Below are 55,899 nucleotides of genomic sequence, written 5' to 3' on the forward strand. Positions count from 1 at the left end.
AAACCCGTTCGCGCCGATGCCATCTGCGTCCACCGCCGCCCGGCCCGCGTTCGTGACGATCGCGATACGCCCCTCTTCCTTGGGCCGGAGTGCGCGCACTATCCGCCAATTCCGAATTTCGGTAAAGTGGAATATTTTTCTCGACGCGCGTTGACCGACGGCTTGGGTGTTTTGCCGACGGTTAGCGCAAGGCCTTGTAGGATGGGCAAAGCGAAGCGTGCCCACCATGCCAAATGTGATCGTCAGGAGATGGTGGGCACGGCGCGCAAAGCGCGCGCCTTTGCCCACCCTACGAAACCGTCATGCCAGCTTCTCAATCACGAGATCAAGCAACGCGCGCAGACGCGCCAGGCGCCTGAGGTCGCGGTGATAGCCGACATACGTGTCACGGCCGGGCGGCGCCGCGCCGATGTCGACTGCGACGAGGCGGCGATCGCGGTCACCGAGCGGGCGCGGCAGCACTGCGAATCCGCTACCGCCGGCACACAACTCAGCCTGCACCTGCCTGTTGTTGCTGCGCGCGGCGATAGCCGCGTTCGGCAGCGTACGCTTCAGCCAGACGGCGTCGGGCATGTCGGCGAATTCGGCATTCATGGTCACGACGCGGACGCCGCTGCCGTCGCCGGCACCTGGCAGCTTGCTGCCTTTCTTGCCGTAGAGCGCGTACGGAATGTGCAGCAGCTTTCGCGAGACCACCTCGGGCTCGCTGAACCGCTTGATGCGGAAGACGAGATCGGCCTCGCGGCGCGGCAGGCTGTAGAGACGCGCATCGGTCAGGAGCTCGACCGTCACCCCGGGATGGCGCTTGCCGAAGGAGGCGATGACCGGCGACAGCATCACCGTTCCGAACCAGTCCGATGACGACAGGCGCAGGTGGCCGTCGAGCTGTGTCTCCGCGCCGCTGACATGCCGTTCCAGCGCGAGCGTCTCTTCCTCGATCCGCTCAGCATGCCCAAGCACAGCAGTGCCCTCGTCAGTGAGCACAAAGCCGTCGGCGGTGCGCTGGAACAGCGTCTGTCCCAGCGCCATTTCGAGCGCGCGCAGCCGCCGTCCCATGGTCGGCTGGGTTTGGCCGATCTTACGCGCTGCAGCTCCGAGCGTGCCTTCGCGCGCGATCGCCAGGAAGATGCGCAGGTCGCTCCAGTCCATCGAGATCGCCCCATACAAAACTGCACGGCAGTCGTACATCGTTATTCCTTCTCATGCAAAAATTCATGTGCATATTGGAGGCCTGCAACGGAGCAAGACCATCATGGCGAGACAATCGACGATGCGGGCGGCCGTCCTTGAAACCCACAACGCTCCCTTACGCCTCTCGACCGTCTCCACACCCGAGATCGGGCCGCGCGAGGTGCTGGTGCGGGTGCGCGCGAGTGGGGTCAATCCGCTCGACACCAAGATCCATGCCGGCGCGGCGGCACATGCGCGCCATCCGCTGCCCGCAATTCTCGGACTCGATCTTGCCGGCGTGGTCGAGCAGACCGGACGCGACGTAACGCGGTTCAAGCCGGGCGACGACGTATTCGGCATGACGGGTGGCGTCGGCGGCGTGCAGGGATCGCTGGCCGAATTCGCGGCCGTCGATGCCGACCTGCTGGCGCTCAAGCCCGCCAATCTCAGCATGCGCGAGGCAGCCGCACTGCCTCTCATTTTCATCACGGCCTGGGAAGGCCTGGTCGACCGCGCGTCCGTGGCGGCCGGACACAAGGTGCTGATCCATGGCGGCGCGGGCGGCGTCGGTCATGTCGCGATCCAGATCGCGCGCGCCTCCGGAGCGGAGGTGTTCGCGACCGCCTCGTCATCGCAGCGCGCAACCATCGAAGGGTTTGGCGCGACCTTCATCGACCGGACCATCGCTGTCGAAACCTACGTCGCCGAGCACACCGGCGGTCGCGGCTTCGACATCGTCTACGATACCGTCGGCGGCAAGGTGCTGGACGCGTCCTTTGAAGCCGTACGCCGCTTCGGCCATGTGGTGAGCGCGCTCGGCTGGGGCACGCACGCGCTGGCGCCGCTGTCGTTCCGCGCCGCGACCTATTCCGGCGTGTTCACGCTGCTGCCGCTGCTGTCGGGCGAAGGCCGCGCGCATCATGGCGAGATCATGCGTGAAGCCACGCGCCTCGTTGAAGCCGGCAAGCTCGTGCCGCTCATCGATGCGAGGCGTTTCACACTTGAGAATGTTGGCGAGGCCTATGTGCAGATCAGGGATCACGCCGCCAAGGGCAAGCTGGTCGTCGATGTCTGAACTCGCAGCCCGGATGAGCGAAGCTCCGCCCGGGCTACGAAAAGCTGCGTGCAGCTAGTCCTCGCTGGACGCGGCCGAGCGATTGCGCAGGTGGTAGGTCTGCGACAGCAGGAAGAACAACGCGCGCTCGCCATGATATTTGGCGGACGGCCGGGTGCGCTCGAAGCCATCGGCAAATATCTTGCCGGACTGGTCGCAGACCTGCCACCGCCAGCCAAACCGCTTACGCCTGATGAGGATCACTTCGAACATGCCGACGAGCTTGGTCCCCTGCTCCCTGCCGGTCTCGCAGACGCACGAGCCTGCTCCGGCTTCCTCCGTTAGACGGATGCCCGACATATAACCCAGCAGGATGGAAAGAGAATAAGATTGATTATCGGAAATGAGTATCATGCACCGCTGTGGTGAACGCGCGACGCGTCCGGAATAAGCAGACGATGACGGTGTTTGTCGCTCTTCCGATGCAGCTTGGTAGCGCTGGCAGGGGTATTCAAATCAGTACACAGGCGCGAAAGTTCCGGTAAGCGAATGCTCACCGGACCTCGATGACAACGTTAGCGGTCGACCCGCGTTAGCAGATTCGCGGGATAGCGATCGCTTCGCACGGCTTCTGCGCGAGCAGCCAAGCCAGCGCGATCTGCGCCGGCGTCACTTTCTTCGGGGAGGCGATCTCACCGAGCAGACCGAGCGGCGTTTGATTGAATTCTCGTGCGCTGGATGAGAAGCGCGGTACGATGTTGCGGAAATCGCTCGCGTCGCCGGCAGCCGCCGCCGGCCTTCGCGGTGCAGGTGGAGGCGCTGCGGTATCGGAAATGAGAAGGTCTCGTGCCCCGGACGCAGCGCAGCGCCACTCCGGCGGTGCGCTGGGACAGCAAACTACCGCGCGACGACTTCGACTTCGCCGTCGACGCCGTTCACGACGTTGAAGCCGCGCTCGTAGACCTTGCCTTCGTTCTTGGCGATGGCGCGGTATTCGCCTTCGGACAGCACGACACGCGGGAAGGCGCCGATCGATTCCTTGATGACGTCGCCGCCCGGGGTCAGCACCGACCAGGCGGTATTGGCGAGCGCCTCGCCGCCCCTGTCGCTGACGAGCTTGAGGGTGATGACAGCGGCGCGGTGGGTGATGGTGACGTCGGTGAGCTTGCCGGCCTGGACGCGGATGTCCGAGCGCACCACCGAGTTGGCGTCGCCATAGTTGGAGATGATGTAGTAGGTGCCCTCCGGGATCAGCACGACGTCGCCGGCGGCGACGTTCGGCACCAGCGAGGCGCGCTCTCCGGACTCGAACTGGCTGCCCTTGTAGATCGCGAACGAGATCTGGTTCTGCGGAATGCGGCTGGTGCCGACCCGGCCCTCGATGCGCAGGCCGCCGGCCGGCAGCACGAAGGATTCGCGGTCGGTCTCGGCCTTCAGGCTGACGGTGCGCACCGCACTGACGAGGCCGAAGGCGACGTGCACGACGTAATTACCCGGCGGCAGCACGATGTTGGGCGTGGCGCTGCGATCCTCGCGGATCAGCTTGAAGGTGCCGTTCTCGTCGGGACGGTCGGCAAAGACGCGCCAGACCAGGCCGCTGTTGATCGCAGGGGAATCCTTGCCGTATTTCGCGGTCAGCGACAGCACGCCCTGACCGGGCACGGCCGCATTGAGCGGCGCGGCCGGCGGCACGGTCGTGACCGCGGGCGGCGGCATGCTGGGGGTTGTCGGCTGCGTCAGGGTCGGCGGCAGGCTGGGGGGGCCGGCGCCCGGGCCGGAGGGCGGCGCCAGGCTCACAGCCCCGCCGGGATCGGGGACCGAGGCGGGCGGCACCGGCGGCGGCCGATCGGAGAAAAGCTGCGCCCGAGCAGCACCTTGGCCAAAGGTAACCGGGCCCAAGGTGACGAGGCAGGCGGCAAGGGTCAGCGCCGGCAGCAACGATACGCTGCGCCGCCATCCGATGATGCCGTCACCCCCGAGAGTCATACCTCCTGCTTTTCACCGAAAACGCGGCAAATTCAAGCCTCTGAAACCCCAAGAAATACGGCCCGGTACGGTTCTGTGGAACCGGGCTGACGCCTGCGTGATTAGACTTAAGGCAACCGCCCCTCGCCATACTCCTGCCCAGCGCCCCTCCCAAAGCGGCATAAACCATGCTCCGCGCCTGAGATGGCGGAGCACAAGGGCGGTGCCTAATCTGACGGAGCGGGCTGGCCCCGGCGTAGGAGACTTTCGGTGCTGGACAGATTGAAGGGTCGGGGCGCGAACGGCTCGAACGGAGAGAAGATCGGTCTCGGGCCAACCCGCCGACCCGTCATTGGCCTTGCGCTGGGCGGCGGCGCCGCCCGCGGCTTTGCCCATATCGGCATCATCAGGACCCTGGTCGCCAACGGCATCGTGCCCGACGTCGTGGTCGGCACCTCGATCGGCGCCGTGGTCGGCGGCCTTTATGCGGCCGGCAAGATCGACACGCTGGAAGAATGGGGCCGCAGCCTGCAGGGCATGCGCACCATCCTCGGCTATCTCGATATCCGCCTCAATGGCTCCGGCCTGATCGGCGGCGAGAAGCTGGCGACCCGGCTCGAGGCAGCGTGCGGCCAGACCCTGATCGAGGACTTGCCCATCAAGTTCGCCGCCGTCGCGACCGAGGTCCGCACCGGCCACGAGATCTGGCTGACGCGCGGCCGCGTGGTCGATGCGATGCGCGCCTCCTATGCCCTGCCCGGCATCTTCGCGCCGGTGCTGATCGGCGACCGCTGGCTGGTCGACGGCGCGCTGGTCAATCCGGTCCCAGTCTCGGCCGCCCGCGCCCTCGGCGCTGAAATCGTCATCGCTGCAAATCTTTCCAGCGACATCTTCACCCATTCCACGACGATTTATTCGCACGGTGGCGCGATGCCGGGGGCGGCGGCGGCTGCGGTCGAAGAGACGACGACCAAGCGGCGCTTTCCGCGCTTGTTCTCGCCTGAGAAGACCGTGAAGCGCGAGTTCTTCGGCGGCGGCGGCCGGCCCGGCATCTCCTCGGTGATGGTCGATGCCTTCAACATCATGCAGGACCGCATCACCCGCGCCCGCCTCGCCGGCGATCCGCCGGACCTGCTGATCACACCGCGGATCGGCCAGATCGGCTGGTTCGACTTCCACCGCGCCGACGACCTCATCGCATTCGGCACCCGCGCCGCCGAGCGCGCGCTGGAGTCGATCCAGGAGGCGATCCATGTGCTGGCGCCGGCGCCCGAGGGCACCGCGCCGAAAGCGGGCGAGTAAGGCGCGATCAGGCCGTCTTGATGTAGTCGCGCAGGGCTTCCTGCTCGGTCTCGTATTCGCGGACACGCCATTTGACGATGTCGCCGATCGAGATCAGGCCGACCACCTTGCCGTTGTCGATCACGGGCAGATGGCGGAACTTGCCTGTCGTCATCATCTCCATGATCTCGGCAACCGTATCGGTCTCCTTGCAGCTCACGACCTTGCGGGTCATGACCTGGCTCACGGGTTCCTCCAGCACGGACGCGCCGCGCTCGCCGAGCACGCGGACGATGTCGCGCTCCGACAGGATACCTTCGAGCCGGCTCTGGTTCATCACCAGCACCGCGCCGATCTTCTTTTCACCGAGCAGCTTGATCGCGGCAGCCAGCTTGGCGTCGGGCTCGACGCTCATGATCTGGTGGCCCTTGGTGTTGAGAATGGAACGTACCGTCATTGTCGCCTCCCTGAAGCGGAGCCGTCCGCCTGTTGGCGGTCCGAACTTGTTCTTCGAGTCTTCAACTAACAGTTTTGGCGCGGGTTTCACCCTCGCGCGCTTTGCGAAGCGCCGCCTCTATCGGCTTGTCGCTTCGGAACATTCTTCACGCGAATGATGGATGAATTCGGGCCGCCTCGCAAGCGCCGCTTCAAATATGGTCTGAAACGTCCTGTGATGACGCATCCGCAGCATCGTTTCGCACCCGCGGCACGGGATCGAACAGCGCGAACAGCAACAGGCCGGCAAAGAAGCCGCCGATATGGGCCTGCCAGGCAACGCTCGTGGTCTCAGAATCGACCCCGATCGCACCGACGCCGAAGATGATGTTGACGCCGAACCACACTGCGAGGAATCCGACCACCCGCCCGTCGCGCAATGCGCGCGACAGCGGCAGCGCGGGAACCCTTGCGGCGGTATCGGCGTCCGAACGGCTGAACGACAGGAAGCTGCCGCGAACGAACGCGAAGCGGATCGCCGCCGCCATCGCACCCGACACCGAAGCCGAGGCGCCGATCATCGGCGCGACCGCATGCTCGTGGGTGACGAGATGGGCGAGCGCGCCGGCCGCCGCCGTCACCGCGAGAAACAGGAAGAACCTGACGGCGCCGAAGCGCCGCGCCAGCGCGCTGCCGAACGGCAGCAGCCACAGCACGTTGAAGCCGAGATGGGTCAGATTGGCGTGCAGCAGCGAATAGGTGACGAAGGTCCAGACCTTGGCGCCGGTGCCGCCGGGAATCTGCAGGTTGAGCAACGAGGAATCGTAGCGCTTCGGGATGAAGCCGAAGACGTCGATGGTCCAGTTCTCGATCTCCGGCGGCAGCAGCACCCGCAGATGGATCACCGCCAGCAGGACGATATAGGCCGTCAGCGCCGCGGGCAGCGTCAGGATCGGCTCGCGCGGAGCCTCCTCATGGCCGGCCGGCAGGTCCGGCTGAGAACCTTGCGGCGGAGAATCGTGCGGAGAATCCAAGGCAGCTTCGCTTTCAGCGCGATCGGAGCGGTCCACTTGGAGATAGTCGCCTTTGCCAGCCTTGCGCAAGTGCACAAAAGGAAAAGGCAGGGCCCTGGGAAAGCCCTGCCTGTCCGTGTCGGCCTTCCGTGCCAGAGGAATGAAGGTGTATCCCCACCCCTCCCCGGCCCGTGACCAAACTGTTTGACGCCTGTGTACAGACCTCGCCGAGAACCTGGAGAAAGCGGCGAGGCTTGCGACCGCGATCACCTTAGCAGGCGCGCTGCCGGGGCAAAGCGCATAGTTAATTTAACGTTAACGACGCAAAGACCGGCTTAACGGGCGCGAAAACGCCCCAGCGGCATGGACGCTGCAAATCCCCTCCTGCACAACAACAGAAGGGATCGCGGGTGCACTGAAGCGGGACAGGTTTGTCCCGCGAGGTAGCGCCCCGGGGCGAGCGTTCAGTCATGAAACATCCGTCGAGCCGCGCATTCTTCGCGTATTGGGACAAGAAGCGCGGCACTGCGCGGGCCCCTGACCGGGCCGACATCGACCCGGCCGCCGTCCGCGGCCTGCTCGGCGACATCTTCGTGCTGTCCTGCGAGCAAAACCTCGGCTTCCCGTTCCGCGTCGCCGGCACGCGCGTCTGCGCGCTCGCAGGGCTCGACCTCAAGGACCGGAGCTTCGGGGCGCTGTTTACCGAACCCGCCCGCGGCGAGATCGAGGAAATCACGACCATCGTCGCCGACGAGACGCTGGGTGCGATCGCCGGCCTCACCGCCGCGCGCGAGGATGGCAGCAAGGCGCATCTCGAGCTGCTGCTGCTGCCCTTCAACGCCCGCCCGCATACGCCGGTGAGCGTGACCGGCGTGCTGGCGCCGTTCGACGACGAATGCGGCGCGCTAGGCCCGTTCACCCTCACCTCCTGGCGCTACCTGCACCAGCCGGAGAAACTGCTGCCGCGCGCCATCCGCAAATTGCAGATCGCACGCGGCCTGATGGTGTATGAGGGGCTGCGCTAGGCGCGCACTTCGGCGTAAGCTCGAAACTGTCTCTCATTTGGAAGAACAGCCATATCTGGAAGAATAGTCATGCCCGACACGATCGATATCGGCTCGCTTCAGCTCCGCTTCCTGCACACCAAGGACGACACCGGCGGCAGCGTCGATGTGTTCGAAATGACGTTGCAGCCGAATGCGCGGATGCCCATTCCGCACTATCATGACCGCTGGGACGAGACGATCTACGGGCTCAACGGCGTCTCGACGTGGATGATCGACGGCGCGCAGACCGATCTTGGTCCGGGAGAATCCGTCTTCATCAAGCGCGGAATCGTGCACGGCTTCACCAATCGGTCGGGCAGTCCCGCGACATGTCTGTGCATCCTGAGCCCGGGCGTGCTTGGACCGCAATATTTCAGGGACATGGCAGCGCTCCTCTCGGCCGGCACACCCGATCCAGCCCAGATGAAAGCGACGATGCTGCGCTATGGCCTGATACCGGCCCCACCTGCATAAAGCACGCGCGATGCGAGCACTGGCTGATGGCACAGACCGTCCCGCGCATCTGCGATCATTGGAACCTTGGGCGTTGATGCGCGTTAGTCCGTTTGCCGTGACAGGTGTCAGTGCGGCAACGCGGCTCGGTCGGAGACGATGTCTTTGCTCGCCGCCGGGCCTCCGTCGAGGGAAGATTCCTGGATGGAGCACGCGACCAGAGTTGGTAATCGCTTGTTAGCTGCGTTGCCGCCGGCCGATTTCGCATTGCTTGCACCGCATTTGCGGAAGGTCCTGCTCCAGCACGATGCAGTCCTCGTGCGATCGGGCGACAAGATCGAGCATCTCTACTTTCCCTGCAGCGGCGCGATCGCCCTCATCATGGAATTGCCGAACGGACAGACGGCGGCAACTGCCGTGATCGGCAACGACGGTGCGGTCGGACTCATGACGGCGCTCGGCCCGACCCGATCACCGATGACCGCGGTCGTCCGGGTGGCCGGGGACGCGTGGCAGATCTCGCCCGCGCGGTTTCAGGCGGCGCTCGAACGCAGTCCCGCCGTCGCAAAGGTCGTTCAGATTCTCAGCAGGGCGATACTGACGCAAGTCCAGCACGTCGCGGCCTGCAACGCGCTGCATTCCGTCGAAGCGCGCCTCGCCCGCTGGCTGCTTCACATTCACGATCGGACGGATGGCGGCGACGTCCTGCCCTTGACGCAGGAGACGCTGTCGGAATTGCTCGGCGTCCGGCGCACCACGGTCACGCACGTGGTGAGCGCTCTTCGAACATCAAGGGCCATCAAATCCAGTCGGCGCGGCCACATCGAGATCGACCGGCATCGGCTCGAGGCCGCCGCATGCGAGTGCTACAAGGTGATGAGCCGCAGGATCGACCGGATCGTCACGCAGGATGCGTCAAGGCTGCTTCACGCCGCGCCGGCGCGTAACGGCTGTCCGCCTCCGGGCTTCCCGTTCGTCAGCACCGAATCGTAGACCCAGGCCTCCCTGGCGAACCATTCGTGCGTCGCCGCGCACACCCGGCAATAGGTGCGCGAAAAGAACACCGTGCTGCACCGAAACCTTTCGCGATCCATCTCGATGCCCGTCGGAATGGCATCTCCCGTTTCCGGGCACTTGATCATGACCATACCCATCCTGATGTCCTCCAGCTTGGCGTCACCTCGACAATGAGGGGCCGCAACCGGCCGGACGGCGCCTCTTCTTGCGAAGACGCTCGTCCAGCCGATCCGCGGCCAACCGCTTCGATTCAAGCAGCGCTACGCAAGACCCGGTTGAAGCTCTGCTTGATCGGCTCGGCCGTTTCGGTCGCGACCTTCTGGGCGAGATCCCAGAGCTCGCGGTTCTGGGCCGAAGTTTCTTCAAGGACCTTGCGGCTGTGGGAGGTGGAGAGGTTTACGAGATCGGCAAACGACCTCGCATCGGCAAGCTCGGAGAGGAATTCCAGTGTGGAGGTGGTATTGATGCGGGATATCTCGATGACCCTGGTGCCGTAGTCGGCGGTGCGCCTGGCATTGGTCGAACAGGCATCACAGAGAGCCTCGGACGTCGCCTTCATCTGCGCAAAATTTGCCTGGGCCCGTGTCGCCCCCTGTCCGGCGAGATCGCCGAAGATCGTCTGCATGTTGAAGAACGGTATGTCGAACTGGAGCTTTGCGCTTCCGTTGGCTCCTTTGTCCTGCGGAGCGGCATTCGTATCGGCTTTCACGTTGGCATCACTCACGGGCTTTCATCCTTTCAAGCGAAACTAGATAATGGATTGAAGACTCCCCGACGCGTCCAGGTGCGCGCAGCACCGGGACACCACTGCTTGCGCCGTCATTTTCAACGCGGTGGATTGTTGCTGCGGATAACCGCCCCCGCCCCCTTGCTGAGCCGACTATGGCCGACGAAAGTCACAGGTTCGGTTCGCTTTCGGACTCTCGGCCTAAATTAATTCAATCCATGCGGCGAAGCGGCGCACGCCGCATTTTACATCTTTGAAGTTGTCGCGATCGCACGCGCCAACTTGAGATCAGTGCAGGAATGCTGCTGCTGCGAAGCAAATGATCGCGCCTGCGGCATGACCTTTTTCGCTGGATTTGCGTCATTTCGCGAGCTGCTCCGAGCGGCTAGCTTCCGCGCCGCGTGAGACAACCACGATCGGATGACATCATCATGAGTTGGCGCATTCTGGCGTGGAGCGCTCTCGGCTGCGTGGCGCTGCTCGTGGCGGTCGGCGGAACCTGGCTATTGTTGCTGCCGGGCTCGCCGGCACGGGGAAGCGCGCCTGCAATATCACGCGACGAGGTGGAGGCGACGCTCACCGCGCTGAAGCCGCCAAAGCGAAAACGCCCGCTGATTGCCATCATCGGCATCAACGACAGAAGCGAGACCACGGACTATCTGATGCCCTACGGCATCCTCGCGCGCGCCGATGTCGCCGACGTCGTCACACTGGCGACACAGCCGGGGCCGGTCACACTCTATCCAGCACTGAAAGTGCAGCCGCACGCGACGATCGCTGCGTTCGACGCCGCGCATCCCGAGGGCGCCGATTTCGTCATCGTGCCCGCGATGACACCTGAAGATGACGCGATCGCCTTGCAGTGGATCAGAAGCCAGGCCGGCAAGGGTGCGATTGTCATCGGCGTCTGCGTCGGCGCCATGGTCCTCGCCAACACCGGGCTGCTCGATGGCAAGCGCTCCACGACGCACTGGTATTCCGTGCCCGATCTGAAGAAGCATGTCGCGATCCGCTATGCCGCGGACCGCCGGCTGGTCGTCGACCGCGGCGTCGCCACGACCACCGGCATCACCGCGTCGATGCCGATGGCCCTCACCCTGATCGAGGCGATCGCCGGCCGCGCCAGGGCCGAAACTGTCGCCCGCGACATCGGGCTTGCGGAATGGGATGCGCGCCATCGCAGCGACGCGTTCCGGTTCACGCGCCCGTTCGCCCTGACAGCGATCGCGAACACGCTGGCATTGTGGAATCGCGAGCAACTCGGGATTGCGCTGACACCGGGCATCGATGAGGTATCCCTCGCGCTGACCGCCGATGCATGGTCGCGGACCTATCGCTCCCGCGCGTTCACCTACGCTTCAACGGCGGATGCGCAGACGAGCCGCAGCGGCCTTCGCATCCTGCCGGACCGGATCGCGACCGACTGGCCGGCAACGCAGACGCCGCCGGCCACGGCCGTATTGCCGCCGGCGCAGGCGCTGGATGAGACACTGCGCGCCATCGACGCGCGCTACGGGCCGCACACGGGCGATTTCGTCGCGATGCAGCTCGAATACCCGAGATAGCCGACCCGCGTGCGGCCCGGTGCGCCTGCCCCTGCAGGACGACGCACCGGATCCGCGCGCGATCCGTCAGGGCATCGCCAGATGCCAGGCGCCGTTCAGAAAGCCGTCGCCGGTGATGTCGCCGGGCTTCTGGTCCTTGGCGAAGGTGTAGAGCGGCTTGCCCTTGTAGGCCCACTGCTTCGAGCCGTCGTCACGCGTGATGATGGTGTAGCCGTCGCCCGCGGCGTCGCTGGCCTCGGCCTTCAGCACCGGCCAATTCGTCGCACACGGACCGTTGCAGGCCGACTTGCCGTCCATATCCTTGTCGAACGTATAGAGTGTCATGCCCTTGGCGTCGGTGAGCACGTTGCCCTTGTCGGTCTTGCCGGTCTTGGTCGGCGGCGCGGCGAAGGCGGCGGGAACAATCGCGAGCGCGACGGCGAGCGTGAGCGCGAGGCGGATCGAGGACGTCATGGTGTCTCCTGTCATGCAATGGGCTTGCATGGATAGGACGCCGCACGCGCCTTCGTATTCCTGAGACGGCGACAAGGATATTTTTCGCTTTGCGCCGCATCGCGACGGAATAAACTGGACAGATGAGACCGACCGACGTGAGCAAGCCGCTTTGGCGTCCCGCGCGCGCATCCGACCTGCCCGCGATGAGCGCGATCGCAGCGCGGATCCATCCCGACCTGCCCGAGCGTCCCGACGTGTTCGCGGAGAAGATGCGGCTCTATCCTGACGGCTGCCGCGTGCTTGCCACGAACAATACGATCGTCGGCTACGGCCTCTCGCATCCCTGGACACAGCACCGGATTCCGCCACTCGACGGCTTCCTCCGACAACTGCCCGGCGATGCGGATTGCCTCTATGTGCACGATGTCGCGGTGCTGCCGGACTTTCGCGGCGGCGTCCTGCGCGCCTATGTCGCCGGCATTGAGGCGCTGGCGCGCACATCACACATCACGACTCTCGCGCTGGTGTCGGTCTACACCACGCGGCCGCTGTGGGAACGTTTCGGCTTTCGGCCCGTCGCGGCAAATGCGGAGCTGTGCAGGAAGCTCGCATCCTACGGCGAAGGCGCGACCTACATGCTGCGCGACCTCGCCGCGACGTAACGGCGGGGCGCGGCCGGAGTTCAGCCGCGGTGCTTTTTCTTCTTCGGCTTCTTTCCCGGCGCGCCCTTCACGGGCCACGGCGTGACCGAAGGCTCTGCGTGGCCCGGCTTGTTCTTGTGCTTCTTCTTTCCGAAAGACGGCGCATCGTCGAATTTCGGCTTGCGTTCGCCGTGCCCCTTGTCCCGCGGCTTGAATTCACGTGCCTCGCGCGGGCGATCGTCGCGACGTTCACGATGATCGCTGTCGTCCCTCTCGCGCCGCGGCGCATGTGACCGCTCTTCCGACGGCGCCTGCCGCTGCGGGGCGTCCGCCATCGCTTCGATGCGGATGCTGTCTTCCTTGTCCGGACGCTTGACCTTGACGGCGAAGGAGTCCGCGACCCGCTCGGAGATCTCGAACTCGGTGGTGGTGTCCATGATCTTGATGGCGCCGATGTCGCGCTTGTCGATGCCGCCGCGGCGGCAGATCATCGGCAGCAGCCAGCGCGCCTCCGCATTCTTCCGTCGTCCGATGGCGGCCCGGAACCATACGGTCGCCTCCGCCATGCCGTGACGCGACGACGATTTTTCGGATTTGGATCGAGGCCTGGCGGGACGATCGTCGCCGCCCGCGCCTCTATCCTGGAATTTATCGCGCCCCCGGTCGTCGCGCGGCCGGCCGGTTCGCTCGCCGGGATCGATGATGTCCTCGGGCGACGGCAGGCGCGCGCGATAGAGCCGCGCCAGCGCGGCGGCGATATCCTCGGCCGACCGTTCGGCCAATAGCGCCTGCGCCAGCACCAGATCGTCGGCGGTCGTCTCTTCCGTGAACAACACGTCCTTCATGCGCTCGTGATCGAGCTTGCGGATCTCTTCCGCCTGCGGTGCCGTTCCCCAGGCCGCGTCGACACCTGCGAGATTGAGCAGCAGCTCTGCGCGGCGCCGCCGCGCAGGCGGCACCAGCAGGACGCTCGTCCCCTTGCGGCCAGCGCGTCCCGTTCGGCCCGAGCGATGCTGCATGACCTCGGGGTCGTTGGGCAGATCGGCCTGGATGACGAGGTCGAGGCTCGGCAGGTCGATGCCGCGGGCGGCAACGTCGGTCGCCACGCAAACGCGGGCGCGCCCGTCGCGCAGCGACTGCAGCGCCATGGTTCGCTCGTTCTGCGTCAATTCGCCCGACAGAGCGACGACGGAAAAGCCGCGCTCCAGCAGCGCCGCCTGCAAATGCCTGACGTGATCGCGCGTGCTGCAGAACACCAGCGCGCTCGGCGCCTCGTAGAAGCGCAGCACGTTGACGACCGCATGCTCGCTATCGGCGGGTGCGATTCGGATCGCGCGATACTCGATATCGGCATGACCGCCCTCGTCGCCGGCGACCTCGATGCGGAAGGCGTCGCGCTGATACTGCCGGGCGAGCGCGACGATGCCGCGCGGGAACGTCGCCGAGAACAGCAAGGTGCGGCGCGCCTCCGGCGTGGTCTCGAGGATGAATTCCATGTCCTCGCGAAAGCCGAGATTGAGCATCTCGTCGGCCTCGTCGAGGACGACCGCTTTCAATTCCGAGATGTCGAGGCGATTGCGCCGCAGATGATCGCACAACCGGCCGGGCGTGCCGACGACGATGTGCGCGCCGGCGGCCAGCTCGCGCTGCTCGCGGCGCGGATCCATGCCGCCGACGCAGGAGACGACGCGCCCGCCCGCGTGCCCATACAGCCATGCCAGCTCGCGCTGGACCTGCAAGGCCAGCTCGCGGGTTGGCGCCACGATCAAGGCGAGCGGCGCACCGGCCTGCTCGAACTGCTCGGTGTCGCCGAGCAGATCCCTGGCCATGGCAAGGCCATAAGCGAGGGTCTTGCCGGAGCCGGTCTGGGCCGAAACCAGCAGGTCGCGGCCGGCCGCTTCGTGCGCGAGCACGGCCAGCTGGACGGGGGTCGGTGAATCATAGTTCCGCTCGGCCAAAGCTCGGGCGAGCGGCGGGGTCAGGGCCGGAAAAGACACGAGATGGAAAACCTTGGTTAATTCAGGCGCGCAAACGGTAGACCGGCGGACCTGAGCCGGCGTGCGGGGCAGAAGGCCAGCCGCACGGGGCGATTTGATTTGGATGCTCTTTACGCCAAGCGCTCGGAAAGCACCATGCCTGTGATGCATGGCTTGACGGAAAGAACCGCGCCTGAAGGTTGCAGCGGACTTTTGCGGCCACCTCGACAGGTTAACGGATACGACCTTGTTGCGCCGGCCATTCGCTCCCAAATCCAGCCTCACGACATGACAACGGGGGAAACCATGGCCGACAGCATTTCGCTTGCCGACAAACTCGCGACTTTTGGGGATTTCTGGTCACCGCGCACGGTCACGACCTTCAACGATTGCGACGTGATGGTGGTGAAGGTGAAGGGCGAGTTCACCTGGCACAAGCATGACGACACCGACGATTTCTTTCTCGTCCTGAAAGGCCATCTGGACATCGAATTGCGGGATCGCACCGTGACGCTCGGTCCGGGTGAGCTCTATGTCGTGCCCAGGGGTGTCGAGCATCGCCCGGTGGCGCGCGAGGAGGTTCACCTCATGCTGATCGAGCCGACCGGCACGCCGAACACCGGCGACAGGGCCACGGCCGCGGCGCGCAAGCTCGCTTAGGGAGAAATGCGCGCGGGCCCTAATCCCGCGAGGTCACCAGCTTGCTGACGCCGCCGACCAGCCAGGCTCTTGCCCGCGCCGCAGCGTCTCTCACTGCAAAGCTCAGGGCGCGAATGGCGCGCCAGGCTTCGGTTGCTTGTAGCCAGGCCCTCGCCTGGGCGAACTTCCCGTACACCCAGGCGAATGCCGGAATTTTCATCAGCTTGTCGCGCGTGAGATGAAACAGGCGCTCGACCAGCACGAGCTTGAGCAGTTCACCGATGATGAAGGTCACCGCCGCGCTCAGAACCTGCCCGGTCGCGGCAAGGTACGCCGCTACAGGCTTGATCGGCTCCAGAATGATCACTGGCACGGAAAACAAGGCGAGCGAGGGATAAGGCGGCAGCGATCTGATCCAGGCCCGCAATCGCCTGAATTCGAAATGGCGCGCAAGCCAGTTGGATATCGGCTTGGCCACAGCCATGAAGACTGCATCCACCACAAAGTAGATGGCGGCCAAGACGTAAGTGACGGGTCTCAGGATTCGCTTCACGGCACCTCTCCTGCGAGAGTGAAAGCCGGAACTTGGGCCTAAGTTTCACCTCAGCGTGAATAACTCGGGGATTCCTGATGGAACTTTATGGGCATCGCCTGTTCCGACTGCGCTCCATCCGAGGCCAAGCGTAGCCGCATGAGCGAAGGGATATGCGGGACAACTCCGTCCACAAGCACCCGGATGTCGCTGCGCTCATCCGGGCTACTCGCAAACTATCGCAACAAGCCACCACTGTAGTTCAGCTCATAGAGCGGTGCGCCATCATGCCGCGCAATCGTCTCGACACCATGAAACCGATCGAGCGCGCCCGAGACCCCGTTGCGATAGACCATGCCCGCCTGCTCGAACAGGCGCGGTCCCCGGTAGGGCTGCTCGACGCTCACGCCCAGCAGCGCCTGGCGCAGGAATTTGTAGATCGTCAGAAAGGTCTCCCGGTCCGTGATCTCCGCGCGGGCGCCGCCGCTGTAGCTCATCGACCAGACGACGCGCCCGTCGTGCGACACCGTCTCCTGCCCGACGAAAAATCCCATCCCGAAATAGATATCGCGATAGGCATAAGGCGGCGCGCGGTGCTCGAGCTGTTTTGAGCCGGCGAGAAGCGGTGTGGCGACAGTGGCATCGTCGTCGAGGCCTGCATAGGTGCGCCGCTTGGCTTCGACCAGGAACGGCGCAAGATCGTCGGGGATGGGCGGCATTGCCTATTCCACCAATTCCGGCCACGGCACGATCGTCGACTTCACTGTCTTCATCGCCATCGCATCCCTCACCGCCTGCGCGACGCCCGCTTCCGTGAACGGATAGATCGTCTGCATCTTCAGCCAGGGATATTTGTCGCGCGTGCGGTAGAGCATGTCGACGCCGAGCGGCAAATCGTTGCCGGTAAAGCCCCAGGAGCCCAGCACGTTGAGGTCCTTGGTGCAGATGCGGTGCCATGAGGTTTCGATCGAGCCGGCGTCGGTGAACTGGCCCATCTCGACATAGGTGCCGCCGTCGCGCAGCATCTCGATGCCTTCGGGGCCGGCTGTGGGATGTCCCGAGCAATCCATCACCAGATCGGCGCCGAAGCCGCCGACGATGTCGCGCACGCGCGCGATGCGCTCCTGCGGCGATCTCAGCTCCTCGATGTTCACCGTCGCCTCCGCGCCGAACTCGCGCGCGAGCTTCAGCCGCGGCTCCTCCGGCGCACCGACGCAGATCACGCGCCCTGCTCCCATCTCCTTTGCCGCCGCGACCGCGAGAATGCCGATCGGGCCCGAGCCCTGGATCACCACCGTATCGCCCCAGCTGAAACCGCCGGCGCGGGTGGCGCGGTTGAAGGCGCGGATGCAGGAGGTCAGCGGCTCCGACAGTGCACCGAGGCGCAGCGACATGTCGTCGGGCAGCTTGTAGATCTTGGTGCCCGGCAGCATCTCGAGATCGACATAGACATATTCGGCCCAGCCGCCCCACATGTGCGGCGCCTTGTCGAAGCCGAGATAGCGGCCGTAATAGACCGGCGTCAGGCATTTGTTCGCGGTCTGGGGATAGTGGATGCAGTAATAGCAGTGGCCGCACGGCATCAGTGGCGGGATCATCACTTTCGAGCCGACTTTCAGCGGCTTGCTCATGAAGTCCTCGGTGAACTCGTTGCCGCATTCGACGATGACACCGCCGAGCTCGTGGCCGAGCGTGAACGGCCAGGGCAGCGGCTTCGGCCAATGCCCCTTGAGAATGTGCAAATCGGTGCCGCAGACGCCGCAGGCGCCGACCTTGATCAGCGCGGCCTTCTTGCCGACCTTCGGCCACGGCACGGTGCGGATGACGGGCTCCGAGCCCGGCCCTGCGTGGGTGCAGACGCGAATCTGGTCCATGGCGGCTTCCTCGCTGCCCGTCTGTTATGATTGATTGGTGCGGGCTGATGGAAAGCGTATGTGAGATGTGCGCTCGTGCCAAGCGTGCAGTCTCGTAGCCCGCATGAGCGAAGCGACATGCGGGGAAATGCGGCCCCGGATATCGCTTCGCTCATCCGGGCTACGGGACACACCCAAGTGTCTTGAGCACGGGCCGGCTAACGTGTAAGGCCGCAAAAGTCCTTTCCTGGTGATCGCTTGAACCCCCTTCCCCAAAATCCCGTGGCCGCGTCCGGCTCGTTCGCGGCGATGAAATCCGTGCCCTACCGCCTCCAGTTCACGGCCTACGTGCTGGCGATGATGGCCGACAATATCGAGCATGTGATCAGCTACTGGGTGGTGTTCCAGAAATTCCATTCGCCGACGCTGGGAGGCTTTGCCGTGCTGTCGCACTGGCTGCCGTTCCTGCTGTTCTCGGTCGCGGTCGGCGGGCTCGCCGACCGGTTCGATCCGCGCCGCATCATCCAGTGCGGCATGCTGCTGTTCATCACGGCTTCGGCCGGATGGGGGTACTTCTTCGTCACCAACACGATCCAGATGTGGCACGCGATGCTGCTGCTGGTGATCCACGGCTGCGCGGGCGTGTTGTGGCAGACGCCGAACCAGCTGCTGCTCTACGACCTCGTCGGTCCCGCCGACCTTCCGAGCGCGGTGCGGCTGAACGCGATGGCGCGCTATCTCGGCATCCTGGTCGGGCCTGCGGTCGGCGGCGTGATCATGCTGACGCTCGGCACCTCGCACGGCATCATCTTCAACACGCTGTTCTATCTGCCGATGCTGCTCTGGCTGTTCTGGGCCCCGGTGCGGGACAAGAGCGTGGCGGTCCGGCGCTTCGCGGTGCGTGGCCTTGCCGACATCATGCTGACGATCCGCGCCATCGGCACGCAACCGGTGCTGACGGCGATGACATGGCTTGCCGGCCTCACCTCCTTCATGATCGGCAACGCCTATCACGCGCAGATGCCGGGCTTTGCCGGCGATCTCGGTCATGGCGATCCCGGGGTCTCCTACAGCGTGCTGCTCGCGGCCGACGCCGGCGGCGCGCTGCTCGCCGGCATCGCGCTGGAATCGTGGGGACGCCTCAAGGGCACGCCGCGCACCGCAATCATGCTCGCGATGCTGTGGGGCATGGCGCTGCTCGGCTTCGCTTTGGTGCGGATCTACCCGGTTGCGATTGTGCTGCTGTTCTTCGCGGGTTTCTTCGAGCTGTCGTTCAACACCATGGCGCAGGCGCTGGTCCAACTGAACGCGCCGCACGACATTCGCGGCCGCGTCGTCGGCCTCTACAACATGGCCGGGCTCGGCATGCGGGCGTTCAGCGGCATCACCGTCGGCCTGTTTGGCGCGGCGATCGGCATCCACTGGTCGCTCGGGCTGTCGGCCGCGGTGCTGCTGGCGCTGCTGGGCGTGCTCTATCAGCGCGCGACGAGGAAGGCGTGAGGGCGCAACGTTACGACGCGCCCGATTGACTCCGGCGTCTCTCCACCGCACGCTCAGGACTTTTGGGGGATGACGCATTGCGCAATCGCTGGGGCATTCTTGCGATCCTGTTCGTCGTGCGCCTCACCATCGCGTTCCAGTTCCAGAGTGTGGCGGCAGTCGCACCGCTGCTTCAACAGACCTTCAGCGTCGGCCTCGCCGATATCGGCATTCTGATCGGGCTCTATTTCACGCCAGGCGTCGTGCTGGCGCTGCCGGGCGGCGCGATCGGCCGAACGCTCGGCGACAAGCCGACGACCATCGCCGCGCTGCTGCTGATGACCGCCGGCAGCCTCGTCATGGCAGCAACCGACATCTGGGGTTGGCAGATGGCGGGCCGGCTCGTCTCCGGCGCCGGCGGCGTGCTCTTGACCGTGCAGCTCACCAAGATGGCCGCGGACTGGTTCGCCGGAAAGGAGATCGCAACCGCGATGGCGATCTTCGTCAACTCCTGGCCGGCGGGCGTTGCGATCTCGCTGCTGGTGCTGCCTGCGATCGGCACCGCCCATGGCGCGGGCACCGTGTTCCTGGCGGCCGGTGCGCTGACCGCAATCGGCGTCGTGCTGATCATGTTCTACCAGCCGCCGCCGGGAGCCTCGGTCGGCGCGGCCGGCTCGGGCCGCCTCGATCCCCTCGCGCTGCTGGCGGTGGTCGTCGCGGGCGCGATCTGGGGTCTCTATAATGTCGGCTTCGCCATGATCTTCTCGTTCGGGCCGTCGCTGCTGGTCGAGCACGGCTGGAGCATTGCGGCGGCGGGCTCGGCAATCAGCATCGTGATGTGGCTGTCGGTGATCTCGGTGCCGGCCGGCGGCTATCTCGCCGACCGCTTCAAGCGGCCCTTTATATTGGCGATCATGGCCAGCATCGCGGTGGCCGGGCTGTTGGCCTGGCTGACCCGGTCCGATGCCGTGATCACGATTCTCGTGCTGATCGGGCTGATCGGCGGCCATCCGGCCGGCCCGATCATGAGCCTTGCCGCCCGCGTGCTCGCCCCGGAGACCAGGGCGATCGGCATGGGCGTCTTCTATACGCTCTTCTATGCCGCGATGATGGTGGGGCCGGCCGTCGCGGGCCGGCTCGCCAAATCGGCGGGGAGTGCGGCGGTCGCGCTGGACCTCGGCGCGCTGACGGTGCTGGCCTGCCCGCCCCTGATGTGGCTTTTCGAGCGCATTGTGTCTGTCCGTCACAGTCGCGACCGATCCTAACGCGGCATTAACCCTATGCACCTTAGGGTCGTCCCGGACTCCGCCAGGCGGGGGGTCGGGTTGTGAAAATGGCGTTGGCGAACAAAAAATTTCTTCCGGCCGCCGAGGAACGTCGGCGTTTCCAGCGGGTGAAAGTGCACCTGCTCGGCCGCTACATGCTGCCGGACCGCCGTGAATTCCCCTGCCAGGTGATCAACATGTCACCGGGCGGCCTCGCTCTGCTCGCCCCCGGCATAGGCAATGTCGGCGACCGCGTGGTCGCCTATCTCGACCATATCGGCCGGGTCGAGGGCAAGATCACCCGCATCATCGACAATGGCTTTGCCATGACGATCGGGGCGACGCCCAGAAAGCGCGACAAGCTCGCGGCTCAGCTGACCTGGCTCGCCAACCGCGACATCCTCAATTTGCCGGAGGACCGCCGCCACGACCGCATCGTGCCGCGCAACCCGATCGCGGTGCTGACGCTCGAGGACGGCACCAAGATGACCTGCCGCATCATCGACCTGTCGCTGTCTGGCGCCGCGATCGCCGCGGAGAACCGGCCGCCGCTGAAATCGACGGTCCTGCTTGGCCGGGTCCAGGGCCGCGTGGTCCGAAACCTCGAAGACGGCTTCGCGCTGGAGTTCGTCCACGCGCAGCCGATCGAGACACTCGAAGAGAGCGTTACCGCGCGGTAAAGCGCAAGGACGCTAAAACCACTGTATTTCCAGCCTCGAAGGCGGCCTCCGCGATGCGGACGCCGCCCTTTTCGTGGATCGTGACGCGGTTCGCGCGGGTTAACGCCGGGGTTGCGGGCGCGCGCAAACAACGGTTCCGCCAGCGTTTCCGCGTTAACAGATAAAATTTGAATCAATTGCAGTTGTTTCAAATTTTACGAGAATTCGATTCAAGTATAGATCGAATTCGCCGCGGTTTTTACTTGTATTCGTCTCGACTTGACTTGGTCGATTTAGCGGCAACTCAAAAGCTCCGTGCGAAATGTGGTCCCAACAAGAAAAACGGGGGCCACGATGTTCGATTTCAGGGGACAGGGGAAAGGGCTGGCGCTGGCTGCCATGCTCTTCGGGATCGGCGCGACAGCGCAGGCCGGCGAAGGCCGCCTGCTCTACGCGAGCCTCGGTGACACCACGCGTGCACCGATCGGCTGGGTCGAATTCTGTGCGGACAATGCCGCCCAGTGCCAGGGCGCGCCGACACAGCCGCGCGACATCGTGATGTCGCAGGCTGCATGGCGCGACCTCGTCAAGGTCAATCGCTGGGTCAACGAGACCGTCAAGCCTTTGACCGACCAGGAGCACTGGGGCGTGATCGAGAAGTGGTCGCTGCCGACCGACGGCTACGGCGACTGTGAAGACTACGTGCTGTTGAAGCGCAAGATGCTGATGGATGCCGGATGGCCGCGTGAGGCCCTGCTCATCACCGTCGTGCGCGACAAGAAGGGCGAAGGGCACGCGGTGCTGACGGTGAAGACCGACAAGGGCGAGTTCGTTCTCGACAATCAGAACGAGAACGTCGTTGCCTGGACGGAGACCGGCTACCGCTTCGTCAAGCGCCAGTCGCAGAGCGATCCCAACGTCTGGGTCTCGCTCGGCGATACCAGGCCGGCGGTCTCCACCGCCAGCGCAAGAGATCAGTAGTTACGAGAGGACGAGTTACGCGACCCGGTCACATCCCCACCCCTCCCCGTCCCAGACCGGTTCGCGCGCGCCCAGCCATCCCCCAATGGCTGGGCGCAACTTTTTTTGGAGTGTGCGGTCAGTCCTGTGAAGTCTGACGCGACCACGGCACGCGCGCGGCGGTGAAATTCCGCCACGAGCCTTGCAACGACGGCTGCACGCCGATCGATGCACGCGCCTGCCAGCCGGCGATCGCCGCCGCGGCGATGGCGCTGTCGGGCTCGGCGTCGAGCCTATCGAGCAGTGAGGCCGTGACCGCCATGTCGTTGAAGGCGCCAAGCTCCTCCTGCAGACCGGCGAGCCGGCGCGAGAACCGCCGCACGGATTTGCGATCGGCGAACAAGGGCAGCAGGAACTCGCCGAGATAGCGCAGCCGTTTGGTCGCGAGCCGCACCCGATGCAGCTCGTCGGCCGACAGCGACTTGAAGCGGCGGCCGCGCTTGAGCACCTTGGCGTATTGCTCCGACAGGATGCGCTGCGCGAAATTGACGGCGGGCTCGGCGAGCTGGCCGAGATCTTCGGCGGCAACGTCGTTGCGCCAGCCGCGCGTCTCGATCCACTGACCGAGGCCAATCAGGAACACGGCGCAGCGGCGGTCGTCGAGCGCATGATGCGCCTTGCGATAGGCATCCGACTGGCACCGGGCTGCAGCCCGGCCAAGCGCATCGAAGCCCGCGACCGAAGGACAGGCTTGTGCGATCGTCGGCAGGGTCTGGAGCTGGAACACATCCCAGTCACGCGCGGCGGACAGGTCCTGCGCCAGCCATCTTGCTTCCGACCGCAGCGCATCGAGATTGCTGAGCGCGCCGACCGATCGCATCAGGTCGAGCGCCGATCGCAGCCGGCGCAGCGCGACGCGCAGCTGATGCACACCTTCCGGATTGCGCCCGTCCTCGGCCGCGGGCAGCGACTGAAGCAGGTGAAGGAAGCAGGAGCGCAGGATCGTCGCGAAGGCCTCATCCAACGTGACCTGGGGATCGAGGCGAAGTTTTCGCGGGCGTCGCGCCGATGGCGGCTTGTCGGCGGCAAGATCGAAGCCGCGCGCCGACTTGGTGCGGATCGACGGCTTCACGGCTCCGTGCTCCGCAAGCCGCAGCGCGATCTCGTAGATCGTGCTCGCGCTGCCGCTCTTGAGCTCCAGCTCGATCTCGCTCACGGGCATCGACCGGTCGCCGGCGGTCAGCTCGCCCTGGTCAAAGGCGATCTCGACCGTGCCGGTCGGCAGGTCGATCATCCGCGCATGACGATGAACGTCGGCAGTGAAGACGGCTTCAAGCGGCTGCGCTTCGAGGTGGGCGCGAAGCTTCTCCGGAATGAACGGCATCGCCAGCGCGACATCCGGCGCAAGCGACGGCACGCTCGCCTCCCACTCGCCACGGCGCAGCGGATCGTCCGCAGCATCGGTCTTCACGGCCTGCACGAAGCGCGCACCGCTCTGGCGTACGCGCAGGCTGAGGCCGCTGCGCCGAAGCGTGCGCTCGGGCGTGTCGTAATAGACGGACTTGAGATGTTTTCGCGCGCCCTTGTTGCGCGCGTTCGCCGCGATGACAGGCGCGGCGTTGAAATGCGCCATGCGATCGGCATCGACGAGAAGCTTGAGCTCGATTTCACCGGCGGGACGCGCGCCAGCGTTCGACTGTGATGAATCCGGTGCAGGTGTCGCTCCTTGCGATGGCGACTGATCAATCACAGCGCTCTCGAAGGGCGTCAGTTCCGCACCGGGTTCGGCGGCTTCAGGCTGCCTAAGGAAGCCGGCGACGACTTGCGTTCTCTTGTTGTCCTTGGAGACAGGAGTCCCGTCCGGCGCGCTCGGAGCTTTGCGAGCCGGTGTTGCGTCTGATTTTAGCATTTCCGGTGACATGACAGTTCAATGACAGAGCGCCAGCATATAGCCGGTCAGGCCCGCGAGGAATAGTCACGTTACGTCGCAACGCATCATCGTCCACACGACGCGCCAAGCACAAAGATCCGGCAAGGGCTGTCACAATTCGGCGTATCGTCACGAACTAAATTGCTTCAGAGATTCGCAAGCGACCGAATTGATAGCGAATCTCGCTGTTCTCGAAACCGAGATGAACGTGTCAGCGAGCTTGACTCATGCTAGCCGAGAAATTCTTTCTGGTTCTGGAGACGCTTAGAAGTCACGCCTCAGATGACAGGCCCGAGATTGTGACAAGCCCTATTGTGACAAACCCTGCGCGGCCTCCCGCAATACCGCAGATCGCGTCCCCTTCGCGGTGCAATAAGCCGGTTCCTGACGATCGGGACTAGAAGCGGTCCAATTTTGCGGGCCCGGGATGCGAGCGGTGTGCGCACGTGTCAGCGCGCAAGACTGTCCTTGTAAATCCTTCCGCTCTTCATGATCACCACAAAGTTCTTCGCGGGATCTTCGACCAGACGGATGTTATCGAGCGGATTGCCGTCGACGAGCAGCAGATCGGCCAGCGCGCCCTCCTCCACCACGCCGAGCTTGCCGGGATAGGGATTGCGCAGGCCCGACAGGCCGAGCAATTCGGCGTCGGCCGACGTCGCCATGGTCAGCTCCCGCTGGCCGGGACTAATTTCACACAGCGAAACGATATTCCTGTTTGTTGACGTCCTCCCAGGCTCGTGTGACAGGGACGTCCAATGACGTAGTGCAAAAAGGGAGGACGATGTGTGGAGATGTGCCAGAATTAGCGGCGCCATGGCTGCTGCAATTGCGTGCCTGACACTGACCGCTGCAGAAATGGCTTGGGCCGAAGCCTGGCCGACCCGTGCAATCAGGATCGTCGTCTCCACGCCGGCAGGCGGCATCACCGATGCATTCGCCCGCGCCTATGGCGATTATATCTCGCAGAAGCTCGGCCAGCCCGTGGTTGTCGAAAACAAGACCGGGGCCAGCGGCGCGCTGGCGGCGCAATCGGTGAAGGATTCCCCGGCGGACGGGTACACGCTGATGTACACGATCTCGTCCACCCTGCTCGGTAACCGGCTGCTGCTGAAATCACTGGCCTATGATCCGGACAAGGATTTCGCAATCGTCGCGGTGACGCCTTCGGGACATCTGCCTTTGGTGGTCCATTCCGCCACCGCTGCAAAGACGCTCGAAGAGTTCGTCGCGTATGCGCGTCGCAGCAAGGTCACGGCAGGGTCGTACGGTATCGGCTCGTTCGCGCATATCGCGGTCGCCGAGCTCAACCGGCAATTCGGCCTCGACATTTCCATCGTGCATTACCGCGGCGAAGCGCCGATGTGGCAGGATTTTGCAGCCGGGGTCATCCAGGCGGCGGTCGGCAGCTATCAGGCCGCGCTTCCGGTGCTCGATACCGGCGTCGGCCGCGCGATTGCCGTGCCGACACCGGTGCGCATGAAGAAACTGCCCGAAACCAAGACCTTCATCGAGCAAGGGGTCACCGGCAATGTCTTCCAGCTCACCAGCTTCACCACGCTGGTGGCGCCAGCCGCGACGCCAACCGACCGCATCGAACTGCTCGCCAAGCTGATGGTCGAAGGCGGCAAGACGGAGCGTGTGCAGAAGCTGCTCGAGGCCTTCGGTGTCGACTCGCCGGCAATAGATCGCGCATCCTCGGTTGCGCTCTACGAAAAGGAAGGGCCGATCTGGCTCGAATCAATCAAGAATCTCGGATTGGAGCCGCAATAGAATCCGTGGTCGCCGCTCCCGCTGCGCCGCAAGCGTCAGCGCGCGAGACTGTTCTTGTAAATCCTGCCGCTCTTCATGATCACCACAAAGTTCTTCGCGGGATCTTCGACGAGGGCGATGTTGTCGAGCGGATTGCCATCGACGAGCAGGAGATCGGCCAGCGCGCCCTCCTCCACCACGCCGAGCTTGCCGGGATAGGGATTGCGCAGGCCCGACAGGCTCAGCAACTCCGCGTTCGCCGACGTTGCCATGGCCAGCGCTTCGGCCGGCGTGTACCAGCGCGTCAGCGCGGCCAGCATCGATCCTTGCTTGTCCGCCAGCGCCTTCGAGAACAGCACGTCGGTGCCGAACGCGGTCTTGATGCGGTACTTCTTCGCCAGCGCATAGACGCGATCGGTGCCGGCAACCACCTGCCGCATCTTGTCCTGCTCCGCTGGGCCCAGCGCGGCAGCACCGCCAATGTCCAGGAACGGTTGCGTGCTCAGCCAGATCCCCTTCTCCGCAATTAGCTTGGCGCTCGCCTCGTCCATGAGGTGACCGTGCTCGATGCATCTGACGCCGGCTGCGATCGAGCGCTGGACTGCGACCGACGTATAGGCGTGCGTAACAACATAGGTGCCCCAATTGTCGGCGGCTTCGACCGCGGCGCGCAGCTCGGGCTCGGTGAAGGTGGAGACGTCGAGCGGACTAAAGGGCGATGCCACGCCGCCGCCCGCCGTGAGCTTGACCTGCGAGGCGCCCTGCATGAGTTGCTCGCGCGCCCGCACCCGCACCTCATCCGGACTGTCGGCGACCATGCTGCCGCCGATTTGCTCCATGCGGCTCAGCATGCCGCCGATCGTTCGCGGTAGATCGGAAAGCTGGCGGAAGTCGCCATGACCGCTGGTGACGGTGATGATGGCACCGGATGGATAGATGCGTGGACCGGCGACGAGGTCCTCGTCGATCGCCCGCTTGAGGCCGAAGCTCGGCCCGCCCATGTCGCGCACGGTGGTGAAGCCGCGCATCAGCGTTGCCGTCGCCTCGCTGGCGGCAAGCAAATTGTTGTAGCCGACATCGCCGAGCGCGGCCATCGGCGTCGGGCGCACCAGCATCGCGTGCCAATGCGCGTCGATCAGTCCCGGCATCAGCACACGTCCGCCGCCATCGACCACCTGGCCGGTGGCCGCGATGTCGGCGGTCGAAATCTTCTCGATCTTCCGGTCCCTGACGAGGACGTTGGACGCGGCCGAGAGCGCAGCGTTCTTGCCGTCGAATATCCGGACGTTACGAAACAGGACGGCGGAATCCTGTTGGGCTTGTGCGGAGCACGAGCTGCCGAGGATCATTGCAACGGCCGCAAGCAGTGTGGCGATTCCGGTCACTCTGGCCGGCATCCTCAAACCCGACATGTCCGGCCTCCGCTGAGGTGCAGGGCTAAGCGAGGGGTGATGGCAGGCACGCAACGTCTCGCCAGTTGACGCCGACGTCTGGTCTCCGTCAACCTACCGCCACGACGGCAATATGCAGTCCTGCCATCTGCTTTGATGAGAGGTCGCCGCGGTCGACCGCAATTGAATCAAAGAGATATCGCCGTCTGCGACATCAGGCCGGCGGACATGCCTCGCTCAGGCGCCGAGCACATCCGCAAGCCGCAGCTCGTCGGCGGCGGGATCTTTCAAGAACAGCTCGGCCTCGATCTCGTTCAGATGCGACAGCATCTGCGCGCGCGCGGCCTGCTTGTCGCGCTTGCGGATCGCAGCGACGATGCCGGCGTGGTGATCGGTGCCGCAGGCCGGCGTGTCGTGGCGGCGATAGAGCAGGATGATGAGCGAGGAGCGCGCGATCAGCTCCTTGAGGAAGCCGAGATAGATGCTGTGGCCGCTCATCTCGGCAATGAGCCGGTGGAACTCGCCGGAGAGCCGGACCGAGGCGCGGGCGTCGCCGCGCAGCTCGGCCTCGCGTTCCTCGGTGAGATGCTGCTGGAGGCGATCGAGCCAGTCCGGTGATACCGACTCGACGGCGTGATCGACGATGGTGGGCTCGATCAGGCGGCGCGCCTCGAACACTTCGCGGGCATCCGCAGGCGTGGGCCGCGCGACGAAGGCGCCGCGGTTCTTCTCGATGCTGACGATGCCCTCATGCGCGAGTTGCTGCAGCGCGGTGCGGACCAGCGTGCGGCTCGCGCCATAGATCTCGCCGATCTCGTCCTCGCCGAGCTTGGTGCCCGGCAGCAGGCGATGCTCGAGGATCGCCGCGGTCACGCCCTCCCGAATTCGGCTAACGCGATCGCTCGCGTCTGGCGCATCGGATTTCGGGCGGGTCTTGGCGGCCATTAGTTTCGAGGATTCGGGTGTGAGGGCTCGATCGGCGACGTTCGGCCTCGAATGTTAGTCGACGAGCTGTATCCAATCACAGGCGAAACTTTATACAATCATCGCCCATTTTGTGTGCATATTGTTGCCCACTCGGCAAGCCGCGCCGCTACGCCGGATTCGATCTAACGACCTGACTCCACTGCACAGTTTTGGAATCCGGCAGTCTCCGGGCGGTTGGCACGGACCTTGCGGAGAAAGCCGGAGCATCGCCCCTCCTCGGACACGCCATGGCCACTCCCGCCGCTCTCGAACTGGTTGCCGTCACCAAGCGCTATGACACGACACTGGCGGTCGACACCGTCAATCTGAAGATCCCGGCCGGCACCTATTGCTGCCTGCTCGGCCCCTCCGGCTGCGGCAAGACCTCGACCCTGCGCATGGTCGCGGGCCACGAGGCGGTCAGCGCGGGCGACATCATCCTCGGCGCGCAGAACGTCACCGATCTTCCGCCGGCCGAACGCGGCACCGCGATGATGTTCCAGTCCTACGCGCTGTTTCCGCATCTCAGCGTGATCGACAATGTCGCTTTTGCACTCAAGATGCGCGGCATCGACAAGCCGACGCGGCACAAGCGCGCCGGCGAGCTGCTCGAGCTCGTCGCCATGAGCCCCTATGCAGGCCGGCTCCCGGCACAGCTTTCGGGCGGCCAACAGCAGCGCGTGGCGCTCGCCCGCGCGCTGATCACCGAACCGCAGATCCTGCTGCTCGACGAGCCGCTGTCGGCGCTCGATCCGTTCCTGCGGGTCAAGATGCGCGGTGAGCTGAAACGGCTGCAGCGCGAGCTCGGCATCAGCTTCATCCAGGTCACCCACGGCCAGGAAGAGGCGATGGCGCTCGCCGACCACATCGTGGTGATGAACCACGGCAAGATCGAGCAGCAGGGCTCGGCGCGCGACATCTTCCACCATCCCCGCACCGAATTCGTGGCGCGCTTCATCGGCGGCCACAACGTCCTCAGCGACGCCGGCAAGCTCATCGCCGTGCGCGCCGATCAACTCGGCATCGTGCCGTTCACTGACGGCGCCTTCGGCGCGCCGGCGCTGCTGACCCAGACCGAGTACCAGGGCTCTTACATCGCCGTCTCGCTCACCCTCGACGACGGCACCGCCCTGTTCTCCCACCTTCCCGAAGCCGCCTTCGACGTCCACCCGTTCCGTCCGGGTGATCGCGTGCTGGCCACCTGGGATCCCGCCAAGGCGCAACGCCTGCAATAGCGCCGATCGATCACTGGAATGCGCAACAGAGGAGTGACTGATATGACCGAGACCACTGGGACAAAGGGCGTCAGCCGCCGCACGCTGCTCAAGGGCACCGCGGGTCTTGCCGGCCTTGCCGCCGGCTCCGGCGCCATCACCGGCTTTCCCTATGTGAAGTCGGCCGACGCGAAGGTGCTGCGCTATCTCGGCACCGCCGTGAACGAGGGCGACGACATCTCCAAGCAGTGCCTCAAGGACACCGGCATCAAGATCGAATACATCACCGCGACCACCGACGACGTCACCAAGCGCGTGATGACCCAGCCGAACTCCTTCGACGTGCTGGACACCGAATATTTCTCGCTGAAGAAGCTGGTGCCGTCGGGCAACATCCTTGCCCTCGATGCCAGGAAGATCAAGGAATTCGACAACATCACGCCGGTCTTCACCAAGGGCCAGACGCCCGCCGGCAAGAAGATCGGCAACCAGGGAACCGCGCCCTGGAAGGTGCTCTATCTCGAAGGCAAGGACTCCAAGAAGTTCGCGACGTCAGCGACCGAATTCGTCACGCTGATCCCGACCGTCTACAACGCCGACACGCTCGGCATCCGTCCCGACCTGATCAAGCGGCCGATCAGCTCGTGGTCGGAGCTGCTCAACCCCGAATTCAAGGGCAAGGCCTCGATCCTCAACATCCCCTCGATCGGCATCATGGACGCCGCGATGGTCGTGGAAGCCACCGGCAAGTACAAATATGCCGACAAGGGCAACATGACCAAGGAAGAGATCGATCTCACCATGAAGGTGATGACCGAGGCCAAGAAGGCCGGCCAGTTCCGCGCCTTCTGGAAGGATTTCAACGAGAGCGTCAACCTGATGGCGTCCGGTGAGACGGTCATTCAGTCGATGTGGTCGCCGGCGGTGACGAAGGTGCGATCGATGGGCATCCCCTGCACCTTCCAGCCGCTCAAGGAAGGCTATCGCTCCTGGGCCTCGGGCTTCTGCGTTTCCAAGGGCGTCTCGGGCGCGAAGCTCGAATGGGCCTATGAGTTCGTCAACTGGTTCCTGTCCGGCTATGCCGGAGCCTATCTCAACCGCCAGGGCTACTACTCCGCCGTGCTCTCCACCGCGAAGGCCCACATGGAGCCTTACGAGTGGGCGTACTGGATGGAAGGCAAGGCGGCCGAGAAGGACATCAAGGCACCCGACGGCTCGCTGCTCGAGAAGGCCGGCGCGGTGCGCGACGGCGGCTCCTACGAGGACCGCATGGGCGGCGTCGCCTGCTGGAACGCCGTGATGGACGAGAACGACTACATGGTCCGCAAGTGGAACGAGTTCATCGCGGCCTGATGTGATGGACACTTCGGGAGACATCCTGCAACAGCCATCCCCGGACCTCGTCCGGGGATCCGATACGCGCGCCGCGAAAGCGGCGCGCCTGTCGCCGTCGTTCATCTCCTGGCTCCAGGCCGGGCCGATGATGCTGGTGTTTCTCGCCTTCTTTCTCATTCCACTGGTGTTCGTCGTCATCGTCTCGTTCTGGGACTACAACGAATACCAGTTGCTGCCGGCCTTTTCGGGCCGCGGCTACACCGACACGTTCGAAGGCTGCATCGCGCAGCTCCCCGATCTCTGCACGATCGGGCGAACCTATGTGATGACGCTGAAGCTGTGCTTCATGGTCTGGGCGATCACGCTGTTCATCGGCTTCTGGGTCGCCTACTTCCTCGCCTTCCATGTGAAGTCGAAGACCTGGCAGATGGGATTGTCGCTGCTCTGCACGATCCCGTTCTGGACCTCCAACGTCATCCGCATGATCGCCTGGATTCCGCTGCTGGGCCGCAACGGCCTCGTCAATTCCGGCCTCGTGAAAACAGGTCTGATCAACCACCCGCTGGAATGGCTGCTGTTCTCCGAATTCTCCGTCGTGCTGGCGCTGGTGCACCTCTTCACCTTCTTCATGGTGGTGCCGATCTTCAATTCGATGATCCGCATCGACAAGTCGCTGATCGAGGCCGCCTATGACGCCGGCGCAACCGGCTTCCAGACGCTGGTCAACGTCGTCATTCCGCTCGCCAAGCCCGGCATCGTGATCGGCTCGATCTTCGTCATCACCATCGTGATGGGCGACTTCATCACCATCGGCGTGATGGGCGGCCAGCAGATCGCGGCCGCCGGCAAGATCATCGAGACGCGGGTCAATGCGCTGCAATTCCCGGCCGCCGCCGCGAACGCCGTGATCCTGCTCGCCATCACCTTCCTGATCATCACCATGATGTCGCGCATCGTCGACATCAAGAAGGAGCTCTGAGCAATGAAGGAGGGACGCCCGCGCTCTTTCTACGTGCTCGCGGTCTTCTTCGCGGCCTATGTGCTGTTCCTCTACGGCCCGATGATCGCGATCTACGTCCTGTCGTTCCAGGGACCGCAGGGCGGCCTCACCTTCCCGATGAACGGCGTGTCGACCTTCTGGATCGCAAAACTGTTCCAAGGCACCGGCATCGTCGATCTCGGCGCGGCCTTCCGCCGCTCGCTGCTGCTCGGCATCATCGTGATGATCGTCACCGTCGTGCTGTCGGTCGCCGCCGGCATGGCGTTCCGGAGGAAGTTCAGGGCGCAAAGCATCCTGTTCTACTCGGCGATCGCGAGCCTGATCGTGCCCTCGATCATCACCTCGCTAGGCATCTCGCTGGAATTCCGCATCGTCGACGATCTGATCAAGGCTCACTGGAACGAGAATTTCGAGACCTCGATGGGCCTGCTCACCTCCGGGCTCGGCGCACATCTGACCTGGACGCTGCCGTTCGGCCTTCTCATCATGTTCGCGATCTTCAACCGCTTCGACCCGCGCCTGGAGGAAGCCGCGCGCGATCTCGGCGCGACGCCGTGGCAGACCTTCCGTCATGTCGTGCTGCCGATCATCCTGCCCTCGGTGATCGGCATCGGCCTGTTCGGCTTCACGCTGTCCTGGGACGAACTCGCGCGCTCCAGCCAGGCGATCGGCGCGGTGAATACGTTGCCGCTCGATCTCCAGGGCCTCACCACCACCGTGACCAATCCCGACATCTATGCGCTCGGCACCGTGATCTCGGCGGTCTCGTTCACGGTGATCACCCTTGCGCTCGGCACCATCCACGTGCTGAACAAGCGGCAGGCGGCCAAGGGCTCGGACGCCGGCCAAGGACTCGTCTAACAAAGCGCTTGTCTAGGAAGGGGCTCGTCTGATCGCGATGCGACTGCACGTCGTCAATCCCAACACCACCGCGTCGATGACGGCGAAGATCGCCGCTGCCGCGCGCACGGTCGCCCTGCCCGGCACCGTGATCGACGCGCGCCAGCCCGCGATGGGCCCGGTCTCGATCGAGGGATTTTACGACGAGGCTTTTGCGGTGCCCGGCATGCTCGGCTGCATCCGGGAAGCCGACCGCGACGGTGCCGACGCGCACATCATCGCCTGTTTCGACGACACCGGCCTCGACGCCGCGCGCGCCGCCGCCAAAGCACCGGTGATCGGCATCGGCGAGGCCGGCTTCCACATGGCGAGCCTGATCGCGGCGCGCTTTGCCGTGGTGACGACGCTCAGTGTCTCCATCGTGCCGATCGAGCATAATCTGAAGAAGTACGGCCTCTTTGAACGCTGCGCCCGCGTCCGCGCCGCCGAGGTGCCGGTGCTCGCGCTCGAAGAGCGCAATAGTGAGGCGCTTGCAAAAATCTCCGCGGAGATCACGGCCGCGATCCGCGACGACCGGGCCGAAGCCATCGTGCTCGGCTGTGCCGGCATGGCTGATCTTGCTGCCGAACTCGCCACCACGCACGGCCTGCCCGTGGTCGACGGCGTCGCCGCGGCGGTGACGCTGGCGGAATCGGTGGTGCGGCTGGGACTGATGACGTCCCGGCTCGGACCCTACGCGGCGCCGCGGTCGAAGACCTATTCCGGGCCGTTTTCGTCGTTTCAGCCCTGATCCCGGCCCCTGGCCGGGCCTTCGGAGGCCTCAAGGGCCGCTGATCACTGGTTTTTTTGCCCTCAGCCTCTTTTTGGTCCCATTCCTTGCCGAAACGTAACGTTTTCGGGACGTCCCCGGCCGCCTCTAGGTTGCCGGTCTTCGCCATTCTCCAAGTTTCACTTTGGGTTTTGTCAGCGATGATCGATCTCGCAGAGGACACACCGTCCAACCCCCTCCTTCGCCTGGGCGCCCAGCCGATTGCGCTGACCGCCGCGGCCCTCCTCCTGCTGATCGCGGGGGTGACCTCGATCGCGATCTGGCGCGCCTATACGGGGACCGCACCCGAGACCGACCGGGTGGTGGCATCGCGGCAGTTGCAGGCGCGGACCGCACAGGCCTCCGAGCAGCTCGTCGAGAAGACCAGGGGGCTCGAGGCGACCCAGCAGGAATCGATCGACCAGCTCCAGGTCGTGCAGGATCAGCTGCAGACGATGAAGCGGCTGATGGCGTCGCAGCAGGCCGACACCAAGCGCCTGTCCGAGCAGGTCGCAGCGCTGAATGAGTCCATCGACGGCTTGCGGCAGTCTTTTGCCAGCGCCCGGGCCACCGAGGCCGAGACACCCTCGGTTACCCGCAGGAAACCGGCACGGCACCGTGTCCAGGCCAGCGCGCGGAAGCGCTCGCGCGGCTGAACAGGTCAGCCTCCGCGACTCTAATTTTTTCCACTTGTGAACTGGATCACATTCGCCCGTATGATTCCGCGCGATGCTGCCCGTTACCGGATGGCGTGAGCCGATTTCAATATCCGGGGCTGGCAAGGTCGTTGACGGTATACTGCGTCAACGGCCTTGTTTTTTCCTGCGTCAGCCAGTCGTTGCGGGGCTATTCGCAGACGTCCACGCGGCGGATACGCCAGCCAGATGGCGTCATCACGCGCTTCCGCACCACATAGCAGCCGCCATACCCATCGTCGTAGCCGGTACCATAGTAATATGGGTTTCCGTAGGGATAGCCGTAGCCGTAATAGCCGCCGTAATAGCCGGCGCCGGCGAAACCGGCGCCGATCGCGACCCCTGGCCAGAAGCCGCCGCCATACCAATGGCCGCCGTGACCCCATCCGCCACCGTGGCCGAAACCGCCCCGTGCCTGTGCCGCTGGGAGCGCCGACAACCCGATTGCCGCAACGGCCAGCGCCGCCATCATCATCTTCCGTAACATTTACTCGATCCTCCGCGTGGACACGCTCCACGCTTCAAAGCGGGATCAGGCTAACGTCACGGGGGCATTCCTGACAGCCTCGCTGCCTCACTTCCGCGCGAGCATCAGCAGCCGCGGCAGATGCTCTTCATCTTCTTGTCGAGCAGCCGGTTCTCGGCACTGACAGCGGCATCAGCGGCCCCACCGGTGCCGGTGCCGGTGGTGACTCCGGAGCCCGGGCCGGACGACTGAGCCGTACCGAGACTGTTGGTGCCGGGCGGCGGCGCCGGCGAATTGGAGACACCTCCGGTCGACGAACTACCTGTCGATCCAGCAGTGCCGCCCGTCGCTTGCGCGAAGGATACGGCCGGCATCGCCGCAAGGGCGAGGATCAAGACCATCGTCTTCATTGAAGCGTTTGCACGCGGTGACGCCATTGGAATGCTCCTTTATCCGTCAACGGTCCCGACCAGGACACGTTCCGGAACAAATCCCGTCACATCAGCTTGAAAGCCGCACGTCCCAGGGCCGGAAAGGAGAGGTCGCGATCCTTTTGCAGAACGCGAACGCTATGCAGCGGCCACCATCTTCTCGGTCCGGTCCTCGACCATGGTGACGAACATGTGGGACTCTTCGCCGGCGCCGCCGATCTGGACACGGCGCGCGGAGATCACGCGGCGCCCGCGCGCGGGATTGTCGATGGTATCGACGATCGGTTCGAGCTGCTGCTTCTGGGCCAGAAGCTGCTGGTCGCGCCGCTCGATCAGTTCGGCCGCCTCCGCCGAGAACAATTCCCGCGCCGTCTTGCCGATGATCTCGCCCCGCGACAAGCCGATCATCTTCTCGGCGGCCTTGTTGACGAAGACGTAGCGCAAATTGCGCGCATCCTTGGCGATGATGCCTTCGGCGACGTTCTCGATGATGGTGGCGAGGAAGCGCTCCATCCGCTCCAGGATGCGCTCGCGCTGACGCTGTTCGGTGACGTCCTCCTGTACGGAGACCCAGCCGCCGCCGTCCATCGGACGTTCATAGATCTTGATGATGCGGCCGTCGTTCAGGGCGATCTCGTAGGCCGTCGGCTCGCGCCTGGTGATCCGGTCGAGAACCGCTGCGACATATGTCGCGACGTCGCCGCTGAACAGGCCGCTTCTGACCCGGTGCTGGAGGATCTCCTTGAGCGTCGTCGATCCGGCCTGGATCGTCTCGGGCAGATTGTAGATCCGCCGGTAGTTGGAGTTCATCGCAACCACGCCCGCCTTGCCGTCGAGCATGATCAGGCCCTGCGGCATGCTGTTGATCGCGGCCGAGAGCTGCCACTTCTTGGCCTGGTACTTGTCGTTGAACTTGTCGCGCTCGGTCATCGCGGCGTCGCGCGCTTGCGCGGTACCGAGCTCGAGCTCCTCGAGCTCGAAGATGCGCGCCACGGCGTCGCGGAAGTTCTGCACGGCGCGCGCGAGATGTCCGATCTCGTCGTGACGGCCGAGATGCGGCACCCCGCTCTTGACGTCGCCCTGCGCGATCCGGTCGGTCGCCTGCGTGATATCGGCGAGAGCGCCGACCACCGAGCCGCGCATGACGACGACATTCAGTCCCGCGAGGATCAGCGCCGCGAGACCGAGCGCGAACAGATAGGCCGCCGCATAGCGGTTCTCATTGGCGAGCTCGTCCGCCTCGCGGGCGCGCTGCTGGTAGATGCGTTCGAGCGCCTCGATATCACTGTTGAGCTTGCTGCGCACCGTCCGGTTGGCGTCGTTGTCGCCCCATTCCCGTGCTGCCGCCGGACTGATCTCCACCCCGCGCCGGACCAGCTCCTGGCGAAATTCGATGAACTGCGCGATGCGCTGGCGGAAAGCAGCGAACTGCTCGGCATCGTCGTCGCTGACGGTCCGCTCCATGCTCTTCACGGCATCGGCGAGCTCGCGGTTGCGGCGCACGAGCCCGTCAGCGAACTGCTTCATCGCCTTGCGATCGGCGGACATGTAGATGCCGCGCGATTCCATCACGACGGCGTAGATCAGCGCGTTGATGCGTCCGACATTGATGGCGGCCTCCGCGGAAGAAGCGTGCATGTGGCGATAGGTCGTCTGCAGCCGCACCGACTGGATCGACATCACGAGCAGGAAGGTGGTGACGATCGCGAGAAAGCCCGCGATGCTGTAGACCTTTTCAGCAACACTCAGCGTGTCGGTGCCGCGCGCAAAGCGGCCGAATTTTTTTAATAGATTGGTTCCGGCAGCGAGCCCGGAACCCATTGCCGCAGCGTCCATGGCGCCGCTCTCCCTGATTGAAACAACCCCACGATACCGTTGCGGCGCTATCGGAGACTTAAAGTTTCAACCGGTATTGTTACGGCATGGAACCGGGGCGACGCCCGCGCGTCCGTCAGCCGATCCGCTTCAGGCCCTTCTTGAAGCGCGGGCCGTTGGCGACATAGAACCTGGCCGCGCTCCCCATCTTCTGCACCTGGGCGTCATCGAGCGTGCGGATCACGCGCGCCGGTGAGCCGATGATCAGAGAGCGTTCGGGGAACTCCTTGCCCTCGGTGATGACGGAGCCGGCGCCGACGATGCTGTTGCGCCCGATCTTCGCGCCGTTCATTACGATCGAGCCCATGCCGATCAGCGCGCCTTCCTCGACGGTGCAGCCGTGCAGGATGACGTTGTGGCCGACGGTGCAGTTCTTTCCGATGACCAGGGGAAAGCCGAGATCGGTGTGGCAGGTCGAGCCGTCCTGCACGTTGGCGCCCTCGCCGATCTCGATCCACTCATTGTCGCCGCGCAGCACAGCGCCGAACCAGACGCTGGCACCCGGCTTCAGACGCACGCGGCCGATGACCGTGGCGGTGTCCGCGATGAAATAATCGCCGTCGGCGGGAAGATCGGGCGTCTGCCCGTCGAGCTCGTAGATCGCCATGGAGGTCTCCTGTCACGTTCACGCTGGCATAGCGAAACGCGCGCCTTCAGGCAAAGGGCTATGCCTGATGCGTCAGGCCAAGTCGTCAGGCCAGGACGCCGGCCGCGCGCAGCGTCATCAGGAAGAAGGTGCCGCTCATCATGCTCCAGAAGCCGGCGATGAGGGTCGCCATCATGACGAATTCCGCGCGGCGGCTTTCCACCTGGATGCCGCGCAGCGTGTTGCGCATGATGATGAAGGGCGCCGCGAACACCAGGAACGGCACCGCCGCGAAGGTCTTCGGCGCCACGCCGTCCTGCAACAGGCCGAAGCCGGCGGGCCGCTGCGCGACCGCCTGGTATCCGTTCACGAGGGCGCCCGCGAGCGCGAAACCGATGCAGATCGAGAAGAAGGTATTGAGAGCTTCAGGTGTCATCGGAACAGTCCGCCCTTACGCAACGCTGGAGCCTTCCTGTGACAAATCGAACTGGTTAACGCTACATTATCCTTAAGGGAAGGTTAACGCCCCCGGCCGCCTCACGCAGGGCCCTCCCCCGCTCCCCGCAGCCGGGAGCGCTCCGCGAAATCGCCGCCGCGTGGCATATTCGCCGCTGATTCGTCGGCCATCGGCCGACTTCGGCTCATTCGACTCATGACGGTGTTTTCGACAACCTCCCCTCAGTCCCCCCGCACGCGCACCGGCGCGCATGTCGTCCCGATCATGCTCGGCGGCATTGCTGCGGCGTGCGCGGTCACGCTGGTCGCCTATCTGTTGTGGCCGACCTGGGGCACGAGCGGCGCGAACGCCCCGGACAAGCTGCCGGTGAGCGTCGGCGGCACGCTGTTCAACCTGCCGGTGGCGGCGATCCGCATGAAGATCCAGCGCCACTCCGGGCCGCAGGAGCGCATCGATCTCGACTTCCTCTATCCCTCGCTGGAGCCGCCCGGCACGCCCAAGCACGTCACCGCCGACACCGTGGAAGCGGCCGTGCAATCGATCGACCGCATCTTCCTGTCGATCGCGGCGCATCACGATGCGCTCTCGCCCGAGCAGCGCACAACCACGATCTATCCGCGCTATCTCGATCAGGCCGCAACGCGGCCCGAGGACGGGCTGACGATGCGGATGTTCCGCAGCGAGACGCCTTACGGCAGCGAGGACCTCTATTCCGCCGCAAGCCCGGCGCTGACCGCGCGCTGCACGCGCGATGGAGCGACACCCGGCATGTGCCTCTCCGAGCGCCGCGTCGGCGGCGCCGACCTCACCTTCCGCTTTCCCCGCAGCTGGCTGTCGCAGTGGCGCGATGCGGCGGAGGCGATGGACAGGCTGACCGCGCAGTTGCGCGGGCCGAAGGGCTGAGCGAGGACACCCCGCCCTGCCGCGAGATCGGCTTGGGCTGGTGCCTCCAAATCAAAAACCTCGAAACAACCCCATGCGCAGTAGCCAAGCATCTGCCGCATAAGCATTTTCGTATTTTACGAAATCAATCTTGACCCGTCGGGCAAAACAGGGGCATGATGGCATCATGGTGACCTCAAGCCTGTCGCACCGGACTAGCAACGCTCCGAGGCGCGCCAGTGATCCGACTTCTATCATGGCCAATGATAGCAACGTTTGTCCGCGCGCGAGAAAGACGGCGAGGATGGGTTGCAGCCAAACAAGACGTGGCCGTGCCTGATCGTGCGTTCCTCTTTGATCTGGGTCAACACCTTGATCTGGGTCAACACCTGTTCTGCAACACCATGGCCTCCTGTACTGGACGTGTACGATGCGGATATTATCCGTATCCACCTTGCTACTGAACAACTGCCTGTTTGGCTGGCGCAGTCGTCGTATCAGCTGCGTTGGCCGTCGAAGGAGCACCGGTCCCATGAGGAAGGCCTGCTTGCTTGCCGTCCTTTGCGCCATGGATGTCGTCTTGGCGACGTCCGTCGTCGCCAAGACGCCGCGGACAAAAGTCGGGACGGTCGCAGATGTTCGCCAGATCGTCCCGGTGCCCGTTAGCTGCAGGAGCGGCCTTGTCTGCAGGCAAGACCTATTTGATCGCAACAACAGGAACAACCTGCGATCCGACTGGCCTAGCCCTCCGGCTCAACCAGGTCAGTTCTAATGCAGCGCCTTCTGACGGCGCGCAAAAATGCGGTTCAACTGGAAGGACGTAAAGGAGGTTATGATGAAGATAGCGGCGTTATCTGCAGCGCTCCTCGGAAGTCAGTTTCTTCTGACGCCCGTGTCCGATCGCGTCCCCGAATTGAAGGTGGAGGCGCTTTGCAAATCTACCACTGTCGACGACAAGGCAATGGGACTGGCGCTACCTCAGAGCTTTGCCGACTGCATGCGCGATGAGTCGGCTGCACAGAAACAGCTCAACACGGTTTGGGGCACGGCTTCCATCCCTATTCGCGATAGCTGCGAAGGTGAAGCCTCGACGGGCGGAAGTCAAAGCTATGTTGATCTTCTCACCTGCATACAGATGGCGGAATGGGTGAAGTCGCCCTCAACCGCGACGCGCCTGAGGGGCGCAAGCAAGAATCGAAATTCACAGTGATCCGGCTCTCGTTTCGAGAGCGCAGCCTGGTTTGTTCGCGCCGCATTTGTTAGGGCGCGCCTGATTATTTGAACGAAGGAGTGATTTGTATGAAGCGATTGCCGCTCGTTATCGCCGTGATGACATCAGCACTTGCGCCGTCCGCTGCGTCGGCCCAATCGATCAATCTCACCGGCATCTACAAATGCGTTCAGATGTGTCGGGGAGATCTGCCGGCTCACATTACCCAAAACGGGACTGAACTTAATCTCTTGACGGAGGCAGGACAGCCATCCCGCGCGTGGCCTGATTGGTACTGGCCGGCAAACCGGATTTGGATCGACGCATTCAACCAGAGTGCAGTCTATTCGCCAGATGGCATGCTCATCCAGTTTGATAACGGCACGATCTGGCAGCGCGACGTACCTCCTCCTCCTCCTCCGCTGCGCCGACGAAGGTAGCGTGACTAAACTGGGTCGCGTGAAGACGAGTGCATTATCGCAGATACCGCGGATTGTTGGCCGTTCGCTCGTATCACCGTCGAACGAGGGCCCACCGACGCCCTTGAATTATTGATTGCGTCAACGTTTCCGCGCTGAACATGACGCTTCAATCGAAAATGGAATTGTAGGTTCGTATTTGTGAAGCGGCTAGAGCGCCTTGCATGACGATTTCTGTCACCTGAATGCGGCAGCGAAGCAATGCTCCCCCGGCATTCTTGTCGATCCCATCTCGCTGACACCCGTGCGAGCCTCTCCCTGAAGCGGCGTATTTTCTCATCCTCAAATGCATAGATCGAGTTTTTGTCGGTGGGCCACGTGTACGTCATCTTTAAGAGGAAGCCGTAGTAAAGCGCGAGTCTTCGCTCCTCACGCCTTCGGACGGTTGCGCATGCGGATCGGCGGGCGCATTGATGCGGAACCAAGCGACGTACAGCGCCGGCAGGAACAAAAGTGTCAGCACCGTTCCGACGATGATGCCGCCCATCATCGCATACGCCATCGGCCCCCAGAATATCTCGCTCGCAATCGGGATCAGCGCGAGGCTGGCCGCCAAGGCCGTCAGCATGATCGGCCGCATCCGGTGCTCGGTCGCTTCCACGACGGCGTCCCATGCGTGCCGCCCTTCGTCGCGCAACTGCTCGATCTGCACGATCAGGATCACGGAGTTGCGGATCAAGATGCCGATCAGCGCCAGCACGCCGAGAATGGCGACGAAGCCGAGCGGCGCCCGGCTCGGCAGCAGTGCCGCCACGACGCCGATCAAGGCCAGCGGCGCAACTGCAGACACCAGGAACAGCTGCTGGAAGCTCTGCAGCTGCAGCATCAGAATCGTCGCCATGATCAACAGCATCAGCGGCACCACGGCGATGATCGGCGCCTGGCTCTTGACGCTCTCCTCAACGCTGCCACCGGTTACCACCGAATAGCCGGCTGGCAATTTTGCGGTGAATGCCGCGAGTTGCGGCTTGAGCTGATCGACGATGGTGGCCGCCTGCACTGAATCCAGAATGCCCGCCTTCAGCGTAATGGTTGGCAGGCGTGACCGCCGCCAGATCGTCGGCTGCTCAATTTCGTAGCGCAGCGTAGCCACGGCGGCGAGTGGCACTGCCTGACCACTGGTGCCGGTTAGTTGCAGATCCCGCAGCGTTTCAATCGAACGGCGTTCGGTGGCTTTGGCTCTCCCGAGCACCTTGATCAGGTAGATATCGTCCCGCACCTGGGTGACTGTGGTGCCGTCCAGCACGCCGTTCAGCGCCGTCGCGATGTCCTCGGAGGTGACGCCGAGCTGCCGCGCCTTGTCCTGCAGAACATCGACCTTGACGACGCGCGCAGGCTCTGCCCAGTCGAACACCACGTCGCCGAGATGCGGATTGCTGCGCAGGATGCCTGCCAGTTGTCGGGAATACTCCCGTACCCCGGCGATGTCGGGACCGCTCATACGGAACTGCACCGGCCGGCCGACAGGCGGCCCGATCTCGAGCAGCTTCACGAAGGCGTCGGTACCCGGAAACGTCTTCTTCAGATAGGTCTGCAGCTCAGCCTTGACGCGATCCCGCGCCTCCAGGCTCTTGGTGACGATGACGATCTCACCAAATGACAGGTCGGCCGGCTGCACGTCGAAGGACAGCACGAAGCGCGGCGCGCCTCGCCCCACATAACTCGACCAATGATCGACTCCCGAATTGCCCTTGAGCGCCTCCTGCTCGAAGCGAGCTATCTGCGCATCGGTTTCGGCGATCGAACTGTTCTGCGGTAGGCTAAAATCGACAATCAGTTCGTCCCGATCGGACGCCGGAAAAAACTGCTGCTGCACGAAGCCCATGCCGGCGAGCGACAATCCGAACACCGCAAGCGTGATCGCGATGGTCGCCCAGCGCCAGCGCATGCAGAAGCCGAGCAGACGGGAGAAGCCGAGCTCTAACCGGCCCTTGTGCCCATGGTGGCTCTTCATCGTATGCGGCAGGATCGTGACGCCCAGCAACGGCGTGAACAGCACCGCGACGATCCACGACACGACAAGGGACACCGCGATGACGACGAACAGCGTGAAGGTGAACTCGCCTGCATTGCTGTTGTTCAGCCCGATCGGAATGAAACCGGCGACCGTGACCAGCGTTCCGGTCAGCATCGGAAACGCGGTCGAGGTGTAGACATGGGTCGCCGCCTTCTTTAGCGTATCTCCGACCTCCAGACGCGCCACCATCATCTCGACCGCGATCATCGCGTCGTCCACCAGCAGGCCGAGCGCGATGATCAGCGCGCCGAGCGAAATGCGCTGCAGCGAGATGCCGGCGGACGCCATGACCAGGAAAGTAATGGCGAGCACCAGCGGAATCGAGATCGCAACCACCAGACCAGCCCGCATCCCCAAGCTAAGGAAGCTGATGGCAAGCACGATAACGACGGCTTCGAATAGCGCCTTGGTGAAGCCGGACACCGCGTGATCCACGATGACAGGTTGATCCGACACCAGATGCACACCGACCCCGATCGGCAGGTCGGCCACGACCCTGGTCATTTCCTTTTTCAACGCGGCGCCGAATTCCAGCAGATTGGCGCCGGCCTTCATGCCGATAGCGAGCCCGATCGCAGGTTCTCCGTTAAAGCGAAACAGGTTGGATGGTGGATCGGCATAGCCGCGCGTGATCGTGGCTACATCGGTGAGCGGAAAATACCGGTCGTTAACCCGAAGATTGACCGCCCTCAGGCTGGCCTCGGACGTGAAGTGTCCACTGACGCGCGCGCTGATCCGCTCCGGCCCCGCCTGCAGAACGCCCGAGGGCGCGATAGCATTTTGCTCTTGCAACGAGGTCAGGATCGCGCGTTCATCGAGCCCCAGTGCAGCGATCTTGCGGGTGGAGAATTCGAGATAGATGACTTCATCCTGCGCGCCGATGATATCTACCCGGCCGACATTCGGCACGGTCAGAACCTTGGAACGGACATACTCGACCCGGTCGCGTAGCTGACGCTGGCTCAGCCCGTCGCTTGTGAACGCGTAGATGTTGCCGAAGACGTCGCCGAACCTGTCGTTGAACGTTGGCCCAATGACGCCTTCTGGAAAGTCGCCTTTGATGTCGTTGATCATGTTGCGCACACGCACCCAGGTCGGAACCACGTCCCGCGCCTTGGTGTCGTTGCGAAGATTGACGTAAACGGTTGTTTGTCCGGCGACGGTCAGACTCTTCGTATAGTCGAGCGATTCCAGCTCCTCGAGCTTCTTCTCGATCCGCTCGGTGACCTGACGCGTCATCTCCTCGGCGGACGCGCCGGGCCATTGTGCCTGAACCAACATGGTCTTGATGGTGAACGCGGGATCTTCCTCGCGCCCCAATTGCATGTAGGAAAACAGCCCAGCAGCCATGAACGCGATCATGAAATACCAGACCAGCGAACGATGCTCGAGCGCCCAATCGGACAGGTTGAACGACTTCTTCACGGCTTGGCTTCCTGATCGATGCGGACCTTCTGGCCGTCTACAAGGCTGTGCACGCCCGCGGTCACCACGCGCGAACCTTCCTCGATGCCAGCCACGATGCGCGCGCCGCTGCCGTCGTCTGCCGCACTCGTGACCTCGCGCAATGCCACCATGCCTTTGGACGGATCGACCAGCCAGACCAGCGTTTTGCCGTCTTTGACAAGAATGGCTGACACCGGCAATCGGAGCGTCGGATGGCTGCTGGTGACGGGCGTCATCACCGTCGTCCCCAGCCGGAATGTCGTGGGAGGATTGTCGAGCGTAATGCGGACGCGGCGCGTGCGCGTCACGGCATCGGCCTGCGGTGCGATCTCGCGGATCCGGCCCTCGGCCTGGATCGCGGGGTCGAGCTGAAGGCTGACCGTGAAGGGCTGGCCGATCCGCAACGTGCTGGCCACGTCGTCGGCGACATCGATCACAGCTTCGCGGATCTCGGGGCGCGCGACCGTCACGACGGTTTGGCCGGACGACACGACCTGGCCGACCTCGGCACCAACCGCGGTGACGACGCCGGCGAATTCCGCCTTCAATTGGGCGTAGCCGAGCTGCTCGCGCGCCTTGGTCAAATCGGCCTGAGCGCGGACCAAGGTCGCCTGCGCGGAGGCGGTGGATTGCTCGGCGCTTTCCATATCTGCCTGGCTGATGACCTCAGTCTTGAGCAGCGTGCGCTGGCGTTCCTCGAAACCGCTGGCGTTGGTCAGCTTGGCCTGACTGCTTGACACGTCTGCAATCGCGGAGCGTACCGCGAGTTCAAGCGAGGTCGGGTCGATCGCTGCCACGGTCTGTCCCTTCTCTATCGTGTCGCCGATATAGACCGGGCGCGCAATCAGCCGTCCCTGCACGCGGAAGCTCAGATCAGTTTTGAACTGCGGCTCTACGGTCCCGACGATGACGCCACCTTCGGCTTGGCCCAGCGTAACGACTGTCGACAATACCGGCCGCACCGGTTGAGGTGCGACCGCCTGGTCCTCGCATCCGGCCGCCGCAAAGCAGATGCCGAGCATCGCACTGATACGAATTCCGTGTTTCATCATGAGCTCTCCCCGTCGAACGTGACGGTTTGTCCCGGGCTGAGCAATTTGCCGCCATCGGTGACGACGCGATCACCAGGCTGCAGTCCGCTCTTGATCACGATGATTCCGTTCTCATAGTCATCGACAACGACCGGCTTCAGCGAAACCGTGTTGCTTGCGGAGTCAACGACCCAGACCGCAGGCGCGGTGCCGGCGGCGGTCAGCGCGCTCCAGGGCAGAACGATGCGATTCTTTGGTTTCCAATGCACCGTCCCGGTGACCGCGCTTCCCAGCGTCATCGCTGCGGGCGGATTGTCGATCGCAATCTTGACCCGCACCGTTGCCGTTTTCGGATCGATGGTCGGGGAGACTTCGCGGGCACGTCCTTGCGCCTTGACGGCCGGATCCGACACCAGGGTCAAAGTGATGTCGCTACTCTCCGGCTGCTCGAAGAAAATCGACTCATACACATCGAACACGGCGTCCCGTGCGCCGTCCTCCGCCAGCGTGAATGCCGACTGCGCCGACTGCGCGACCTGACCGACCTCGATATTGCGGGCCGTGATCACGCCATTGGCTTTGGCGCGTAGCTCGGTAAAGCTCAAATTGTCTTTCGCAGTGCCAACCTCGGCCTTGGCGGCATCGAGCGATGCTTCCGCCGTGCGCAACGCCTCCTGCGCCTGCTCATACGACGATCGCGTGGTGAAGCCTTGCGCGATAAGGGTTTTTTGTCGAGTGAAGGTGGCGGACGTGACACGGACCTCGGTCTCGGCGCCCTTCACCTTGGCGATCGCGGCATCGAGATCGGCCTGCTGCTCTGTCGGATCGAGGCGCGCCAATACATCGCCGGCGTTCACGTGGGCTCCAACATCCACCAACCGCTCGATCACTCGGCCGCTGACGCGGAAGGAAAGTTCAGCGCGGATTCGGGCCTGAACATCGCCCGTCAGCGTGGTCGACCCCTGGCGATCCTGGAGCCGCACCGTTTCAGTGCGAACCAGCGTCGGCGCCTTGGACGATCCGTCGCTCCGATCGCTACAGCCCGCTAGCGAGACTGCAATCGACAAACAGCAGGCAATTCGGAAGCCGGGTCGAGGGGCAGATTTCGAGCAACGGCGGACGCGATCAGCCATTGCGACTCGCTCATGTTGGCGAGACAAGCCGAACTGCTCCGCTACGTACCGTGACACGGATCGCATTGGATGCCACCTATCGTTGACGCTGCTTTTTGTGCTGCAGTGCCGAACGGTTCGGTCCGCCGGCTACTCGACTGACGGTCCGGCCGGCAAGAACCTAGTAGCACGGTGGATAAGGGTAGTATCCGCATTGGGGTCTGGCGTAATATGCTCCTGCGGCCGCAGCACCGACGCCGACTACCGCCGCACCACGAGCTACGGGATGGCGATGGACGTAATGGACGTGGCCTACGCCGGGGCGACCCAATCCAACGCCAGGACGACCGACTCCCACTCCGGGGCCGCCGACCCCACCAAATCCACGGCCGGGACGCGCAAATGCGTCGGAGGAAAAAGTCACAATAGATGCGATACCGAGTAGAACGGCAGCAAGTAAAATGCTTCGACGAGACATGATAGTACCTTTCCTGAGCTAAACACTTTCCTTCCGTTCAGAGTTTTCTCAGTGAAATTCGAATAACATTTCTCAAGAGCCGTGCTTCGGAGTGATGCACCTCAAATCAAGCAGCGCACGGAAGAGTTCTGTCACCCGACGTCGCTGGGCATACAAATTCTAAGAAAGATTATTCGATATGTGATTGCAGCTATTTGATTTGAGTCAAAGCCGGCAGATGGGCGTCAACGGTTCATACATCGTGCGGAATGCCATAACTCCCTGGCCCCTCAGAAATAATCGGGCAGCGAACTCCTCACTTTCAAATTAGTAGAATCGGTAACGATGCATTGCGCCCGCTAGGAGGATGTCCTGTGGCTCATCGCGTCATTTGCTGCGCGTGCACAAAGGCCGCCGCTCTCGGAGCAAAGCCGACATGACCGAATTCACGAGTACACGCCCTATCAATAGCCCGGCGCGCTCAATCCCGTCCCTTCTTCGCCCGATACAGGCTCGGCGTCGTCCCGACGGCCTTGCGGAAGGCACGGTTGAAATTGGCCTGCGACGAAAATCCCGTGGTGTAAGCGATGTCGACCAGCGCCCGATCGCTGGTGGACAGTAGGCGCTTGGCCAGATCGAGGCGCTGACGGCTGACATATTCATGCGGCGCCGCGCCAGTCGCCGCCTTGAAGCTGCGGGAGAAATGCGCCGGGCTCATGCACGCCACCGAGGCGAGATCCTTCACCGTGACATCGCGCTCGACGGATGCGTCGATGAACTCCGTCACGCGCAACAGCCGTTTGGCGTCGAGCGGTTTCTGGACGGCATAGGATTGCTTCAACCGGACCGAATTGGCCGCATAGCTGTGCACGAGATGGGCCGACAAAGCGCGCCCCAGGCTTTCGATCAAAAGGCGGCCGGTGGAGGTCTCCTGCGCGAGCTCCGCGAGAATGCGGTCCGCGACGTGCTCGATGAACATGTCCCGGTCGATGCTCTCGTAACGGATCGACATTCCCGAGGGATCGATGTCGAGATCCCTGAGCATGGTGTCGTCGAACGGCTCGCCGGGAAGAAAGAGATGCAGGCATTCCTGCATCTGGTTCTCGACACGGATGAAATCCTCGCGGATGCCGGCCGGACAGAGCCACACGGTACCCTTCCTGCCGAAGGTGCGCTGCCGCATGCCCGCGCCTTCGCGGTCGACGACCGAATTGCCGCGGAGCAGGATTGCGATTTCGGTGTCGCGCGGCAATTGCGGCGGCAGATCGCCCGGCTCATGACTCCATCGCTCGGCCAGGAGATGCCCCCACCGCCGGTCGTTGGACGTCTGAAGCATTCTGCCGGTAACATATTTATCGACAGAGTTGCCAAGCATACCCATCGGAAATCTCCGCCAGATAGCGCGATGTGGGTAAGAGGTATTGCCGGGTCCAGCAATTAGCATGCCAGACATCCGGCCGGCCGTCCACCGACCGAGAGCAGTCCGGGACAACAACAGCGCACATTTTGAAAAGCCAGGGAGCGCCGGGCCGCCGCATCCTTTGATGTCTTGAATCGGGAAGCGGAGAACCCCCATGGCCCGGACCACGGTAATAGGCGCGTGCCCCCACGATTGCCCGGACACCTGCTCCATCCTGACCACGGTGGAGGACGGCAAGGCCATCGCCGTCCGCGGCAATCCCGATCATCCGTTCACGCGCGGACGCCTCTGCGTGAAGGTCAACAACTACGAGGAGCGCGTCTACAGCGACAAGCGCGTCCTCTATCCGCTGAAGCGGATCGGCCCGAAGGGCAGCAAGCAGTTCCAGCGGATCTCCTGGGACGAAGCCATCGACACGATCGCATCGCGCTGGAAAACAATCATTGCCGAGCACGGCGCGCAGGCGATCCTGCCCTACAGCTATCTGGGCACGCAGGGCATCATCAACGGGCTGAACGTCGGCGATCCCCTCTTCAACAAGCTGGGCGCGACGGTGCTGGAGCGCACGTTCTGCGATTCCGCCTCGTGCACGGCCTACATGATGACGATCGGGCACACGCCGGGCGTCGACCCCGAAAGCTTCGTGCATTCGAAATACATCATCCTGTGGGCCTGCAACACGCTGAGCACGAACTCGCATCACTGGCCGTTCATCGAGCAGGCCAAGAAAGCCGGCGCCAAGCTCGTGGTGATCGACCCGGTCCGCACCCGCACCGCGCGGCTCGCCGACTGGCACATCCCGATCCGCCCCGGCACCGACGCCGCGCTCGCACTGGCGATGATCCACGTCATCATTAGGGAGAACCTGGTCGATCGCGACTACGTCGACAAATACACCGTTGGCTATGAGGAGCTGGCCGCGCGGGCCGCGACCTACACCCCCGAATTCGCCTCGCAGGAAACCGGCATTCCCGTCGACGACATCGTCAAGCTGGCGCGGGAATTTGCCACCACGCCGCCCGCCGTCGTGCGCATCGGCGTCGCGGTCGAGCGGCACGCCGGCGGCGGCCAGACCGTGCGCGCGATCGCCTGCCTTCCGGGACTGATCGGCGCCTGGAAGCATGTCGGCGGCGGCCTGCTCCAGCTTCCGATCTGGGCATTCCCGGTCAGATGGGACGTGCTGATGCGGCCCGACCTGCAGCCCGAGACGATGCGCGTGCTCAATTCCTGGCGCCTTGGAGCTGCGCTGACCGGCGAGCTTGGCTTCGACCCGCCGATCAAGGCGCTGTTCGTCTACAACGCCAACCCGATGGCGATGGTGAGCGAACAGGGCAAGCTCGAAAAAGGGCTTGAACGGGAAGACCTCTTCACCGTCGTCAGCGAGCACTTCCTGACCGACACCGCCAAATATGCCGACATCGTTTTGCCGGCAACCACCCAGCTCGAGCAGAAGGACATCATGTTCTCCTGGGGGCACCTTTACCTCTCCTACAACAACCAGGCGATCGAGCCGCTCGGCGAAGCCGTGTCCAACACCGAACTGTTCCGCCGGCTCGCGCGCGCGATGGGCATGACGGACCCCGCGTTCTTCCGGACCGACGACGAGATGATCGAGGCGTCGCTCGACTGGAGCAGCCCGGTGCTCGCTGGCATCACGCTCGACGACGTCAAGGCCAAGGGCTATGCGCGCCTCACCATGCCGGCGCCCGCCGACTGGGCGCCGCATCGCGAGGGCAATTTCCCGACCGCGTCGGGCAAGTGCGAGTTCAAGTCGACGATCGCGGCCGGCGGCAACTTCGTGGTGCCGCTGTTCCGCCAGGGCTACAATGGCGACCAGGACGCCACCCCCGTCGATCCCCTGCCCCACTACATCCCGCCGAACGAGAACCCGCGCACCGCGCCCGCGCTCGCAAAGCACTATCCGCTCAGCCTGATCTCGCCGAAGAGCCACGCCTTCCTGAACTCGAACTACGGCAATCTTCCTGCGCAAACCGCGCAGGCCGGCGAAGAGCAGGCGGTGCTTCTCAATCCCGACGATGCCGCGCAGCGCGGGATCGTCGCCGGCGCGCCCATTCGCGTGTTCAACGATCGGGGCTCGTTCGAAGCCTTCGCGACCGTTTCGTCCGACATCATGCCTGGAGTCGTGGTGGCGCCATCAGGCTACTGGCAGCGCTCCAATCGCAAGGGTGCGACGGTCCACGTGCTGACGCCTCCAGCCTTCGCCGACCTCGGCCGTGCCCCGACATTCTCGGACATCCTCGTTCAGGTCAGCGGAGCCTGACGATGACATATGTGGTCACCGACAATTGCCGCGGCTGTCGCTACACGGAATGCGTCACCGTCTGTCCCGTGGAATGTTTCCACGTCGACGACACCATGACCTACATCGATCCGGAGAACTGCATCGACTGCGGCGGCTGCGCGCCGGCATGTCCGGTCGGCGCGATCGAGCCGGACTATCGCCTGGCCGCGGACAAGAAGTTCTGGATCGACGTCAACCGCAAGCGCGCGGCTGAAACTCCCGTCATCAGCGGCCGCCTGCCGGCGCTGCCGGGCGCGGACGAACGCAAGATCGCACTGGGCCGATGACCGCAATCGCTGCAAGCGAGCTTCGCGTCGCCGTCGTCGGCAGCGGACCGAGCGGCTTCTACACGGCGGAAGCCCTGTTGCGCTCCGGCGCGCCCGTGGCCGTCGACATGTTCGAACGGCTTCCCGTGCCGTACGGGCTGGTGCGGTTCGGCGTTGCGCCCGACCATCCGAAGCTCAAGCTGGTTACGGCGGCCTTCGACCGCATCGCCGCCACGCCCGGCTTTCGCTTCATCGGCGGCGTCACGGTCGGCGACGACGTCACGGTCGAGGAGCTGCGCGGGGCCTATGACGCCGTCGTGCTCGCAACGGGCGCCGAGTTGAGCCGGGGGCTCGACATCCCCGGTGAAGCGCTGCCGGGCAGCCACAGCGCGGGCGATTTCGTCGCGTGGTACAACGGACATCCGCAATTCGCGGATCTGCGGTTCGATCTCGACCATGAGGCGGCGGTCGTCATCGGCCATGGCAACGTCGCGCTCGACGTTGCGCGCATCCTCGCCAAGACGGCGGACGAGCTGCGCCAGACCGACATTGCCCGTCATGCGCTCGATGTCCTGGCAGAGAGCCGGATCCGCGAAATCCACATCGTCGGCCGCGGCGGCCCCGCGCAGGCCAAGTTCACCGCGAAGGAATTGCGCGATTTTCTCGAACTGAATTCATGCGACACGCTGGTCGAGAGCCGCGACGTCGCGCCTGATGAATTCGAGCCGCCACATCGTGACGAGCCGGAGCTGGCCGAGAAGCTGTCGCTGCTGCGCGCGTTCTCGCAAGCGGCCGCGACGAAGCCGCGGCGCTGTGTCTTTCGGTTCGGTCTGTCGCCCACCGCGATCACAGGACGAAGCCGCGTCGAGACGATCTCGTTCAAGAATGGATCGGGCGCGCGCGAGGACATCGCATGCGGCCTCGCCTTTCGCAGCGTCGGCCGGAAAACCGCGCCCGTGGCCGGGGTGCCCTATGACGCGCATCGCGGCGTGCACGCGAACATCGACGGACGCGTCGCGATCGGTCCCTCCGCGATCGAGGGCCTTTATGTCTGCGGGTGGAGCAAGCGCGGACCGAATGGCACGATCGGCACCAATCGCGGTTGCGGCATAGCCACCGCGGAAGCCGTGCTGGCTGACATTGCCAGCCGGCGGCCGCGCCCGGACAGTCCCGACGCGATGCTCGCGCGCCTCGCCGGCCGCGTCGCCCGCATCGTGAGCTATCCGGATTGGACCGCGATCGACGCGGCCGAGAAGCGCAGGGGAGCCGCGCTCGGCAAACCCCGCGAGAAATTCGTCACGATCCCCGACATGCTCGCCGCGATGGATGCGTGAGTCCGGAAGATTCCCGCCGGACTATTCCTGATCGACGAGATCGTCCTCGAGGATCGCCATCTGGAACTGGAACGAGCGATCATCGTCCTCGTCGTCGACGAAGAGCACGCCGATGAATTCCTCGCCGATATAGACCTCGGCGGAATCATCCTTCTTCGGCCGCGGCACGACGCGAATCTTGGGGTTGCCGAATACGCGCTTCAGATACGCGTCCAGCTTTCTGACTTCTTTGACGTCCACGGCAAGTCTCCGATCAAAATTGGTCGGCGGGTTTTAGGACGAGACGCGACGAACCGCCAGCATGAATTGCCAAAGAATTTGGGGACGAAAAGGGCCGGAGAATCCGGCCCTTAACTCACGAGTTCAAAGTCCCATCGCGTTGATCATCTGGTCCATCGTGCGCGACGGCTCGGCACAGCCGGCTTCGCCGACGATCTTGGCGGGCACGCCCGCGACCGTGACGTTGTGCGGCACGGGCTTCACCACGACCGAGCCGGCGGCAATGCGCGCGCAATGGCCGATCTCGATGTTGCCGAGGATCTTGGCGCCGGCACCAATCAGGACGCCGTGGCGGATCTTCGGATGGCGGTCCTCGTTCTCCTTGCCGGTGCCGCCGAGCGTGACGCCGTGCAGGATCGAGACGTCGTCCTCGATCACGGCCGTCTCACCGCAGACGAAGCCGGTGGCATGGTCGAGGAAGATGCCGCGGCCGATGCGCGCGTTTGGATTGATGTCGGTCTGGAACACCGCAGAGGCGCGGCTCTGGAGATAGTACGCGAAGTCCTTGCGGCCCTTCAGGAAGAGCCAGTGCGCCAGGCGATGGGTCTGGATCGCGTGGAAGCCCTTGAAGTAGAGCAAGGGATCGATGAAGCGCGAGGTCGCGGGATCGCGGTCGTAGACGGCGACGAGATCGGCGCGGAAGGCGTTGCCGAGATCGGGATCGTCGCGCAGCGCCTCGTCATAGGTCTGGCGCACGAGATCGCCGGACATCGCGGAGTGATCGAGCCGGTCGGCGACACGATGGATCACCGAATCTTCCAGGCGGCTGTGATGCAGCACCGTCGAATAGATGAAGGTCGCAAGCTCGGGCTCGCGATGGACGATGTCCTCCGCTTCGCCCCGGATCCGGTCCCAGATCGGATCGAGCGATGCGAGCTTTCCTCCCGGATTGACCTGATGCACTGCCATGGGATCTGCTCTTTCGAATTGGCTCGTTTGGCGGCTCTATAGCATAGTCTAGGCGACAAAGTCCTGACGGGCTTGCCTGAGAGTGAACAGCCCCTTGCCCCGCGAAAGCATGCCAACGCGTTGAAACACAAGACTTTCTTCTGACGCCCCCAGGCGACAAGGTCGGCTCAAAATGGTCAGAGTCTCGCCAAATTCAAGCCGGGCGGCGTCAAACTATTGGTGAATTCTCTCCCGACCGTTATTGCGGGCATGGTCCGAGCGAGGGCAAAACGGCTTTGAGCATCACCACCGATCAATTGCGCGCGCGCGCGGCGGATACCTTCTGGCTGCGGCTCGCCGCTGTGGCCCTGCCCCTGCTGATGATCGCGCCGGCGTTCTGGAACGGCTATCCGCTGTTGCAATGGGATACCGGCGGCTATCTGGCGCGCTGGTACGAGGGCTATCTCGTCCCCAGCCGCTCCACCGTGTTCGGCCTCTATCTGCACTTTGGCGAGAGTTCCGGTTTCTGGATCAACCTCGCGGTCCAGTCGCTGGCGACACTGTGGCTGTTGCAGCTCAGCCTGCGCGTGCTCGGCCTGATGCAGACGTATCGCTTCGTCGCGATCAGCCTCTGCCTGATCCTGTCGACCGCCCTGCCCTGGCTGGCGAGCATGCTGCTCACCGACATCTTCGCGGGCCTGTCGGTGCTGTCGCTGTTCCTGCTGGTCGTCGGCGCGAGCCGCACCTCGGCGCTCGAAAAGACATCGCTGTTCGTCTTCACCGCCTTTGCCGCCGCGACCCACAGCGCCACGCTCGGCGTGCTGCTCGGGCTCTGCGTCGCCGGCTGGATGGCGCGGCCGTTCCTTGGGGATCGCCTTCCGCTGGCCGGATTGGCGCGGGCGAGCCTCACCATCGTCGTCGGTGGCCTGATGCTGGTGTCGGCGAACCATGCGCTGTCGGGCAAATGGGCCTGGACGCCCGGCGGCTACGGCGTCGCCTTCGGCCGCATGATGCAGGACGGCATCGTCGCGCGCTATCTTAGCGATCATTGCCCGCGCGAAAAATTCAAGCTCTGTCCCTATCGCGACGCATTGCCGGCGACCGCCGACGAGTTCCTCTGGGGCAAGAGCATGTTCAACACGCTCGGCCGCTTCGACGGCATGAACGAGGAGATGGGATATATCGTCGTGCATTCGCTCGCCGATTATCCGGCCTGGCAGGCCGGCGCGGCGCTGCGGGCGATGGGCCAGCAATTGCTGCATGTCGCGACCGGCGAAGGCGCCAACGGCTGGATCCCGCACACCTACGGCATCATCGAGCGCTACATCCCGGCGCAGGTCGCGCCGATGCGCGCGGCGCGGCAGCAGCACTGGGCCCTTGATTTCAGCTACGTCAACTGGCTGCACGTCCCCGTCGCGCTGGCCTCGATGCTGGCCCTGGTCGTGCTGCTCGCGCGTGCGCTGGCACAGCGCCAGCTCGACGATCTGACGCTGCTGGCGGCGACCGTCACGCTGGCGCTGCTTGGCAACGCCTTCATCTGCGCCGTCATCTCCGGTCCGCACGACCGCTACGGCGCGCGGATGGTATGGGTCGCGACCTTCGTGGTGCTGACGGCGCTGTCGCGCCGGTTTGGGGACGACGAGACCTCAGCCGCGGCGTGACAGGAATTCGAGCACGCCGGTCTTGTAGACCTTGTCGCCGACCGCGCGCATGTGGTCGCGGTTCGGAATGTCGAGCACTTCCGAGCCGGGAATGATGGCGCCGAGCGCGCTGGCCGAGCCGGCAACGTCGTCGGTCGAGCCGACCGCGATCAGCACGGGCACGTCGATGCGCGCAGCCTCGTCCTCCGTCATGAGGTCGCGCGTGCCGCGCAGGCAGGCGGCGAGCGCCTTGCGGTCCGAACGGGTCTGATCGGCGAACGCGCGAAACGTGCGGCCCACGGGATCGGTGACGTCGTCGAGCCCTGGCGCTTCCAGCGCCTTCGCGACGTTCTCGCCGGGCCCGGTGCCCTCGATCAGGCCGCCGATGCCGATGCCGCCGAGGATCGCCGAACGCAGGCGCTGCGGCTCGTTGAGGCCGAGCCAGGCCGTCATTCGCCCGCCCATCGAATAGCCCATGATGTCGGCCTGCGGGATCGCGAGATGGTCCATCAGCGCCAGCACGTCGCCGGCCATGGTCGGGATCGAGTACTGCGCCGCCTCGTAGAGCTTTGCGCTGTCGCCGTGGCCGCGATTGTCGAGCGCAATGACGCGGCGGCCGTTCTTGCGCAGTTCCGAGACCCAGGTCGGATAGACCCAGTTCACGTTCTTGCTGGAGGCAAAGCCGTGCACCAGGATGATCGGATCGCCCTCCCCTTCGTCGAGATAGGCAATTTCAACGGCGCCGTTGTGAAAGCTCGGCATCATCAGTTCCACAGGTCTTGAGGGGAATGGAGTGATCTTAGAGCACGATCCGGAAGTGTGCAGCGGTTTTTTCAGCGCGACAAACGCGGAACCGCGTTTGCGCGGAGATCATGCTCAAAGAATAATCTGAGGCGCGATGACGATCGCGCTTCAGGCCGTGACGGCCGTGTTCGCCAGAGCAGCTTCGGCGACGATCTGGGCACGGCGAAGGCGCCGCGCCCGTCTGCGATCGCACCAGGCCTGGGTGAGCCGTTCGGTGGCCGCCTTGATGGAGGACAGCAGACCGAACAACGTCAGTGCCGCACTGAGCAGCCAGAGCGCGAGATCGAACATGCCCCCGATGAGCAGCAGCGCGCCGCGGCCGAGCAGCTTCATGATCGCACGCGTCTTGCCGCCCTGTGCTTCCGCCAGCCGGGCCGCGCGGGCAACGTCCTTCGGGCCTTCGGCGATGCGCAAGCTGTCC

The 55,899-nt window shown here is 64.1% G+C and carries 53 protein-coding genes and 2 pseudogenes (1 of these 55 only partly in view); 26 read left to right on the top strand and 29 right to left on the bottom strand.

Annotated features, from left to right (window positions below; all coding sequences use genetic code 11):
* Positions 1 to 300 precede the first annotated feature (300 nt).
* Positions 301 to 1,149 carry a LysR family transcriptional regulator gene (locus RAD15_RS38075; protein ID WP_458183847.1) on the bottom strand — a complete coding sequence of 283 codons (849 nt, stop codon included), beginning with the start codon at positions 1,147 to 1,149 and terminating at the stop codon, positions 301 to 303.
* A 103-nt stretch (positions 1,150 to 1,252) separates the two neighbouring features.
* On the opposite strand from RAD15_RS38075, the gene RAD15_RS38080 reads away from it, so the two are divergent.
* Complete coding sequence (locus RAD15_RS38080) at positions 1,253 to 2,245, top strand: zinc-dependent alcohol dehydrogenase family protein (protein WP_458183848.1); 993 nt, start codon at positions 1,253 to 1,255, stop codon at positions 2,243 to 2,245.
* A 54-nt stretch (positions 2,246 to 2,299) separates the two neighbouring features.
* On the opposite strand, the gene RAD15_RS38085 is transcribed toward RAD15_RS38080, so the two are convergent.
* The 3 genes and pseudogenes from RAD15_RS38085 to RAD15_RS38095 form a co-directional block, all read right to left on the bottom strand.
* Positions 2,300 to 2,638, bottom strand: coding sequence for a hypothetical protein (locus tag RAD15_RS38085; protein ID WP_458183849.1), 339 nt, complete (start codon positions 2,636 to 2,638; stop codon positions 2,300 to 2,302).
* A 211-nt stretch (positions 2,639 to 2,849) separates the two neighbouring features.
* Positions 2,850 to 3,002, bottom strand: a pseudogene (locus RAD15_RS38090) (aldo/keto reductase); the annotation flags it as partial.
* Between the two features lie 119 nt (positions 3,003 to 3,121).
* Positions 3,122 to 4,210, bottom strand: a complete 1,089-nt coding sequence (locus tag RAD15_RS38095; protein ID WP_458183850.1) for a hypothetical protein — start codon at positions 4,208 to 4,210, stop codon at positions 3,122 to 3,124.
* 249 nt (positions 4,211 to 4,459) lie between these two features.
* Between RAD15_RS38095 and RAD15_RS38100 the strand changes: the two genes are divergently transcribed.
* Positions 4,460 to 5,491: a patatin-like phospholipase family protein gene (locus RAD15_RS38100; protein ID WP_458183851.1), complete on the top strand. Its 1,032-nt coding sequence runs from the start codon at positions 4,460 to 4,462 to the stop codon at positions 5,489 to 5,491.
* A gap of 7 nt (positions 5,492 to 5,498) precedes the next feature.
* Here the strand turns inward: RAD15_RS38100 and RAD15_RS38105 are convergent, their stop codons facing one another.
* Both RAD15_RS38105 and RAD15_RS38110 read right to left on the bottom strand, forming a co-directional pair.
* Positions 5,499 to 5,927, bottom strand: a complete 429-nt coding sequence (locus RAD15_RS38105) for a CBS domain-containing protein (RefSeq protein ID WP_458183852.1) — start codon at positions 5,925 to 5,927, stop codon at positions 5,499 to 5,501.
* A 190-nt stretch (positions 5,928 to 6,117) separates the two neighbouring features.
* Positions 6,118 to 6,939: a rhomboid family intramembrane serine protease gene (locus RAD15_RS38110; RefSeq protein WP_458183853.1), complete on the bottom strand. Its 822-nt coding sequence runs from the start codon at positions 6,937 to 6,939 to the stop codon at positions 6,118 to 6,120.
* 449 nt (positions 6,940 to 7,388) lie between these two features.
* On the opposite strand from RAD15_RS38110, the gene RAD15_RS38115 reads away from it, so the two are divergent.
* The 3 genes from RAD15_RS38115 (at position 7,389) to RAD15_RS38125 (ending at position 9,410) form a co-directional block, all read left to right on the top strand.
* Positions 7,389 to 7,943 carry a PAS domain-containing protein gene (locus tag RAD15_RS38115; protein WP_458183854.1) on the top strand — a complete coding sequence of 185 codons (555 nt, stop codon included), beginning with the start codon at positions 7,389 to 7,391 and terminating at the stop codon, positions 7,941 to 7,943.
* A gap of 69 nt (positions 7,944 to 8,012) precedes the next feature.
* On the top strand, positions 8,013 to 8,438 hold the full coding sequence (locus tag RAD15_RS38120) for a cupin domain-containing protein (RefSeq protein ID WP_458183855.1): 426 nt from the start codon (positions 8,013 to 8,015) through the stop codon (positions 8,436 to 8,438).
* 183 nt (positions 8,439 to 8,621) lie between these two features.
* Entirely contained in the window at positions 8,622 to 9,410 is a 789-nt protein-coding gene (locus RAD15_RS38125) for a Crp/Fnr family transcriptional regulator (protein WP_458183856.1), read from the top strand.
* A 274-nt stretch (positions 9,411 to 9,684) separates the two neighbouring features.
* On the opposite strand, the gene RAD15_RS38130 is transcribed toward RAD15_RS38125, so the two are convergent.
* Positions 9,685 to 10,158: a phasin gene (locus RAD15_RS38130; protein ID WP_458183857.1), complete on the bottom strand. Its 474-nt coding sequence runs from the start codon at positions 10,156 to 10,158 to the stop codon at positions 9,685 to 9,687.
* A 434-nt stretch (positions 10,159 to 10,592) separates the two neighbouring features.
* Between RAD15_RS38130 and RAD15_RS38135 the strand changes: the two genes are divergently transcribed.
* Positions 10,593 to 11,726: a DJ-1/PfpI family protein gene (locus RAD15_RS38135; RefSeq protein ID WP_458183858.1), complete on the top strand. Its 1,134-nt coding sequence runs from the start codon at positions 10,593 to 10,595 to the stop codon at positions 11,724 to 11,726.
* 66 nt (positions 11,727 to 11,792) lie between these two features.
* On the opposite strand, the gene RAD15_RS38140 is transcribed toward RAD15_RS38135, so the two are convergent.
* Complete coding sequence (locus tag RAD15_RS38140; RefSeq protein ID WP_458183859.1) at positions 11,793 to 12,179, bottom strand: COG4315 family predicted lipoprotein; 387 nt, start codon at positions 12,177 to 12,179, stop codon at positions 11,793 to 11,795.
* 137 nt (positions 12,180 to 12,316) lie between these two features.
* Between RAD15_RS38140 and RAD15_RS38145 the strand changes: the two genes are divergently transcribed.
* The gene (locus RAD15_RS38145; RefSeq protein WP_458183860.1) at positions 12,317 to 12,823 is read left to right on the top strand and encodes a GNAT family N-acetyltransferase; all 507 of its coding nucleotides are present in this window, start codon (positions 12,317 to 12,319) and stop codon (positions 12,821 to 12,823) included.
* A 20-nt stretch (positions 12,824 to 12,843) separates the two neighbouring features.
* Here RAD15_RS38145 and RAD15_RS38150 read toward each other — a convergent pair whose 3' ends face one another.
* Complete coding sequence (locus RAD15_RS38150) at positions 12,844 to 14,799, bottom strand: DEAD/DEAH box helicase (RefSeq protein WP_458183861.1); 1,956 nt, start codon at positions 14,797 to 14,799, stop codon at positions 12,844 to 12,846.
* Positions 14,800 to 15,084: 285 nt separating this feature from the next.
* On the opposite strand from RAD15_RS38150, the gene RAD15_RS38155 reads away from it, so the two are divergent.
* Positions 15,085 to 15,438, top strand: coding sequence for a cupin domain-containing protein (locus RAD15_RS38155; protein ID WP_458183862.1), 354 nt, complete (start codon positions 15,085 to 15,087; stop codon positions 15,436 to 15,438).
* Between the two features lie 19 nt (positions 15,439 to 15,457).
* Here RAD15_RS38155 and RAD15_RS38160 read toward each other — a convergent pair whose 3' ends face one another.
* From RAD15_RS38160 to RAD15_RS38170, 3 genes are all read right to left on the bottom strand, one after another.
* On the bottom strand, positions 15,458 to 15,970 hold the full coding sequence (locus RAD15_RS38160) for a hypothetical protein (RefSeq protein ID WP_458183863.1): 513 nt from the start codon (positions 15,968 to 15,970) through the stop codon (positions 15,458 to 15,460).
* 215 nt (positions 15,971 to 16,185) lie between these two features.
* Positions 16,186 to 16,668 carry a DUF5680 domain-containing protein gene (locus tag RAD15_RS38165; RefSeq protein WP_458183864.1) on the bottom strand — a complete coding sequence of 161 codons (483 nt, stop codon included), beginning with the start codon at positions 16,666 to 16,668 and terminating at the stop codon, positions 16,186 to 16,188.
* Positions 16,669 to 16,671: 3 nt separating this feature from the next.
* Positions 16,672 to 17,823 (bottom strand): zinc-binding dehydrogenase, encoded by a 1,152-nt coding sequence (locus RAD15_RS38170; protein ID WP_458183865.1) that lies wholly within the window; start codon positions 17,821 to 17,823, stop codon positions 16,672 to 16,674.
* A 237-nt stretch (positions 17,824 to 18,060) separates the two neighbouring features.
* On the opposite strand from RAD15_RS38170, the gene RAD15_RS38175 reads away from it, so the two are divergent.
* The 4 genes from RAD15_RS38175 (at position 18,061) to RAD15_RS38190 (ending at position 22,186) form a co-directional block, all read left to right on the top strand.
* A complete protein-coding gene (locus RAD15_RS38175) occupies positions 18,061 to 19,302 on the top strand; it encodes an MFS transporter (protein ID WP_458183866.1) in 1,242 nt (413 codons plus the stop codon).
* A 77-nt stretch (positions 19,303 to 19,379) separates the two neighbouring features.
* Positions 19,380 to 20,546 carry an MFS transporter gene (locus RAD15_RS38180; RefSeq protein ID WP_458183867.1) on the top strand — a complete coding sequence of 389 codons (1,167 nt, stop codon included), beginning with the start codon at positions 19,380 to 19,382 and terminating at the stop codon, positions 20,544 to 20,546.
* Positions 20,547 to 20,614: 68 nt separating this feature from the next.
* The gene (locus tag RAD15_RS38185) at positions 20,615 to 21,226 is read left to right on the top strand and encodes a PilZ domain-containing protein (protein WP_008140941.1); all 612 of its coding nucleotides are present in this window, start codon (positions 20,615 to 20,617) and stop codon (positions 21,224 to 21,226) included.
* Positions 21,227 to 21,559: 333 nt separating this feature from the next.
* Positions 21,560 to 22,186, top strand: coding sequence for a transglutaminase-like cysteine peptidase (locus RAD15_RS38190; protein ID WP_458183868.1), 627 nt, complete (start codon positions 21,560 to 21,562; stop codon positions 22,184 to 22,186).
* A gap of 118 nt (positions 22,187 to 22,304) precedes the next feature.
* Here RAD15_RS38190 and RAD15_RS38195 read toward each other — a convergent pair whose 3' ends face one another.
* Together RAD15_RS38195 and RAD15_RS38200 are read right to left on the bottom strand one after the other, a co-directional pair.
* The gene (locus RAD15_RS38195) at positions 22,305 to 24,074 is read right to left on the bottom strand and encodes a CYTH and CHAD domain-containing protein (protein ID WP_458183869.1); all 1,770 of its coding nucleotides are present in this window, start codon (positions 24,072 to 24,074) and stop codon (positions 22,305 to 22,307) included.
* 470 nt (positions 24,075 to 24,544) lie between these two features.
* Positions 24,545 to 24,766, bottom strand: a pseudogene (locus tag RAD15_RS38200) (amidohydrolase family protein); the annotation flags it as partial.
* 145 nt (positions 24,767 to 24,911) lie between these two features.
* On the opposite strand from RAD15_RS38200, the gene RAD15_RS38205 reads away from it, so the two are divergent.
* Positions 24,912 to 25,868: a Bug family tripartite tricarboxylate transporter substrate binding protein gene (locus RAD15_RS38205; RefSeq protein ID WP_458183870.1), complete on the top strand. Its 957-nt coding sequence runs from the start codon at positions 24,912 to 24,914 to the stop codon at positions 25,866 to 25,868.
* Between the two features lie 35 nt (positions 25,869 to 25,903).
* Here RAD15_RS38205 and RAD15_RS38210 read toward each other — a convergent pair whose 3' ends face one another.
* Together RAD15_RS38210 and RAD15_RS38215 are read right to left on the bottom strand one after the other, a co-directional pair.
* Positions 25,904 to 27,259 carry an amidohydrolase family protein gene (locus RAD15_RS38210; protein ID WP_458183871.1) on the bottom strand — a complete coding sequence of 452 codons (1,356 nt, stop codon included), beginning with the start codon at positions 27,257 to 27,259 and terminating at the stop codon, positions 25,904 to 25,906.
* Between the two features lie 216 nt (positions 27,260 to 27,475).
* Entirely contained in the window at positions 27,476 to 28,183 is a 708-nt protein-coding gene (locus RAD15_RS38215; protein WP_458183872.1) for a GntR family transcriptional regulator, read from the bottom strand.
* A gap of 269 nt (positions 28,184 to 28,452) precedes the next feature.
* On the opposite strand from RAD15_RS38215, the gene RAD15_RS38220 reads away from it, so the two are divergent.
* The 6 genes from RAD15_RS38220 to RAD15_RS38245 all read left to right on the top strand — a co-directional run bounded on the left by RAD15_RS38220 (position 28,453) and on the right by RAD15_RS38245 (position 34,057).
* A complete protein-coding gene (locus RAD15_RS38220; protein ID WP_458183873.1) occupies positions 28,453 to 29,439 on the top strand; it encodes an ABC transporter ATP-binding protein in 987 nt (328 codons plus the stop codon).
* A gap of 42 nt (positions 29,440 to 29,481) precedes the next feature.
* Positions 29,482 to 30,771, top strand: a complete 1,290-nt coding sequence (locus RAD15_RS38225) for an ABC transporter substrate-binding protein (protein WP_458183874.1) — start codon at positions 29,482 to 29,484, stop codon at positions 30,769 to 30,771.
* A gap of 4 nt (positions 30,772 to 30,775) precedes the next feature.
* Positions 30,776 to 31,732: an ABC transporter permease gene (locus tag RAD15_RS38230; RefSeq protein ID WP_458183875.1), complete on the top strand. Its 957-nt coding sequence runs from the start codon at positions 30,776 to 30,778 to the stop codon at positions 31,730 to 31,732.
* 3 nt (positions 31,733 to 31,735) lie between these two features.
* Complete coding sequence (locus RAD15_RS38235; protein ID WP_458183876.1) at positions 31,736 to 32,614, top strand: ABC transporter permease; 879 nt, start codon at positions 31,736 to 31,738, stop codon at positions 32,612 to 32,614.
* A gap of 37 nt (positions 32,615 to 32,651) precedes the next feature.
* On the top strand, positions 32,652 to 33,383 hold the full coding sequence (locus RAD15_RS38240) for an aspartate/glutamate racemase family protein (RefSeq protein ID WP_458183877.1): 732 nt from the start codon (positions 32,652 to 32,654) through the stop codon (positions 33,381 to 33,383).
* 179 nt (positions 33,384 to 33,562) lie between these two features.
* A complete protein-coding gene (locus RAD15_RS38245) occupies positions 33,563 to 34,057 on the top strand; it encodes a hypothetical protein (RefSeq protein ID WP_458183878.1) in 495 nt (164 codons plus the stop codon).
* A 190-nt stretch (positions 34,058 to 34,247) separates the two neighbouring features.
* Here RAD15_RS38245 and RAD15_RS38250 read toward each other — a convergent pair whose 3' ends face one another.
* The 5 genes from RAD15_RS38250 to RAD15_RS38270 form a co-directional block, all read right to left on the bottom strand.
* Positions 34,248 to 34,583: a hypothetical protein gene (locus RAD15_RS38250; RefSeq protein ID WP_458183879.1), complete on the bottom strand. Its 336-nt coding sequence runs from the start codon at positions 34,581 to 34,583 to the stop codon at positions 34,248 to 34,250.
* Positions 34,584 to 34,687: 104 nt separating this feature from the next.
* A complete protein-coding gene (locus RAD15_RS38255; RefSeq protein WP_458183880.1) occupies positions 34,688 to 34,999 on the bottom strand; it encodes a hypothetical protein in 312 nt (103 codons plus the stop codon).
* Positions 35,000 to 35,131: 132 nt separating this feature from the next.
* Positions 35,132 to 36,829 carry a PAS-domain containing protein gene (locus tag RAD15_RS38260; RefSeq protein ID WP_458183881.1) on the bottom strand — a complete coding sequence of 566 codons (1,698 nt, stop codon included), beginning with the start codon at positions 36,827 to 36,829 and terminating at the stop codon, positions 35,132 to 35,134.
* A gap of 115 nt (positions 36,830 to 36,944) precedes the next feature.
* The gene (locus RAD15_RS38265) at positions 36,945 to 37,475 is read right to left on the bottom strand and encodes a gamma carbonic anhydrase family protein (protein WP_458183882.1); all 531 of its coding nucleotides are present in this window, start codon (positions 37,473 to 37,475) and stop codon (positions 36,945 to 36,947) included.
* 85 nt (positions 37,476 to 37,560) lie between these two features.
* Entirely contained in the window at positions 37,561 to 37,890 is a 330-nt protein-coding gene (locus tag RAD15_RS38270; RefSeq protein WP_458183883.1) for a DUF6949 family protein, read from the bottom strand.
* A gap of 216 nt (positions 37,891 to 38,106) precedes the next feature.
* Here RAD15_RS38270 and RAD15_RS38275 point away from each other — a divergent pair, with 216 nt between their 5' ends.
* The 3 genes from RAD15_RS38275 (at position 38,107) to RAD15_RS38285 (ending at position 40,443) form a co-directional block, all read left to right on the top strand.
* The gene (locus RAD15_RS38275) at positions 38,107 to 38,814 is read left to right on the top strand and encodes a hypothetical protein (protein ID WP_458183884.1); all 708 of its coding nucleotides are present in this window, start codon (positions 38,107 to 38,109) and stop codon (positions 38,812 to 38,814) included.
* Positions 38,815 to 39,628: 814 nt separating this feature from the next.
* Positions 39,629 to 40,003, top strand: coding sequence for a hypothetical protein (locus RAD15_RS38280; protein WP_458183885.1), 375 nt, complete (start codon positions 39,629 to 39,631; stop codon positions 40,001 to 40,003).
* An 89-nt stretch (positions 40,004 to 40,092) separates the two neighbouring features.
* Positions 40,093 to 40,443 carry a hypothetical protein gene (locus RAD15_RS38285; RefSeq protein WP_458183886.1) on the top strand — a complete coding sequence of 117 codons (351 nt, stop codon included), beginning with the start codon at positions 40,093 to 40,095 and terminating at the stop codon, positions 40,441 to 40,443.
* A gap of 370 nt (positions 40,444 to 40,813) precedes the next feature.
* On the opposite strand, the gene RAD15_RS38290 is transcribed toward RAD15_RS38285, so the two are convergent.
* The 4 genes from RAD15_RS38290 to RAD15_RS38305 form a co-directional block, all read right to left on the bottom strand.
* Positions 40,814 to 43,924 (bottom strand): efflux RND transporter permease subunit, encoded by a 3,111-nt coding sequence (locus RAD15_RS38290; RefSeq protein ID WP_458183887.1) that lies wholly within the window; start codon positions 43,922 to 43,924, stop codon positions 40,814 to 40,816.
* Positions 43,921 to 44,994 carry an efflux RND transporter periplasmic adaptor subunit gene (locus tag RAD15_RS38295; RefSeq protein WP_458183912.1) on the bottom strand — a complete coding sequence of 358 codons (1,074 nt, stop codon included), beginning with the start codon at positions 44,992 to 44,994 and terminating at the stop codon, positions 43,921 to 43,923. Before RAD15_RS38295 ends, RAD15_RS38290 begins: the two co-directional genes overlap by 4 nt.
* Positions 44,994 to 46,175, bottom strand: a complete 1,182-nt coding sequence (locus tag RAD15_RS38300; RefSeq protein ID WP_458183888.1) for an efflux RND transporter periplasmic adaptor subunit — start codon at positions 46,173 to 46,175, stop codon at positions 44,994 to 44,996. Before RAD15_RS38300 ends, RAD15_RS38295 begins: the two co-directional genes overlap by 1 nt.
* Positions 46,176 to 47,026: 851 nt before the next feature.
* On the bottom strand, positions 47,027 to 47,926 hold the full coding sequence (locus tag RAD15_RS38305) for a helix-turn-helix domain-containing protein (protein WP_458183889.1): 900 nt from the start codon (positions 47,924 to 47,926) through the stop codon (positions 47,027 to 47,029).
* A gap of 193 nt (positions 47,927 to 48,119) precedes the next feature.
* On the opposite strand from RAD15_RS38305, the gene RAD15_RS38310 reads away from it, so the two are divergent.
* The 3 genes from RAD15_RS38310 to RAD15_RS38320 are packed head-to-tail and all read left to right on the top strand — an operon-like array spanning position 48,120 to position 51,867.
* Positions 48,120 to 50,246 carry a molybdopterin-containing oxidoreductase family protein gene (locus tag RAD15_RS38310; RefSeq protein WP_458183890.1) on the top strand — a complete coding sequence of 709 codons (2,127 nt, stop codon included), beginning with the start codon at positions 48,120 to 48,122 and terminating at the stop codon, positions 50,244 to 50,246.
* Positions 50,247 to 50,248: 2 nt separating this feature from the next.
* On the top strand, positions 50,249 to 50,554 hold the full coding sequence (locus tag RAD15_RS38315; protein WP_458183891.1) for a 4Fe-4S dicluster domain-containing protein: 306 nt from the start codon (positions 50,249 to 50,251) through the stop codon (positions 50,552 to 50,554).
* On the top strand, positions 50,551 to 51,867 hold the full coding sequence (locus RAD15_RS38320; RefSeq protein WP_458183892.1) for an FAD-dependent oxidoreductase: 1,317 nt from the start codon (positions 50,551 to 50,553) through the stop codon (positions 51,865 to 51,867). The genes RAD15_RS38315 and RAD15_RS38320 overlap by 4 nt, the downstream gene beginning before the upstream one ends.
* 21 nt (positions 51,868 to 51,888) lie before the next feature.
* Here the strand turns inward: RAD15_RS38320 and RAD15_RS38325 are convergent, their stop codons facing one another.
* Together RAD15_RS38325 and cysE are read right to left on the bottom strand one after the other, a co-directional pair.
* On the bottom strand, positions 51,889 to 52,107 hold the full coding sequence (locus RAD15_RS38325; RefSeq protein WP_007602550.1) for a DUF3126 family protein: 219 nt from the start codon (positions 52,105 to 52,107) through the stop codon (positions 51,889 to 51,891).
* 123 nt (positions 52,108 to 52,230) lie between these two features.
* Entirely contained in the window at positions 52,231 to 53,055 is an 825-nt protein-coding gene (cysE, locus tag RAD15_RS38330) for a serine O-acetyltransferase (protein WP_458183893.1), read from the bottom strand.
* A 275-nt stretch (positions 53,056 to 53,330) separates the two neighbouring features.
* Between cysE and RAD15_RS38335 the strand changes: the two genes are divergently transcribed.
* The gene (locus RAD15_RS38335; protein WP_458183894.1) at positions 53,331 to 54,695 is read left to right on the top strand and encodes a hypothetical protein; all 1,365 of its coding nucleotides are present in this window, start codon (positions 53,331 to 53,333) and stop codon (positions 54,693 to 54,695) included.
* Here the strand turns inward: RAD15_RS38335 and RAD15_RS38340 are convergent.
* Together RAD15_RS38340 and RAD15_RS38345 are read right to left on the bottom strand one after the other, a co-directional pair.
* Complete coding sequence (locus RAD15_RS38340) at positions 54,681 to 55,436, bottom strand: alpha/beta fold hydrolase (protein ID WP_458183895.1); 756 nt, start codon at positions 55,434 to 55,436, stop codon at positions 54,681 to 54,683. The two genes, RAD15_RS38335 and RAD15_RS38340, sit on opposite strands and share 15 nt — an antisense overlap.
* A 150-nt stretch (positions 55,437 to 55,586) precedes the next feature.
* Positions 55,587 to 55,899, bottom strand: the 3' end of a protein-coding gene (locus RAD15_RS38345) for a hypothetical protein (RefSeq protein WP_458183896.1). Its footprint extends 824 nt past the window's final position; 313 of the gene's 1,137 nt are visible here — the last part of the coding sequence; its start codon lies off the right edge, out of view; the stop codon is at positions 55,587 to 55,589.

The organism is Bradyrhizobium sp. 14AA, assembly GCF_054185205.1.

What these genes read in the sequence shown, in the direction of transcription:
- RAD15_RS38170 (WP_458183865.1), bottom strand. Translation starts at nt 17,823, where the DNA reads ATGGACCAGATTCGCGTCTGCACCCACGCAGGGCCGGGCTCGGAGCCC.
- RAD15_RS38220 (WP_458183873.1), top strand. Translation starts at nt 28,453, where the DNA reads ATGGCCACTCCCGCCGCTCTCGAACTGGTTGCCGTCACCAAGCGCTAT.
- RAD15_RS38310 (WP_458183890.1), top strand. Translation starts at nt 48,120, where the DNA reads ATGGCCCGGACCACGGTAATAGGCGCGTGCCCCCACGATTGCCCGGAC.
- RAD15_RS38235 (WP_458183876.1), top strand. Translation starts at nt 31,736, where the DNA reads ATGAAGGAGGGACGCCCGCGCTCTTTCTACGTGCTCGCGGTCTTCTTC.
- RAD15_RS38285 (WP_458183886.1), top strand. Translation starts at nt 40,093, where the DNA reads ATGAAGCGATTGCCGCTCGTTATCGCCGTGATGACATCAGCACTTGCG.
- RAD15_RS38120 (WP_458183855.1), top strand. Translation starts at nt 8,013, where the DNA reads ATGCCCGACACGATCGATATCGGCTCGCTTCAGCTCCGCTTCCTGCAC.
- RAD15_RS38305 (WP_458183889.1), bottom strand. Translation starts at nt 47,926, where the DNA reads ATGGGTATGCTTGGCAACTCTGTCGATAAATATGTTACCGGCAGAATG.
- RAD15_RS38260 (WP_458183881.1), bottom strand. Translation starts at nt 36,829, where the DNA reads ATGGACGCTGCGGCAATGGGTTCCGGGCTCGCTGCCGGAACCAATCTA.
- RAD15_RS38085 (WP_458183849.1), bottom strand. Translation starts at nt 2,638, where the DNA reads ATGATACTCATTTCCGATAATCAATCTTATTCTCTTTCCATCCTGCTG.
- RAD15_RS38210 (WP_458183871.1), bottom strand. Translation starts at nt 27,259, where the DNA reads ATGTCGGGTTTGAGGATGCCGGCCAGAGTGACCGGAATCGCCACACTG.
- RAD15_RS38300 (WP_458183888.1), bottom strand. Translation starts at nt 46,175, where the DNA reads ATGCGATCCGTGTCACGGTACGTAGCGGAGCAGTTCGGCTTGTCTCGC.
- RAD15_RS38255 (WP_458183880.1), bottom strand. Translation starts at nt 34,999, where the DNA reads ATGGCGTCACCGCGTGCAAACGCTTCAATGAAGACGATGGTCTTGATC.
- RAD15_RS38105 (WP_458183852.1), bottom strand. Translation starts at nt 5,927, where the DNA reads ATGACGGTACGTTCCATTCTCAACACCAAGGGCCACCAGATCATGAGC.
- RAD15_RS38270 (WP_458183883.1), bottom strand. Translation starts at nt 37,890, where the DNA reads ATGACACCTGAAGCTCTCAATACCTTCTTCTCGATCTGCATCGGTTTC.
- RAD15_RS38155 (WP_458183862.1), top strand. Translation starts at nt 15,085, where the DNA reads ATGGCCGACAGCATTTCGCTTGCCGACAAACTCGCGACTTTTGGGGAT.
- cysE (WP_458183893.1), bottom strand. Translation starts at nt 53,055, where the DNA reads ATGGCAGTGCATCAGGTCAATCCGGGAGGAAAGCTCGCATCGCTCGAT.
- RAD15_RS38230 (WP_458183875.1), top strand. Translation starts at nt 30,776, where the DNA reads ATGGACACTTCGGGAGACATCCTGCAACAGCCATCCCCGGACCTCGTC.
- RAD15_RS38125 (WP_458183856.1), top strand. Translation starts at nt 8,622, where the DNA reads ATGGAGCACGCGACCAGAGTTGGTAATCGCTTGTTAGCTGCGTTGCCG.
- RAD15_RS38135 (WP_458183858.1), top strand. Translation starts at nt 10,593, where the DNA reads ATGAGTTGGCGCATTCTGGCGTGGAGCGCTCTCGGCTGCGTGGCGCTG.
- RAD15_RS38095 (WP_458183850.1), bottom strand. Translation starts at nt 4,210, where the DNA reads ATGACTCTCGGGGGTGACGGCATCATCGGATGGCGGCGCAGCGTATCG.
- RAD15_RS38140 (WP_458183859.1), bottom strand. Translation starts at nt 12,179, where the DNA reads ATGACGTCCTCGATCCGCCTCGCGCTCACGCTCGCCGTCGCGCTCGCG.
- RAD15_RS38185 (WP_008140941.1), top strand. Translation starts at nt 20,615, where the DNA reads ATGGCGTTGGCGAACAAAAAATTTCTTCCGGCCGCCGAGGAACGTCGG.
- RAD15_RS38315 (WP_458183891.1), top strand. Translation starts at nt 50,249, where the DNA reads ATGACATATGTGGTCACCGACAATTGCCGCGGCTGTCGCTACACGGAA.
- RAD15_RS38340 (WP_458183895.1), bottom strand. Translation starts at nt 55,436, where the DNA reads ATGCCGAGCTTTCACAACGGCGCCGTTGAAATTGCCTATCTCGACGAA.
- RAD15_RS38225 (WP_458183874.1), top strand. Translation starts at nt 29,482, where the DNA reads ATGACCGAGACCACTGGGACAAAGGGCGTCAGCCGCCGCACGCTGCTC.
- RAD15_RS38320 (WP_458183892.1), top strand. Translation starts at nt 50,551, where the DNA reads ATGACCGCAATCGCTGCAAGCGAGCTTCGCGTCGCCGTCGTCGGCAGC.
- RAD15_RS38205 (WP_458183870.1), top strand. Translation starts at nt 24,912, where the DNA reads ATGGCTGCTGCAATTGCGTGCCTGACACTGACCGCTGCAGAAATGGCT.
- RAD15_RS38190 (WP_458183868.1), top strand. Translation starts at nt 21,560, where the DNA reads ATGTTCGATTTCAGGGGACAGGGGAAAGGGCTGGCGCTGGCTGCCATG.
- RAD15_RS38275 (WP_458183884.1), top strand. Translation starts at nt 38,107, where the DNA reads ATGACGGTGTTTTCGACAACCTCCCCTCAGTCCCCCCGCACGCGCACC.
- RAD15_RS38075 (WP_458183847.1), bottom strand. Translation starts at nt 1,149, where the DNA reads ATGGACTGGAGCGACCTGCGCATCTTCCTGGCGATCGCGCGCGAAGGC.
- RAD15_RS38080 (WP_458183848.1), top strand. Translation starts at nt 1,253, where the DNA reads ATGGCGAGACAATCGACGATGCGGGCGGCCGTCCTTGAAACCCACAAC.
- RAD15_RS38250 (WP_458183879.1), bottom strand. Translation starts at nt 34,583, where the DNA reads ATGTTACGGAAGATGATGATGGCGGCGCTGGCCGTTGCGGCAATCGGG.
- RAD15_RS38265 (WP_458183882.1), bottom strand. Translation starts at nt 37,475, where the DNA reads ATGGCGATCTACGAGCTCGACGGGCAGACGCCCGATCTTCCCGCCGAC.
- RAD15_RS38280 (WP_458183885.1), top strand. Translation starts at nt 39,629, where the DNA reads ATGAAGATAGCGGCGTTATCTGCAGCGCTCCTCGGAAGTCAGTTTCTT.
- RAD15_RS38165 (WP_458183864.1), bottom strand. Translation starts at nt 16,668, where the DNA reads ATGCCGCCCATCCCCGACGATCTTGCGCCGTTCCTGGTCGAAGCCAAG.
- RAD15_RS38115 (WP_458183854.1), top strand. Translation starts at nt 7,389, where the DNA reads ATGAAACATCCGTCGAGCCGCGCATTCTTCGCGTATTGGGACAAGAAG.
- RAD15_RS38215 (WP_458183872.1), bottom strand. Translation starts at nt 28,183, where the DNA reads ATGGCCGCCAAGACCCGCCCGAAATCCGATGCGCCAGACGCGAGCGAT.
- RAD15_RS38295 (WP_458183912.1), bottom strand. Translation starts at nt 44,994, where the DNA reads ATGAAACACGGAATTCGTATCAGTGCGATGCTCGGCATCTGCTTTGCG.
- RAD15_RS38240 (WP_458183877.1), top strand. Translation starts at nt 32,652, where the DNA reads ATGCGACTGCACGTCGTCAATCCCAACACCACCGCGTCGATGACGGCG.
- RAD15_RS38245 (WP_458183878.1), top strand. Translation starts at nt 33,563, where the DNA reads ATGATCGATCTCGCAGAGGACACACCGTCCAACCCCCTCCTTCGCCTG.
- RAD15_RS38195 (WP_458183869.1), bottom strand. Translation starts at nt 24,074, where the DNA reads ATGCTAAAATCAGACGCAACACCGGCTCGCAAAGCTCCGAGCGCGCCG.